This window comes from Microcoleus sp. Pol11C3 (genome assembly GCF_036701485.1).
GTDB lineage: Bacteria > Cyanobacteriota > Cyanobacteriia > Cyanobacteriales > Microcoleaceae > Microcoleus.
In genome coordinates this window covers 1-57,671 of sequence record NZ_JAUBQW010000016.1, presented here as the reverse complement: position 1 = coordinate 57,671, position 57,671 = coordinate 1, and the positions used below count along the sequence as shown (strand labels likewise).

Sequence of the window (57,671 nt, the reverse complement as noted above, 5' to 3'; positions counted from 1 at the left end):
TCGGCGACAAAATGGCCGGCCGCCACGGGAATAAGGGTATTGTGTCCCGGATTCTGCCGATGGAGGATATGCCTTATTTGCCCGACGGGACTCCGGTTGACATAGTGCTCAATCCCTTGGGCGTACCGTCGCGGATGAACGTCGGTCAAATCTTCGAGTGCTTGCTGGGATGGGCGGGCGAAAATCTGTCGATGCGGTTCAAGATGGTGCCTTTTGATGAAATGCACGGCGCTGAAAAGTCGCGGGAAACCGTACACGGCAAGTTACAGGAGGCGCGCGAAAAAACCGGCAAGCCTTGGGTGTTTAATGAAAAGCACCCCGGCAAGACTATTGTCTACGATGGCCGAACTGGTGAACCGTTCGATCGCCCGATCACAGTCGGCATCGCCTATATGCTGAAGCTGGTGCACTTGGTAGACGATAAGATCCACGCCCGCAGCACAGGCCCTTACTCGCTGGTAACGCAGCAGCCTTTGGGCGGCAAAGCGCAGCAGGGGGGTCAGCGGTTTGGAGAAATGGAAGTCTGGGCTCTGGAAGCGTTCGGCGCAGCTTATACTTTGCAAGAGTTGCTGACTGTTAAGTCGGACGATATGCAGGGGCGGAATGAAGCGTTGAATGCCATTGTTAAAGGCAAAGCCATTCCGCGCCCCGGTACGCCGGAATCTTTCAAGGTGCTGATGCGGGAGTTACAGTCTTTGTGCTTGGATATTGCCGTGCACAAGGTGAACACGTCCGACGAGGGCAGCGAACACGTTGAGGTGGATTTGATGGCGGATGCTGGGGGCAAGCGATCGCCCTCCCGACCTACTTACGAATCGCTTTCTCGTGACGAACTTGACGAGGATTAGGCATTAAAGATTAAAAATTAAAGATTAAAGATTTTTTGACAGCATTCTATTCTTTAATCTTTAATCGAGAATCTCAAATTAAAATGCCTCAGCAGTGGTACGAACACTGGTGAGGCGAATCAACGCTCTTAAGAGGAGAGACGCTGACATGACAATTGTAACAGTTGTCCCAGGAATAGAAGGAGAATTTGACCGGGCGACAGGCTGTATTAACTGGCAAGGGGGCAAGTTTGGCAACGGTTACGCGCGCAAGTGGATCGATGGCAAAACAGTATTAGTCCACCGTTTAGTGCTCGAATCAAAAATAGCAGGATTCCTCGGTTCCGGTTATTTTGGTTGCCACACCTGCGACAATCGAAGCTGCATCAACCCGGCACATCTGGTAGTAGGTACTGCTGCTGAGAATACCGGGCAGATGATTGGGCGCGATCGCAAAACTCCCAGACGCAAAAGTATTCCCGGTATTGGCATATTGTCGATCGTACAACTACGGGAAATTCAGACTAAATATTTATCTGGAACCATCAAGAACCACCTAGCAAAAGAGTATGGAGTACAACATGAAACTATTACTAAGATACTTCAGACAAATATTCCCGATAACTTCACTACAGTTTCATCCAATTTTTTAGGAGAAATTCAAGACAGCGGCTGCATCATTTTCCTAGGTGGAAAGGATGGTCAAGGTTATGGCAGATACTGGAAAAATGGGAAATTAAAATCAGTTACCCGTGCTGTTTTAGCCGAGAAATTAGGATATGAACTTCCGACTTCGATGGATGCTTGTCATACCTGCGACAATCCCAGTTGCATCAATCCAGAACACCTTTGGGCTGGTACTCGCACTCAAAATTTGTTAGATGCTTCTAAGAAAGGACGCACTCAAGGCAAAAGTCATCCTCTTTCCAATGCCAAATTAGATTGGGAAAAGGTGCGAGAAATTCGACAAAAGCTAGCAGCAGGAGAGAGGATGAAGGATGTAGCACAGGAATACAGTGTCGGCCGCAAAACCATACACGATATTAAATATCACGTCACTTGGAAGGAAGCAGGTCAACAGGTTCCACTTCCTCGCATGGGTGGACATCTCGATCGCAAATTTACTTTTGCTCAAGCTCTTGAAATCAGAGAACGAATTCAAGCCGGAGAATCCATTGCTAAAATTGCTCAGGAATTTGGAGTATCCAGAAATGTCATTTCTGATATCAAAAGAAATGTCACATATAGAGGAGAATAAAATTGATTTAAGTCGCAAAAAAAGCCAACAAAAAAGATAAATTACCACAAATAATCGACTGTAAATCATCAATTGGAGTCAAAATGGCTAAAATAGAACAACGCTTTGATTACGTCAAGATAGGGTTAGCTTCACCAGAAAGAATTCGACAGTGGGGAGAGAGAACTTTACCCAACGGTCAGATAACCGGCGAGGTGACAAAACCCGAAACAATTAATTACCGGACATTAAAACCTGAAATGGATGGCTTGTTTTGCGAGCGCATTTTTGGGCCTGCAAAAGATTGGGAATGTCATTGTGGGAAGTACAAACGAGTTCGCCATAGAGGCATTGTTTGCGAGAGATGCGGTGTTGAAGTCACTGAATCTCGCGTCCGCCGCCATCGCATGGGCTTTATCAAATTAGCAGCTCCAGTAGCTCACGTTTGGTATCTCAAAGGCATCCCGAGTTACATGGCAATTCTGTTAGATATGCCGCTGCGAGATGTCGAACAAATAGTTTATTTCAATGCCTACGTTGTCCTAAATGCAGGTAATGCAGAAAAGCTGCAATACAAGCAATTGCTCACGGAAGATGCTTGGCTGGAAATAGAGGACGAACTTTACAGCGAAGATTCCACACTCACAGGTGTAGAAGTGGGGATTGGTGCTGAAGCTTTGCAAGTTTTGCTGCAAAACATTCCGCTAGAAACTGAAGCGGAAAAGCTGCGGGAAGATATTGCTAATGCTAAAGGTCAAAAGCGGGCGAAGTTGATTAAACGCTTGCGAGTGATTGACAACTTCATAGCTACGGGTTCTCATCCCGATTGGATGGTGCTCAATGTGATTCCGGTGATTCCCCCCGACTTGCGGCCGATGGTGCAGCTAGACGGCGGGCGTTTTGCAACGAGCGACCTCAACGACCTATATCGGAGAGTCATCAACCGCAATAACCGCTTGGCGAGACTGCAAGAAATTCTGGCGCCGGAGATTATCATCCGCAACGAAAAGCGGATGCTTCAAGAAGCTGTGGATGCGCTGATTGACAACGGTCGCCGGGGCCGGACGGTGGTGGGCGCAAATAACCGCCCGCTGAAGTCGCTGTCGGACATCATTGAAGGGAAACAAGGCCGCTTCCGGCAAAACTTGCTCGGGAAACGGGTTGACTACTCCGGGCGTTCGGTGATTGTGGTGGGGCCGAAACTGAAAATTCATCAGTGCGGTTTGCCGAGGGAAATGGCGATCGAACTTTTCCAGCCTTTCGTCATCCACCGCTTGATCCGCCAAGGATTGGTCAACAACATCAAAGCTGCCAAAAAACTGATCCAGCGCAACGATCCGAGTGTTTGGGACGTGCTTCAGGAGGTGATTGAAGGACACCCCGTAATGCTGAACCGGGCGCCGACGCTGCACCGTTTGGGGATTCAAGCCTTTGAGCCGATTTTGGTGGATGGCAGGGCGATTCAACTTCACCCGCTAGTGTGTCCGGCTTTTAACGCTGACTTTGACGGCGACCAAATGGCAGTGCACGTGCCTTTGTCTCTGGAATCTCAGGCGGAAGCGCGCTTGCTGATGCTGGCTTCTAACAACATTATGTCGCCGGCAACTGGAAGACCGATCGTTACTCCTTCTCAAGATATGGTACTCGGTTGCTATTACTTGACAGCCGAAAATCCTGACGCTCAAAAAGGAGCCGGTCACTATTTCTCCAACCTCACCGACGCGGTTGTAGCTTACGAACAAGGAGTCGTTGACTTGCACTCATACGTGTGGGTGAGATTTCAAGGCGCCATAGAAAACACAGAACCCGAAGGAGAACCGCTGAAGGTGGAACGCTCTACCAACGGTATCGTGACGAAAGAATACAAGTTCCGCCGGGTTCGGGAAGACGGAGACGGCAAGGTGATCAATCAATTTATTCGCACTACTCCGGGCCGGATTATCTATCACCAAACCATCGAATCGGTAATTAACAATTAGAAATGGGTAAGGGGTAAGAGGTAAGGGATAAGAGGTAATGGGTAAGAAGTAATGGGTAATAACTGACAAATCATCGCTAATAAATAATAGTGATTGAAACCGGAAAATTTACCCATTACTACTTACAAATACTTCAGCGAGGCGGTTTCTGATTTAAGCCGAAGGGCAGTAAAAGTTACTAATTACAATGAAGTAGGTAGGTGCAAATAAACTTTATTATGGGAATGGCAGGTGAGTGCATTCATCTCCTAGCTTAGCTCTGTTCCTTATACGCTAAACCAGCCCCTACAAAATGCTTGTTGTTTTTTCCCGCCGCTCTACTTATCAATTACCAATTACCACTTACCAAACCAATACTTCGGCTACGCGGTTCCTGAACCCTTGGGCTTAGCTCAGGGGAGCCGAAGTCGAACGGCAGTAAAAGTTACCAATTACCAATTACCACTACTCAGAAAAATGACAGAAAATAAGGAAATTGTTTTTCGCAATCGAGTTGTTGACAAAGGTCAGCTCAAAAAATTAATCTCTTGGTCTTTCATGCACTACGGAACGGCCCGTACAGCGCAAATGGCCGATAAACTCAAAGACTTGGGTTTCCGCTTTGCGACACGAGCGGGAGTTTCGATTAGCGTAGACGATTTGCAGGTTCCCCCGTCAAAACGATCGCTCCTCGATGCCGCCGAAGAAGAAATCCGCATCACAGAACAAAAATACACCAGAGGCGAAATCACCGAAGTCGAACGCTTCCAAAAAGTAATCGATACCTGGAACAGCACATCAGAAGACCTCAAAGACGAAGTAGTCAAAAATTTCCGAGCCACAGACCCCTTAAACTCGGTCTACATGATGGCGTTCTCCGGTGCGCGGGGGAACATTTCTCAAGTGCGGCAGCTAGTCGGAATGCGCGGATTGATGGCAGATCCGCAAGGAGAAATCATTGACTTGCCAATTAAAACCAACTTCCGGGAAGGACTCACCGTCACCGAATACATCATCTCTTCCTACGGCGCGCGCAAAGGCTTGGTAGATACAGCGTTGCGGACGGCAGACTCTGGCTATTTGACTCGCCGGTTGGTGGATGTGTCCCAAGACGTAATTGTGCGGGAAGTGGACTGCGGCACTCAGCGGGGAATTCGAGTACGGCCGATGACGGACGGAGCAACAGTGCTGATTCCCCTCAAGGACAGGCTGCTAGGGCGGGTGTTCGCCAGAGATGTGGTGCACCCCAAAACCGGGGAACTCGTGTCTTACGGCAGCGAAAAAGCCGTCCGAAATCAACCAATTACCGAGGAGTTGGCGGGGGAAATTGGTAATTCTGGGGTGCCAGAGGTCTATTTACGATCGCCCCTGACTTGTGAATCTACCCGATCGGTTTGTCAGCACTGCTACGGCTGGAGTCTCGCCCACTTGAAAATGGTGGACATGGGAGAAGCGATCGGGATTATTGCAGCTCAGTCGATCGGGGAACCGGGAACCCAGCTCACGATGCGTACCTTCCACACAGGCGGCGTATTCACCGGAGAAGTCGCCAAACAAGAACGCGCCCCCTTCCCCGGCGTAGTGAAATTCAAGAACTTGCGTACTCGCTCCTTCCGCACCAGACACGGCGAAGAAGCACTGGTGGCAGAAAATAACGGCAAACTTGTATTTGAGGGCGACGGATTTGAAGAAGGTAAATCCGGCGCCAAAAATCAAAAACTGAAAATCGAATTGGCGATCGTCCAGGGATCTACTCTGATGGTCAAAGACGGACAGCGTGCCATTCCCGGTCAAGTTTTGGCAGAAGTGCCGATCGTCGGTCGCGCAGCCCGCAAAACCACTGAAAAAGTGACTACAGACGTGGCTTCCGACTTAGCCGGAGAAGCCAAATTTGCTGATTTGGTGCCTGAAGAAAAAACCGACCGCCAAGGGAACACAACCCGCACAGCCAGCAAAGGCGGGCTGATTTGGATTCTCTCAGGAGAAGTCTACAACTTGCCCCCCGGCGCGGAACCAGCGGTGAAAAATGGCGATCGCATTCCGGCCGAAAGCGTGATTGCCGAAACTAAACTCGTCTCCGAACACGGCGGCGTAGTCCGCATCGCTGACCCCAGAGAAATCGAAATTATCACCGCCCAAGTCCTGCTCGACCAAGCCATCGTGCGGGCCGAAAGCGCAGGCGGCCGGGATCACTACACAATCGAAACCGCTTCTAAGCAGCGGTTTTCCCTCAAGACGGCTCCCGGAAGCAAAGTAATCAACGGGGAAGTGGTAGCGGAATTGCTCGACGACAGCTACCGCACAGCTACAGGCGGCATTGTCAAGTACGGCGGGGTGGAAGTCCACAAGCGCGGCAAAGCTAAACTTGGCTACGAAGTGGTTAAAGGCGGCACTCTGCTCTGGATACCGGAAGAGTGCCACGAGGTGAATAAGGATATTTCTCTGCTGCTGGTGGAAGATGGCCAGTACGTTGAGGCGGGTACTGAGGTGGTTAAGGATATTTTCTGCCAAACCAGCGGGGCAGTGGAAATCACTCAGAAAAATGACATCCTTCGGGAAATTGTGATCAAACCGGGGACACTCCATGTAGTTGACCGCCCGCCGCTAACATTTGGGGAAGGTCAAATCGTCAACGCCGGTCAAGAAATTTTCCCAGGCTTAGTTGCCGAAGAGTTGGGCTATGCGGAGTATATCGAAACTCCCGAAGGCCCGGCTTTGCTGCTGCGGCCTGTGGTGGAATTTCCAGTGCCGGATAAGCCGCCGGTGCCTTCTCAGACGGCGCTGAATGAGTCAATCTCTTTGAAAGCGGTGCAGCGACTACCCTATAAGGATGGGGAGCGCGTCAAATCTGTCGAGGGATTGGAACTGCTGCGGACTCAGCTTATTTTGGAAATTGGTTCGGGAGCTCCGCAACTGGCGGCGGATATCGAGCTGCTGCCGGATGAAGAGGATGCTATGGCTTTTGGGGCCGACGGTTCGGGGCCGGCTTGGGGTTCCCCTGAAGACGTTAGTGCCTCGCAAGAGTTGGCGATGAGTGTGGCCGATGGCGGCGATCGAGCTTCCAAGACTTTCCGCTTGCAGCTAGTCATTTTGGAATCGTTGGTGATTCGGCGGGATGTGTCTGCCGATCCCACTCAGGGCAGCACTCACACACGGCTGTTGGTCGAAGATGGGCAGTCGATCGCGCCCGGGGCAGTAGTCGCCCGCACGGAGATTCTCTGCAAAGAAGCGGGTATCGTTCGAGGCATCCGTGAGGGGCATGGCGAACCAGTGCGCCGACTGTTGGTGATGCGAGATGCGGATTCTATTTCGATCTCTGTCGCGGGTACGCCGGATGTGAGTCCGGGTCAACTGTTGGTGGCTGGTACCGAAATAGCTCCGGGGGTTGTTCTCGAAGAGTCCGGCCAAGTTGTGAAGGTTGTACCTGCGTCGGAGACAGAATCGGCGAAACTCTTGCTCAGGGTGGCTCGTCCTTACCGGGTTTCGGCCGGTGCGGTGCTGCACGTAGACGACGGCGACTTGGTGCAGCGGGGTGACAATTTGGTGATTCTGGTGTTTGAGCGGGCAAAGACTGGGGATATCATTCAGGGTTTGCCACGGATTGAGGAACTTCTTGAAGGGCGGAAGCCGAAGGAAGCTTGTATTTTAGCCAAGCGGCCGGGGACGGCTCGCGTGGTTACGGATGACGATGTTGTGGAACTTGCGGTGATTGAGGATGATGGCCGGATTGAGGAGTATCCTTTGTTACCTGGTCAAAACCCGATCGTTTCCGACGGACAGCGCGTAGGCGTCGCCGAAGCTTTGACCGACGGGCCTGCCAATCCTCACGAAATTCTGGAGGTGTTCTTCCACGTACTCAAAGAGCGGCAGTCTACTTTTGAGGCGGCCTTGGAGAGTTTCCAACAGGTGCAGACGTTTTTGGTGAATGAGGTGCAGTCGGTTTATCAGTCTCAGGGCGTGGATATTTCTGATAAGCACATCGAGGTGATTGTCCGCCAGATGACCAACAAAGTCAGGATGGAAGATGGTGGCGATACTACTATGCTTCCCGGCGAGTTGGTGGAATTGCGGCAGGTTGAGCAGGTGAATGAGGCGATGTCAATTACTGGTGGAGCGCCGGCGGACTATACTCCGGTGTTGCTGGGGATTACTAAGGCTTCGCTGAATACCGACAGCTTTATTTCTGCTGCTTCGTTCCAGGAGACTACGCGGGTGTTGACTGAGGCTGCGATCGAAGGTAAGTCTGACTGGCTGCGCGGGCTCAAGGAAAATGTGATTATCGGTCGCCTCATTCCTGCGGGTACTGGGTTCAATGCCTATGAGGATGCTGGGGTTCAGGATGCCGGTTTTGATGGTGCTGTGTTTGATGACGACATCCACGATTTGCAGGAGGATGTGGTACTTGATGACCGTACTGCGCGCCGTGCTTATACTATCGAGAGCGGTTTTGAAATCGGGCGCCCGTCTGATATTGAGCCTGATGAGGATTTTGAGGAAGTTGAGGTTGATGATGACGATTTTGTCGCTGAGACTGAGGATGATGCCTTGGGACCGGATGTTGACGATGAGGATGATGATATCGGTTTTGACTTCGATGAGGACGAAGACTAATAATAGTTTTGAGATTGCATGAATGAGTGAACAGCGTTGCGCTCGCTGAGGATAATTTGGTTCCTCGCCGCAACGCACACTTCGATTTCACTCGTCATAAAAATCTCAAATTTTGCCTCACTAATTCAAAGTCCGAACTCATAGCATTGTGTAATCGGGACATCCAAAGGAAGAAGGAATAAGGAAAATTCAGAGTTTAAGCAAACTTTGTAATTCTAGAGTTTTAATTGTTTTTTGGTTCAAACAAACAATTCTTTCTTCCTGCTTCCTTTTTCCTTCTTCCTTCTTATTCCTTCTGCATATATGGTTCACTCAATCAGGCAGCAAAGCCTTGATTTGATTAACAAACTCTTGATGGTCTACCACAGGTTTAGAGATGTAACCGTCGGCACCGCTTTGATCCAGAAATGTTTCTTTGTCACCAGCCATCGCGTGAGCCGTCACCAAAATAATCGGCAGCGATGCCGTTTGCGGGTCAGCTTTGAGCAGTTGAGTAATCTTAATGCCGTCAACAGATTTCCCCTGGTACACGCTGCGCGAAAGAGACACATCCATTAAAATCAAATCAGCTTCGCCGTTGGCAGCAATCTGCATCACCTCTTCAACATTTTCCGTGTGCTTCACGGCTAAGCCCCCCCGCTTAGTCAGAATTTTGGAAAAAACCCGAGCATTAACCAAATCGTCCTCTACAATCAGAACGGTTTTCATAAATAAATATGGGAAGTATAGAAACTTTGTGACTTTAGTCCAAAGAGGAACACGACACGGGGACTACATTCCCCGTCAAAAATGCAGAGTTTTTAGCGCCATCAGCCGGGAACCCTGCAAAACCCGTATGTATATCCTTGAGCCACTAGCTGTGAGACGGTGTACAGATGCTTAGAAGCATCCAGTACCATCATTTAGACTACTACACACAGACAGTTTAGTTCTTTTTTATAACTAGACCTGACACTGGTGAGAGTCTCAAGATTCTCAGGTAGCAGGTTTATAGTACAATCCTGGACGCCTGGACGACGCCTCGCAACCCGGTTTTTGCTCGTTTCGGCGGGTTCTAACGAACTATTGCTATGAAAAAACCCGGTTTCTGACTACCCATGCGTCCAGGACTATAGTATCCTCTCTTTTGGTCAAGCCTCCGGCTTCTACCATTTTAGATTTTAGATTTTAGATTTTAGATTTTAGATTTTAGATTTTAGATTTTAGATTTTAGATTTTAGATTTTAGATGGGAACTGATTGAGTGGATATCAGTTGGGAGTACGGGCCTACAGTTGCATTATTTTTGGAACTGGTATTATAATCGGGAATGTGTAATAATTATTTTCCTTCTTCCTCATTAGAATCAAGCCATGTTTATTCACATAATCCCGTCGCCACAGCATTCGGAGTAGCGAATCTAGCGGGGATTGTTGGAGATTCCTAATTCTCAGTTTTAATCCCTCAAAACGGCTTAAAATATCGACGCTTCCGTTCCTCAAGGGGATGCCAGACTAGGAGATATCGCCAGGAGAGCTTTTGACTGATGACATTCATCAATATCGGCATTTTTGACACTCTCAGCGAGTCACGGCCACGCTCTATGGTTGAATAAGCCCAAAACTTGGACTTCACTCAGAGTCCAGTCGCCTCTACACGATCAGAACAACTACCAGTACCAGAGGTATTTCAATTCCGCTTACTTTTCTTTTTTAATACTTTCGGAGCCCATCACGCTTGCCAAAATACGGTAAGCTCGATCTTCTACCATTGCTGCTTGATGCACCCTACGGCTGTACTGAGACGAGATCAATCCGGGGTTTCTCCTGAATAAAATATTTTTTCGTGTAGATGGTTATTCCTAATTGCAATTAAATTCTATCATAGATATTACAATTAAATTCTATCATAGATTGACGGGGACTCACGTTCCTCGTAACGCTTCCCTAGGAAGAGCTACAGCCTCACTACGTTATGAGTTTCTGGCATTCCATGTTCTCCTGTGAATCAATCTTCTCACGGCAGAAGGTAAATAGACAGGTAGGCGCAAATGAAGGCAACATAGAGGTTAGGGTAAGAGTGGAGAGTAAGAGGCAAGTGTTGCCCGTCTTCGGGACTCTGATTCTGCTTTCACAAGTTAAGTTTATTTTTATTCTTCAACTGGGCGCTTGGGTCGAACTTTAGGTTCGCCTGCGGCAAAGGCTTTTCAATCGAGACAGGCAACCTCGGCATTATTGACAGAGGCTGTTTTCACTCAGGAATTAACGGACACAAGGACTCATGGCTAAACAACTCAACCTACTTTCCGGGCAAGTAATTTCTACGCCTCTGCACGCCGAGATGCAGCAATCGTACCTCGAATATGCCATGAGTGTGATCGTCGGGCGAGCTTTGCCTGATGTCCGCGACGGTTTAAAACCGGTTCACCGTCGAATTTTATATGCGATGCACGAACTCGGTCTGACGCCAGATCGACCTTACCGTAAGTGCGCTCGGGTAGTTGGAGATGTTTTGGGAAAATATCACCCCCACGGCGACCAATCGGTTTACGACGCTCTGGTACGCATGGTTCAGGAGTTTTCGAGCCGCTATCCTTTACTGGCGGGTCACGGCAATTTCGGTTCGGTGGACAATGATCCGGCGGCTGCTATGCGCTATACGGAAACGAGGCTAGCACCGATCGCCCACGAAGCCATGCTAACCCAAGTCGGCGATGCAACTGTTGATTTTACTGATAACTTTGACAGTTCGCAGCAGGAACCGACGGCGCTGCCTGCTCAGTTGCCGTTTCTGTTACTCAACGGCTGTACTGGCATTGCTGTGGGGATGGCAACTAATATCCCGCCGCACAATTTGGGGGAGGTGGTAGACGGTTTAATTGCTTTGATTGAAAACCCGGAACTATCGGACGAGAAGTTGATAGAACTGATTCCGGGCCCGGATTTTCCAACCGGAGGGGAAATCGTCGCTACAGAGGGCATTGTTGACGCCTACACTAAGGGTCGAGGCAGCATTGCGGTCAGGGGTGTGGCTGGGGTGGAAGAGGTGCCAGGTAATCGCAAGGTGCGTACTAAAACGGCGATCGTGGTGACGGAGTTTCCGTTTCAGGTAAATAAGGCGGCTTGGATTGAAAAGGTGGCGGAGTTGGTCAATGCTGGCCGCCTCGACGGTATTTCTGATTTGCGTGATGAGAGCGATCGCGAAGGCATTCGAGTTGTGATTGAACTCAAGCGGGAATTTACCCCAGAAGCAGTTCTGGCTCGCCTTTACCAACAAACTGACCTGCAAACAAATTTTGGCGCGATTTTGCTGGCAATTGTCAACGGTCAACCGCGACAGTTGACGCTGAGACAATTGTTGCAGGAATTTCTGGATTTCCGGGAAGTGACTCTTACCCGCCGGTACAATTACGAGTTGCAAGCTGCAGAACGCCGCTGTCATATTGTCCAAGGCTTAATGTTGGCTTTGACAAATCTCGATACAGCGATCGACATTCTCAGAAATTCTCCTGACGGCACTACTGCTAAGCAAACTTTACAAGTTCGCCTCAATTTGAGCGAAAGTCAAGCTGATGCGATTTTGGCGATGCCGATGCGTAGACTGACTGGTTTGGAAAGGCAAAATTTGCAGTCTGAGTTTGATGAGTTGATGGCAAATATTCAAGAATTGCAGCGGGTGTTGAGCGACAGGCGCGAACTTTTGAAGGCTTTAAAGAAGGAATTTCGCTCGCTCAAACGCAAGTACGCTGACCCCCGCCGCACTAAATTCGCCAATGGAACTGCACGCGCAGCAAACGCCGAACCACAATTTTCTGGTAAGAAAAATTCTGCGGTGAAGAAGTTGTCGCCGGCAACGATTCAGCCGAACTTATTGCCCGTTGTAGAGGCAGAGGAAACTATTGTTGAATTTTCTCACAAGCAGTACGTGCGACGCTTGCCGGTTGGGGAAAGACCACGCTCGAAAAGTCGCGAAAAATCGGTTTCAGCTTTAGAAAAAAATGAAGATTTTATTGTGACGGCAAATCCGACGAAAACCGATCGCACTTTGGTCGTCTTAACTCCTAACGGCAAAGCTTACCCGCTGAAAGTGGCGGATATTCCTAGTAGTAGCGCCAAAGACCGGGGAACACCGATCGTTAGTTTGTTGTCGCCGAGTGCTACTAAAGAAAGTGCCGGTCGCGCTTTGTCGGAAATCACAGTTGCACACTTTATTTTGCCGGAAAAGTCGGAAGCAGCAGATTTAGTAACTCTGACTCAGCAAGGGAAAATTAAGCGCTTGCCGATGCAGGAATTTGCTGATTTGACTAATCGTGGCGTTACAGTTGTTAAACTCAAGGAGGACGATCGGCTGCGCTGTGCGAGTCTAGGTAAAGTGGGCGAGCAAGTGGTAATCGCAACTTCAGGAGGCCGAGTCCTCCGGTTTGAGATTGATGACGAACAACTGCCGCCAATGGGCCGCAGCGCCCAAGGATCTCAAGTAACCAGGTTGCGGAAGCAGGAAGAGTTGGTGGGTTGCATCACTCTCGACCCGCAAGACAGTCTGGTGCTAATTTCTGAGTTGGGTTGGGCAAAACGAATGCCTGCGGGTTCTGTCAGACTTACTAACCGCGGCGAAATTGGTACTCAAGCTTTTCGCTTCGCAGAGCCTAAAGATGCTTTGGTTGGCTTGCTGCAGGCTGTTCCGGGTACGGATGTTAAACTTTTTACTAATTCCGGCCGCCTGCTGCGCTCGGCTATTGATGCTATAGCTTTTTGGGGGAAAGATGCTGCGGGCGATCGAGTTTTTGACCTCAATCCAGGTGAAAAAATTATCAAAGTTATCAGCAGTCAATAGTCATTAGTCATGGGTCATTCATTGTGTCATTATTCGCTGTGAGTCAATTAAAGTTTGCCTTTGTTGCCTTCGAGCGTATACCTTCAATTCCATTCCCCATTAAGCCTTGTTCCCAGGCTCGGCCTGGGAATAGATACCCGGAGGCTCTGCCTCCAATTCCCCAATCTAGAATCTAAAATCTAAAATCTAAAATTATTTGATGGCGCAAGTTGTATTAGAAAATATCTACAAAAGTTTTCCGCTCCGCCAAGGAGAACAGGAAAAAGAAGCAAACACTGTCGCAGAGAGTGTCTCGCCTATAGCCGATCGCCTTTCATCTAACAGCGTGTTGCGGCGCATTAACCTAACGGTCGAAGACGGGGAATTCATGGTGCTGGTGGGGCCTTCTGGCTGCGGAAAAAGCACTTTGCTGCGATCGATCGCCGGTCTGGAAGTTTTGACGGCCGGCAATATTTGGGTTGGCGATCGGCTGGTTAACGATTTGCCTCCTAAAGACCGAGATATCGCTATGGTATTTCAAAATTATGCTCTCTATCCTCACTTAACAGTTTACGATAATCTCGCCTTTGGATTGCGCCGGTCTGAAAGGGAGAAAGACGAAAAAAGGAAGAAGGAAGAAGGAAGACGAAAGACGGAAGACGGAAGAAGGAAGACGGAAGAAGGAAGACGAAAGACGGAAGAAGAGCTAAGGCAGAAGCCAGAAGGAGGACGAGAAGGTCGAAGCCAGAAGGCAGAAGGAATCAGCAAGAAAGTAGAAGAGGTTATTAATTATTTAGCTTCTAATTCTTTTAAAAATTCTCTAATTTATCCTTTGTTTGAGGATTTTTTAGGAGGAGCGACTCGCAAGTTACCTCCGGGTTTACGCTATTTGTCGGAACGGGAAAAGACTGTAGGAAAACGAGTGCGAGAGGTAGCTGAATTATTGCAAATAGAATCTCTTTTAAATCGCTTGCCGAAACAACTTTCGGGAGGGCAAAAGCAGCGGGTAGCTCTAGGTAGGGCGATGGCTAGGAATCCTGAAGTTTTTTTGATGGACGAACCGTTATCGAATCTGGATGCGAAATTGAGGGCGGAAACTCGATCGCAAATTGTGCAGTTGCAGCGAAAGTTGGGAACTACAACTATTTATGTAACTCACGACCAAACTGAGGCGATGACTATGGGCGATCGGATTGCTATTATGAAGGTCGGCCAGATTCAGCAAGTAGCTCAACCTCTAGAGCTTTACAACAAGCCGGCTAATCTATTTGTTGCTGAGTTTATCGGTTCTCCGCCGATGAATTTCCTGTTGGTGGAATTTAGCGCCCCGTTGTTGATTTCTCACCCGCAATTTCGCTTTACTTTACCCGATATTTGGGCAAAAAGTCTACAACAATATGATGGGCGAGGACTAATTTTGGGCATTCGGCCGGAACATCTGAGCATTAACCCCCCTGCTACCAAAAATCTTTCGGTACAAGTGGAAATTGTAGAGGCTTTGGGACACGAAACTTATTTGGGGGTGTGTTTGACGGATGCTCCGGCACTGCGGATGCAAGTGCGGGTTCCTCCTGAGCGATCGATCCGAGTTGGCGAGGAGCTTTGGCTGGCCATCGCCCATGACAAGATTCACTTGTTCGACCCTGATACCGAGTTGGCTATTTTTCCTCGTTAGGTAAAATCACCAAGGTCGATCGACCGTTGTGACCGATATCACTAATCACAAGCTTGCATTTTTATCAAGAAATGTTATATTTATTTACATAAGCCTTACACAAGTTAACGAAAGGAGTTCGCACTATGCAAGAACAAAAACGCAACGCTTGGAACTGGGGCTTCAGCGAAGGAGCGGAAAATTGGAATGGTCGTTTCGCTATGATTGGTTTTTCTGCCGCTGTCATCATCGAATTGGTTTCCGGTCAAGGCCTGCTTCACTTTTGGGGCGTGATGTAATTTTCTTCTAGTTAAGACTTTTGTGACACTGCAAAGCTTGGGAGTTCCGTAACGGACTCCCTAAATTTTGGCAGCGCGATTGGGGCAGCAAATAGCCACTTGCTCCGGGCAGTTAGCAGCACAAAATTTAACAGCTATAGCTCAAACCGGGGCGGGGGGTCTCCCCCCCAAAAAAAAGAGTGCGAATCACTCTTTTGGGTGATGCTAGCAAATTACTCTAGCGGATATATTCTTTCAAGATGCTGTTCCGGTTGGGATGGCGCAACTTCCGCAGGGCTTTAGCCTCGATTTGGCGAATCCGCTCGCGGGTGACGTTAAAGATTTGACCAATTTCCTCCAAGGTCTTCATCCGTCCGTCATCTAAGCCGTAACGCAGCCTTAGTACATCACGTTCTCGGGGGCTGAGAGTATCCAAAACGCTTTCCAAGTCTTCCCTGAGCAAGTTTTTCGAGACTTGATCTTCTGGCGTTTCCCCGTCAGATTCAATAAAGTCTCCTAGACGTGAGTCTTCCTCTTTGCCGATCGGAGTTTCTAGAGAGATGGGCAACTGTGCGGACTTAGCAATGAACCGCAATTTCTCGATCGTCATCTCCATGCGGGTAGCAATTTCTTCTTCCGTAGGCTTGCGACCCATTTCCTGAGACAGGAGTTTGGTAGTTTTCTTAATCCGCGAAATGGTTTCGTAAAGGTGAACCGGCAGGCGGATAGTGCGCGATTGGTCGGCAATTGCCCGGGTGATGGCTTGACGTATCCACCAAGTTGCGTAGGTAGAAAACTTGTAGCCTTTTTCGTGGTCGAATTTTTCAGCAGCCCGGATCAGACCCAAAGACCCTTCCTGAATCAAATCTTGGAAAGACAAACCGCGATTCATGTATTTTTTGGCGATCGACACCACCAAACGCAGGTTTGATTGCACCATTTTTTCCTTTGCCCGACGGCCGACGTGGAGTCGGTGACGGAATGCAGGAAGTGCCATATCTACAGCATTAGCCCATTCGCTGTCTTTGGGTTCGCGGTTATACTCTTCGAGCAGTTGTTCTCGAACTCGCTCTAATTCCAGCAAATCTGCAATCTTGCGCGCTAGTTCAATCTCTTCGTCAGCTCGCAGCAGTCGAATCCGACCGATTTCTTGCAGGTAAAGACGAATAGAGTCTTCAGTATAATGCTTTTTCTTTGCCTGTGCCCGACGGCGGGCTTTGACGCCTTTGCCAGATTTAGGGTCTTCCTCAGATTGAGAGTCTAAGAATTCTTCTCGATCGTCTTCTTCGTCGATAAATAGTTCTAACTCGCTCTCAGGTAGAACGCTTTCGGCGCTGCGAAGCAACTCGATTGTTTCCATTTCCGGTGTAATTGTGGTTTCGAGTACGGTGTTAGCCTGGATCATGCCGTCTTCCTCATGCTCCTGAATTAAAGAATAAATAACAGTGGAATAGTGTCTGTTTGTAGTTTAGACAAGTTAGCCAGTATTGACATTCCCGCAGGAAAAAATAGTGGGATTTTCGGTCTGCTAGCTGAATTTGTTACCGAAACTGCACCTGTTTTATGAGTCACGGTTCGAGTTCGGGTTTGAAGCAGCCAGCGCATTCAATTGATCGCAGATTTTAACATCGCGACCTTAAATTGAGCTTGAAGCTTTTTCTTTCGGAGCGAATTACCACATCATCTGCGATACCTTGCCCCGATAAGCAAACCATCAAGTGCGATCAATCGCACTTCCAAAAATACTGACTTTTTTACTCGGTACTTCGAGCTTTTACCCGTACAAGTTTTCCCGCACGGAACCCTCTAACTTTTGTATTGGAGGTGTCGAACTTTTGATTCGCCTTGCTTTACTCTGGTTGTCAGACATGACAGTTGCACGGCAAACTTTCGCCACCTTTGATCTCGGTCTGCTGCCTCAAATGCAACAGCAGAGGGTTGAAGCACCAAACGGGGAGAATCGGATCTTGCAAAGACCTTTCCGATTGTAGCCTTTCTCACAAAAAATGGAAGTTGTTTTCCATTGTTTGTCAAGAACTAGGAAAACTCTGTCAGCTTAGCTTGACAATACTAACTTATGTCAGGCTCTGCTAAATCCTGAGAACGGCCCGCAAAAACTTTGGCACGATCAAACGGCGCTGTTTTCTGCGTATATCTGGGTGAACGGCTGCGGCGTAGTTGGCCAGACAGTTAGCAGACAATTTTTGAGTTGCCCAAATTGGAACCAATACCATCCGTGTAGATACACCCATCATTACCCTGTTTCCCTGAATTGAATCATACGCAATCTGCGATTGAATAAAGCTCGTAGCTTTAGTTCTAAGCCGGCCACTCTGGATTAGAGACCGACTCTGACCCCCAATGAAGCGTTGCGGGTTGAGTAGTGCAACAGGGGCTTTCATTGTTAAGTTAGCTCAAATCTCAGAAATTGGGTTTAATTTTGATGTTAAATCACATTAAGTTCTTAACGTCACATTCTTATTTAAGCAGTTCGACACGAGTTTGTCGCGTCAGTGGCAAAAACCACCAGGATAAATTCTACTAAGAGTTAACCCGCCGCGCAACTCTCGGCTGCGGATTTCTCTAAATTTTTTGGCTTTCGGTTCGCACTTGCGCGATCGCACGTTTTTCTCACAAACCACACAATTCGCCATCTCTCGGAAGTATAACTTCACGATTCCTTTAAATATATCGTGACACTGTGAAGATTCCATAAAGCCCCTCAATCAATTTTAGGTAGCATTCCCGAATTGTCTTGATAATTTCAAGCAGACGAAATAAAAGCCACAGCGGGCGTTGCTGCAACTCTCGGCCGATGATAACTCCGCCAGGGAAGAAAAATTTACCCAGTTAGCGATGTGCTTGCTATTGTTAGAGAAGGCATAAGCTGCAGGATGGGCTTCAAGATTTGGACCGGTAAGACGCTGGTGCGATGCTCAAAATTTTGTTATTATTTACAGCGTGTCATCAGAAAGCACAGAGCCTTGCTTTATCCTATACTCGGTTTTAAATTATCTGGCTTGACCTTTAGGGGAGGAAGCTATCAAGAAAAATTTCAGATACGTTTCTATATTGACAACCCAAGGAAGGTTTACTAGAAAGAATTCACCTGATTGAGAGAAAAATTTAGTAATTAATCGCGCCGAGATTACCAGAAAGAATTGGTTTAAAGCCTCTCACTTGTAGAGAGAAATCAAAAGAAGACTATTCATTACTCCAATCCTCTTCCTTCCAGGTAGAGGTCGCTATCAACTGTCAACTGTCAACTGAACATCTCTTTATAGCGCCTGTTTGTAGTCAGGACTTCAGTTTTTTTTATATTTGTGAATAAGCACTAAAGTCCTGACTGCGAACTTAATGTAACCGCAAGACAGATTACTGCTGATTCCGCAGGCGAGGGTTAACAAACTCGTTTAATCCTTCCCCCACCAAAGACAGTCCCACCACCATTAAAGTCATTGCCAAACCGGGAAACAAAGCTGTCCACCAAATGCCAGTAGGTAGCGCATCTAAAGCTAAACGCAAGTCGTGTCCCCATTCGGGAGTTGCTTCTGGAAGTCCTAATCCGAGAAATCCCAAACCTCCTAATGTTAAAATTGCATCGGCAGCGTTGAGGGCGAACAGCACAGGTACGCTCTGAATCACATTCAGAAACAGGTAGCGCGAAAGCACTGTCCAAGTGTCAGCGCCCATTGCTCGCGCGGCTTCGACAAATAATTCGGTTTTGACGCTGACGGTGTGATTCCTGACGACGCGGTAGTATTGAGGGATGTAGGAAATGCTCAGGGCGATCGCAGCATTCAAAACTCCTTTTCCCACTACAAACGCTAGCGTCAAAGAAAGCAGCAGCCCCGGCAAAGTATAAATTGTATCCATTAAAAATAACAACACTCGATCGAGCTTGCCGCCCAAATAACCGCTAACGAGGCCCAGCGGCACACCGATAAACAAACTCAAAGATGTGGCTAAAATCACCACTTGCCAAGCGGCCCGAGAAGCAAACAGCGTGCGCGAAAACACATCGTAGCCGCTGCGGCTAGTACCAAACCAATAATTCGCCGATGGCGGTTCGTGGATGGGGTTAATCAAAGCCTCGGTAGGATTTTGCAGCCATCCCCAAGCTTGCATAGCTGGAGACAAGGTGGCTACTAATACAAACACGGCAGTTATTGTCAAACCTGCCCACATCATTTTCATTGACAGGCTTGACGGTGAGGCAATGTTGTTGAGAAATCGCGGCAGTCGGAGGCGGCTTTGAGCCATGATGATGATCGACCTATATAAGACTTTTCGATTTTAGTAGCACTCAGGCGAAAAAACCCGGAACAGTCAAAAATCCTCTTTCTCATTCGCTAAACACTCGCGACAAACCGGGTTTTTTCGCGCGCTGGGGCTAAAAAAAAATGGGTTTCTCCCCTGCACGGGACTGGCGCGCAGGGGAGAAACCGGGTTCTTTACTGGTGGGACGCAATTTGAGTTTAGGTTAAATCTCTCTTGGCAAACCTCAAATCTAAAATCGCTCGAATTCCTACAAATTACTGGCAATTAACTCGCGGTACTGGCTTTTCGGCTTAACTCCTTTGAGATCAGCTACCAAATCTTTGTCTTTGAAATACTGAATAGTCGGCGTACCAATCACGCCAGCATTTTCAGCAATTTCTGGATCTTCTTCGATGTCGATTTCCACGTAGTGGATTTTGCCCTCGAACTCATCTACTACTTTGCTCAAAATCGGCTTGAGGCTGTGGCAAGGCCCACAACTCGGAGAGGCATATTTGACCACAATCAGTCGATCGCTATCGTGGAACAACTTCCGCAAAGCATAACCTCCTTCGTGGCGCGTGTCTGTGATATCAAAGTTCTCGCTGGTTTTGCGTACTTTTTGAGCTTCCGGCGCTGCTGTGGGTTGCTCGGATTCCTCGGTTTGATGGAATTCCTGCGTTAAACCGTTAACTGACAGCCAACGTTCTGCCAGCATCGCCCCCATGCAACCGCTGCCGGCGGCGGTAATTGCTTGGCGAAACTCGTGGTCTTGCACGTCGCCGACGGCGTAAACTCCCTCAACGCTGGTTTCTACCGAACCGTGTTTGGTGGCGATATAGCCTACTTCGTCGAGTTCTAGCTGGCCTTGGAACAGTTGAGTATTGGGAGTGTGACCGATCGCGTAAAACAATCCTTTCACCAGCAAATCACTCTCGGCGCCGGTCTCGATATTTCTAATTCTCACCCCGTCCATTTTGCCACCCGGTTCGCCCAAGATATCCACTGCTTCGGTGTTCCAGTGCACGGTGATTTTGGGATTGCTCAGCACTCGGTCTTGCATGGCTTTGCTGGCGCGCATTCGATCGCGCCGCACCAGCATATGTACGTGAGAGCCGTATTTTGTCAAATAAATAGATTCTTCTGCTGCGGTGTCGCCCGCGCCGATTACAGCTAAATCTACTCCTTTAAAAATTGGGGTAGCGCCGTCGCAAATCGCACAGGCAGAAATGCCGTGACTCCAAAATACGTGTTCGCTAGGCAGCCCCAGCCTTTTCGCCGTCGCGCCTGTAGCGATTACTATCGTGTGGGTTTTGATTTCTCTGTCTTCCGATCGCACTGTAAACGGACGCTGGCTCAAATCCACCGAAATTACATCTTCTGTGTATAATTCGGCACCCCAGCGCACTGCTTGAGCTTTCATCCGATCCATGAGTTGCGGCCCGGTGATACCTTCAGGGAAACCGGGGAAGTTTTCTACTTCTGTGGTGGTCATCAGTTGACCGCCGGGGACGCCTCCGGCTTGGTAGCCTTCAAAGACTATGGGTTTCAGGTTTGCCCGACCTGCGTAGATTGCTGCTGTGTAGCCTGCAGGGCCTGAGCCGATAATTACTAGGTTTTCTACGGTTTGGTTGGTCATAGCTATTTACTTAAACTCATAACGACTTCGTTTTACTAATTCTAGCAGAGTTCGATCGAGTTTGGTTGGATGCTATTGTGCGATCGAGCATCTGTATCTATTGTTGAGGGTCGATCGGTCTTCGGGGCAATTCCAGCTACTTTAATAAGCAAAAACAATCTAAAAGTTGATTTAGTTTTAAATGTTCGATCTATTTTGATCCCTCAATTCTTAAGAAAATCTAAAGACTACCGAAATTATTGACTTCATTCTCAATTATTTTACCTATTTACTTGCTTTGAGGCTTGTGGTAGGATTTTCATAATCCAGGGGCATTATAACTAATTTGACTTTTTGACGCTGAAACCTACTTAATTCATAAAATTAGCAAACTCTTCAAATGTAATAAGTACAATTATTTATGCAAAGTCCGCATTTGATGGTTTAAGAATTGTAACGGAGATTTGGGCGAGTTTGACAAAATACAGTGTGTGTGGTATGTAAGGTGCGATCGGGGGAAATTTAGAAGGAAATTTTTAACCGTTTCGGAAGCACAGGCGGGACGCCCGTGCCACGATAAACATAGAATTTTATAATTGTGCCTGAATGGATAAAATCAAGATATTGTTTGTGTGCAGTCAGAATAAGTGGAGAAGTTTGACTGCCGAGAAAATATGCCAGAAAGTCAGCGGCTACAGCGTGCGATCGGCTGGAACGGAAAAAGGTGCAAGAATCAGAGTAACTGAGGGTCTTGTCGGTTGGGCAGATTTGATATTTGTGATGGAGAAGAAGCATGGCGATCGACTTCGCAGCAAATTTCCCGAAAGTCTCGAAGGCAAGAAAGTTATTTGCCTGCAAATCCCGGACAACTACGAATATATGGAACCGGAGTTAGTCGAGCTTTTGCAGGCGAAACTGAACCCCTATATGGAAATGCCAGATAACGAGATAAGTTTTATGCAGCGAGTTTTGGAACCGGAAGTGATGGATTCCTTGGAAGAGGCGATCGAATACGATTCGATGGACTTTACTGAGGTTAATACTGCTTTTGCTAAGAGTGCTGCGGCGTTGGGGCCGGTTTTTGGAAACGTTTTGGATGCGGGGACGGGTACGGCGAGAATTCCGATCGCCCTTTGTCAACTCCGGCCAGCATGGAAATTGACTTGCATCGATTTGTCGGCAAATATGCTGAAAGTCGGGGCAGAAAATGTGGAAAAGGCCGGCGTGCGATCGCAAATTAGTCTCGAATTAATCGATGCTAAGGCCATGCCGTATCCAGACAGTTATTTTGGCATGGTGATTTCCAACAGCATTATCCACCATTTGCCCGATCCGCTGCCGTTTTTGCAGGAAGTCAAGCGGGTGTTAAAACCGCAGGGAGCAATTTTTTTGCGGGATTTGCTGCGGCCGGAAGAGGAGGCAATGAGGGATCATTTAGTGGAGAGGTATGCGGCAGATTGCAACTCGCATCAGAAACAACTGTTCAGCGATTCGTTGCAAGCAGCATTTACGCTGGATGAAGTTGAGATGATGGTGAAAACTGCTGGATTGGAAGGATTGAGGATTTATGAATCTTCAGACAGGCACTGGACGGCAGAACGTGTTTGGAGGTAAAGTTTGGATGGGGCGACCGAACTCAATCTTTCCTACTTAATCTTGACTTCGATGGTGTTCAATCAATTACCAGTAATCACAAGTGTTTTTAGTAAGGACTAAAGTCCTCAGATTTGGATAAGGACTTTAGTCATCACTACAAACCCATTTTTCTAAGGCTGTGTGCGTAAGTCCTATTAATCTAACTTTATAGTACCTATAATTACTCGATCGCGCCCTCGGTCTTTAGCTTGATAAAGCGAACGGTCTGCCGCTGCAAGCAGGCTTTGTTGGGAAGTTTCGGGCTGAGGAAACGTGGTCGCTACCCCCAAACTCAGCGTCACGAAACAACACACCGCTGAATTAAGGTGTTCGATTTCTAGTCCTTTTACGCAAACTCGAATTTGCTCTGCAATCCAAACAGCTATTTCAGACGAAGTGCGGGGTAAAATTACCGCAAATTCTTCACCCCCGTAACGAGCTACCAGAGTCTCCCCTGAAGCTGCGCCTGCTGAGTAATGTACAGCCTCAAAAATAGTTTTGGCTACCTGTTGCAAACAAGCATCTCCCGCCTGATGTCCGTAAGTATCGTTGTATGTCTTAAAAAAGTCAACATCGCATAAAATTAAAGATATTTCTGCTGCTGCTTCTCCCAATTCTTGCCATTTTTTGTGTAAGTATTCGTTAAAACAGTGGCGGTTGGCAATCTGAGTTAATCCATCTAAGTTGGCAAGGCGATACAATTCGGAATTAGCAGCTTTTAATTGAGAATTAGCTGCTTCTAGCTCGGATTGCGTGAGCGATAAATTGTAATAAAGTTCGCTCATTGACCAAGTAGCTTGTTGGTGAATTTGGGATAAAGCTACCCAAAGTTGATGCACGTCTAAAAGTCGGTAAACTTGAGGTTCTAACTGCACAACAATCGGCTCGTAAAGCAGTTCCGGCGGTCGCTGCACGGAGCGCTGAGCTGCCATGACAATTAAGGCTACTCCTGGTAAAATCAAAATATCGGTTTGAGCTATTTGATACAAGCCTATAATCGGTCTGCAAGCAAATATATCTACTCCGTAAGGGCGGCTCATGCGTTCCATAAATCGCCGACGCGATATCATCCCTAAAAATTCCCCATTTACGGTCAAGATAACTCCCGGAAGCAGCGGGTGAGATTGAAACAACCGAGCTACTTATTTGGCGAGATAGGAGGAGTCAACCTGAAAATTGAATAGAGCCAGATCCTTAAGAGTAGACTCTAAAGATAAATTTTGGGGTGAGTTTTCTGGCGAGTTAGACGGCTCAATAAATTCAACAGACACAGCGCAAATCCGAATAAATAATAAAGCCGCAACGAAGCTAGTCTCAACTATTAACTTATATTAGTATTTATTTATTTATTTGTGAGCATTAGTTTTATTATTTAGTACACTATTTATAGTAAGGGAATAAGCTACTGCGTGAGTTTTTTCCCTGCCTGCTTTTCATAGATTCATGCTCACTAAATAACAGATTTATTGAATTATTCTCGATTTTTTACGATGGGCTTTTTACGGCGTAAAAAAACTGATTTCGGCGCCCGTCCTCCGCTCCTTGACGGTGCACACAAACTCAAGAAACCTGGTTTTTAAACCTGGGTAGAGGCTGTAACGAGGTTTTGCGTAAAAAAACGTGGTTTCTGCCCCTGTTCTCAACTCAAAATTCAAAACTCAACCTTCCCTCACCACCCCCAAGTTCCTGGCCCTCCCTTAAACGGGCCGACAATATCTTTGGTAATCCAGCCGCCGTAAAAATCCCCTGGTTGAGATTGCACTAATTCCCCGTCCACATAACAGGCGTCCATCTGGCTCGGATAAAAAGCCACATAATCTTTAATAGCTGCAAAAACCTGATTAGGATTGGGATAAAACCAAGCAGCATTTACTACTTCTTTCGACTCTACCTTCACAGTGTAATAACCAGCTTGTCCCTTCCACTCGCACCAAGATGTTCGTAAAGTTTTGTGCAAATATTCCATTTGGATGTCATCGGGGCAGATATAGTAGACAGGAGGGTGGCTTGTCTCCAATACCCGCTGAGGACGGCGCGTGTCGGCGATCGTCACTCCATTAAAAATTATCTGTACGTGTTTGGTCAATTCCTCAAGGCGAGGGGGACGCGGGTAATCCCAAACAGACTCTTCACCAGGGCCAGGCTCTACTCGATCGAAGTTCATTTGCACAATCTCCCCTGAAAACAAACAATTAGCGACTTAGCATTACAATTTAATGTACCCTTAATCGAGTCGCTGCTTCAGAACAAACCAGCTTTTCTCCACTCTTCGTAATATGAGTATTCGCGGTATAGACGTTTCCGACTACCAGCCCAATGTCAATTGGCAAGCAGTTGCCCGGGATGGTATTACCTTCAGTTTTGTCAAATCGACCGAGGGTGCAACGTTAGTTTCCCAAACTTTCGCTCGCAATTGGGCGGCGATGAAAGCGGCGGGGATTCAGCGTGGTGCTTACCACTTTTTTCTACCTGCAAACAGCATTCAAGGACAAATAGATTTGTTCTTGAAAACTGTAAAACTCGAACCGGGGGATTTGCCGCCAGTCTTGGATATGGAAACTACAGGCGGTTTGAGTGGGGATCAATTGTGCGATCGAGCCACAATTTGGCTAGAAGCAGTCGAAAAAGCCACCTTGATGCGGCCGATTATCTACACCTACCCCGGTTTCTGGGACAACCTGGGGACAAAACGGTTTGCCGATTACCCACTGTGGATTGCTCACTATACCAGTGCTGAAGAACCTTGGGTGCCTGGTGGCTGGAAAACTTGGACTTTTTGGCAGTACAGCGACACAGGCACCGTGTCAGGCGTATCGGGCAATGTAGACACCAATATTTTTGAAAGCGTCCGAGAAGGCGCCGTAAGTTATAAAGTTGCAGACATCCAGAGGGAATTAAGAATTAAAGGTTTCTATCAAGGCGCGATGGATGGTAAATTTGGAGCCAATACCACAGCGGCGCTCATCTCGTTTCAGAAATCTCAAGGTCTCAATCCAGACGGCATTGCAAGTCTCAAAACATGGACCGCTTTGATGCGAAAATCTCCCAAAGTAATTGTCCCTCCTCCAGCGCCGACACCCGCCCCGCAGCCGACTCCTGCTCCGACTCCTACTCCCATATCAGACGTGCGGCTGACTCAGGTATTCTCCTCTTATCAAGCTAGCGCTAGCCAAGATACTGCCTTAATTTGGCTGCAAAGTCAAGTTTCTAACTCTGTTTTAGGGGAATTTGCTCAAAAATGGCGGGCAACTACTTTACCTCAAGATAGTAATTTGCGATTGATAGATGTCGGCAAGTTTTATCGCGGTTTAGCACAACAAGACCAAGCTTTAGATTGGCTGCAAAAACAAATTTCTCCGGCTATTATTACCGAGTTTGCACAAAAATGGCGCTCTCAATCTATTGTCACTAATTCTCCGATTCGGTTGATAGATGCGTGCAAATTTTATCGGGCAGCACCCAACCAAAACCAGGCTTTAGATTGGCTGGAAGGGCGAATTTCGCCGGCTATTCTATCGGAGTTTTTTCGCAGGTGGCAGAATGCCAGTCGATTATAGATTATAGATTTGAGATTGACTCTACAGAGGAATCTTGCGATTTGAGATTTTAGATGGGAACTCTACTCTAAAGATGAGTCTGAGGGCGATCGATTTGAGATGTGAGCTTTTTAATTGGAGATTGACTTCACAGATGAATCTGGGGTTGAAAGGCTCTATAATAATGGAAAAGCTGGCAAATCTTGCTATTTGAGATTGGAGATTGACTCCCCATCAAAATTCGTCAAATCCTCTCCCTATATGCCCGCATCCCCATCGGACTCTCGAACATAACAGACAATCTCTCGCTTAGCTACAGCTAGCTGCCATCTTTGACGCCAAGAGAATTATCTGATAAAGTTATAGCGACTATCAAGGTTTTTTAATCTTATTGGGAAAAATCCAGGGCCGTGCCGAGTTTGTAAGCTGCGCCGAAAATAGCGCCTGCACTCCAATTACCCGCGATCGAACATTTAAAACTAAGCGGGCAGCCTGTAACAATTATATCTATGGAAATCCCCTTTAACACCACCCTGTTGATGGTCATGACCGTCATCTGTGGCATCAGCGCTCAAGTTCTCGCCGCTTATCTGAAAGTTCCGGCGATCGTCTTTTTGCTGTTGTTTGGCATTTTAGCTGGCCCAGACTGCTTGGGAGTGCTGCACCCCAATCTGCTGGGCAGCGGTTTGGAAGTTATGGTATCCCTTTGCGTAGCTTTAATTCTGTTTGAAGGCGGCTTGAATTTGGAATTGCGAGATTTGGGCAAACTTTCCGGCAGCATCCGCAATTTAGTTACGGTAGGCACTTTAATTACGCTAATTGGCGGCGGAATGGCCGCACACTGGTTGGGGGAATTTCCCTGGCCGATCGCATTTCTGTATGCTTCTCTAGTAGTCGTCACAGGCCCGACAGTAATCGGCCCTTTGCTCAAACAAGTATCCGTTGACAAACAAGTCGCCGCCTTGCTAGAAGCAGAAGGCGTTTTAATCGATCCTGTTGGAGCAATTCTGGCAGTATTGGTGCTGAATATTATTTTAAACGGCAATGCTGATTTGGTGGTTTTGTTCCGAGATTTAATCGTGCGGCTTTTCGTTGGCGCAGTCATCGGAGTTGCGGGAGGTTGGTTGCTGGGATTCAGTCTCAAGCGATCGCAATTTCTCTCAGAAGATCTCAAAAACTTGGTAGTTTTAGCCGGTTTGTGGGGATTTTTCGGCTTAGCAGAAGAAATCCGCAGCGAATCGGGACTGATGGCAACAGTCCTCTCCGGCATCGTCCTCAGAGCCGCTGCTGTGCCGGAAGAAAGGCTGCTGAGGAGGTTTAAAGGTCAACTCACAGTCCTGGCTATTTCCGTATTGTTCGTGCTGCTGGCGGCGGATTTATCCCTCGCTAGTGTGGTCGCCCTCGGTTGGGGAAGTTTGTTTACAGTTTTAGCTTTAATGTGGGTAGTGCGGCCGATCAACGTTTGGCTTTGCACTTGGAACAGCGGACTGAATTGGCGGCAGAAATTATTTGTTTGTTGGGTAGCGCCGAGGGGAATTGTCTCAGCGTCGATCGCATCTTTATTTGCAATTTTACTTACCCAGCGGGGAATCAACGGCGGCGACTCGATTAAAGCGTTAGTTTTCCTAACAATTATTATGACAGTTTTCGTCCAGGGACTAACTGCCGGACGGATGGCTCAACTTTTGGGCATCACCTCAAAATCCGCAACCGGTGCTGCAATTGTGGGGTCAAATCCTTTAAGCAGATTAATTGCTCGCTTGTTTCAAGAACGCGGAGAATCGGTGGCAATTATCGACACCGACCCGGAAGCTTGTGCACAAGCAGAACGAGAGGGTTTGCGGGTGTTTTTGAGCAGTGCTCTCGACCACAGCGTGTTAGAAGAAGCTGGACTGGAATCAATGGGAACTTTTTTGGCAATGACTAACAACGGCGAGGTAAACTTAGTGTTAGCTCAGCGAGCGGCCGAAGAGTTTGCACCGCCGAGGGTTTTGGCAATATTCCCCAAAGATCCGCAAGCAAATACGCCGGCAAATCAGGCTAAAATCAATCAAGCTTTTGTCTACGATTTGTCGCTGAAGGATTGGAACGAATATTTGACCGATGGCGAAGTAAAATTGGGGGAAACTGAGTTAAAAAGTGAGGGATTGCAGTTTCAGATTGCTCACTTGCAAGCTTTGGTTCAAGCCGGAGAGTTGGCGCCGCTGCTGCTGGAAAGGCAGGGGTACTTGCAAGTAGTGTCGGCGACCCAGATTTGGCAAGCAGGCGATCGAATTATTTATTTGCTGTACGATCCGACACCGAAATTGTTGAAAAGATTGTCGGGTTCGTCCCAGTCTCGCTTGACTTTGGAAAAGCATCAGGTAGTTGAAGAAGTCCCGATTCCTCCTCCGGTTTTAGACCAGGTTTTGGAGGAAACGGAAATAGCAAAGGATGCTAAAGTTTTGCAGCCGCCAGTTTCGCGGTAAGAGCATTGCCCTTGCCTTCCCTACGCTATAATCCAGTTGGCCAAGCAGGAAAAAGGATGATGTTCTGGTAGGAGAAGGTTCGTATAGGTATTACTTATTGGTACGATCGATTTTGAGAGCAATCTCATCTCTCCGTTTTTGTATGCGTCGTTTTTTAATCAAATCGATTAAAGTTATTTGCTCCTCCTCAGACATTTCTTGGACTAGCTCTAGCATCGTATCAAAGCTATAAGTGTTCATATTTCTGAGCTTAGTAACTCTACAGCTACAAGTCTAACAAATCCTGGGAGCCGATCGCGCAAAGGTTGTTTATGACAGCCAATGGTTGTCTGTCACATTTTAGCTTAACCAATCAAGTCCTTAGCGAAGCCCTCGTAGACGATCGCACTTTTTACCAACTCTTCAGCATTTAACCCACTTGCCGAACCCTATTAAGAAACTCCGTCCTTGCCTCAATTATTGAAGGCATTAAAACGCAGCGTACCAACAATTCTAAATCCAATTCCGGCAGCAACTGACTTGTTGAAATTTGCTCATAATTATCCTCGCGCAGCCCATAAACAGAAAGCCCATTATTTTCCCAAAACCAAACTTCAGGAATGCGAAGTCGCAGATATTTAGCTAGTTTATTTGTCCTACCGCTAGTAATCGTTACTTCCACGGCTAAATCGGGATGCTCTTTTCTTGAACCTATATAATAAGACTCGTCTGGTTCAAAGGATACATCTCTTGCCCGGTCTCTGCGAGTGGCACTCCCTACAGGAAAGAATTCAATTCCGAGTTCAAAAAAGTATGCTTCCAGTAAGATAGCGATCGCTTTTTTAAAGCTTTCATGTGCTTCGCCCAGTGTCATAAACTCGATCCACCCATCAAGATAAGTTATCCGCAAACCCGGAGAGTCGGCCATCAAAGATTCGATCGCCTCAAATTGCTCCCAAGTATAATAACCGGGGAGAATCAATCGCTGTTCGGCAAGCGTACCTATTTCTTCTAAAAGTTGTGCAGTCACAGGTATCACCATCCTATTTTAAATATTACTAGCCCCTACCCAGCACAAACCAGGCAGGGGCATTCGCTCACATTCTAACTTAATGAACTAGCTCGATCGCCCTTTTAGTCAACGCCTCAGCAGTCAACCCATTAAACGCCATCAACTGACCCGCACTAGCAGTAGTTTCCCCCCGCTTCCAAGCGAAAGTATCGCGCTTGCAATTGCTGCGGAGCATCACAGGTTCCAACATCCCAGAAGCACCGCCTGTCACGCCAATCAAGGCATCTCCGCCAAACAATTCGGCAAATTTCTCATCGCTCAAAAAGCCGCCGTCAGCTTCCGAACAAGTATCCCAAGCAACATCGCTAGCACGATACAAACGCCGAGGATTCACAACAGACACAATCCGCACTCCAATCCCTTCTGTTTCCAAAAATGCCGCCGCTTCAAACACTGGCATTAAAGTCATGTCGCCGACAACTGCAAACACAACTTTCTTGCTCCCTCCTTGATTGTGAGGAGCTTGCGGGGAATCGACTTCGTGCAGCACTATTGCACCGTCTTGCAAACCTTGGCGAGTCTGTTCAAAAGTAGTGCGAATTGGCAGCGGCGACTTGCTTGCAGTAATCACAACTCCCTTATTTCTAGCAGTCAAAGCCCACTCATAACAAGCTTGAATGCTGTTAGCATCCGGTGGAAACAAAGGAAAGACATTTCCGTTCCGCATCATCGCCGCAAAATAAGCCTCAATTTCCGGTCGCTGGTGCGTCCAACCGTTGCGGCCTTGTTCCAATGCACCCGCTGTAAATAAGGTGACAGTTGCCGGAGTTGGACGGCGCAATTCTGCCATTGCTTGGGTTACAGTTTGCCAAATTGGTAAACCGTTGATGGCAAAAGATTCGTAGGAACACCACAAACTCCGCGCTCCGAATAGCGATAAACCTACGGCTAAACCGGCGCAAGCATCTTCGCTCAAAGGTTCGTAAACTTGACCGTTTGGCGATTGATTGTACAGGTCATCTGTCGTCGGGTGAATAATTTTGAGAGCTTGGTTGATATTGGCAATTGCCGAGGCTTCATTGCCGTCAGCATTAGTGACAAGAAAAGTACGGTCGCGCTCGCCCACTTTCCCTACCAAAACCCCCATTGCTGTTGTCGAAATCTTCGGTTCTCCCCCAACGGCAAATTCTTCTAAAGGCAATTCGCCTAAATCTGCCAGCGGCAATGTAAACTCAGTAACAACTGTTTTTGCCGCCGGCCCGCCGCCCGCGCGTTCAGCATTTGTCCGCACCAATTGCCAAGCTTCCACAGTCAAAGCGCGCTCTTTTAAAGCACTGATAATGTGCGGAGCATCCAGCGTATCTTTCGGATAAAGATTGTGAGATTTTGCTCCGCGTGCGTGGACACCGGCACCTTTCAACTGTTTGATAATAAACACAGTTAATTTGTCGCCGAGAGCCGATTTTGCCGCTTTGTCAACTCCTTGTAAAACAGCTTTGGTAAATGCCATCCGCTGTTCTAGCGAAAAAGCAGTGCTGTCAACATAATCTTCCGGTTGATTTTTATCGTCAAATTCCTTAGCATCAACTAAGATAACTTCTTCAAAACCGTTGCCTTGCCAATAAGCAATCATTTCAGCATTAGTTTTAGTCGAAACCATGCTGTGATGTTCCTGAGAATATCCGTTCCAAACCAACACAGGCAAAAAGTTAGTAACACTCGGATAAGCAGTGTGGAAATGCGCCATACTGCTCATCGGGTAGGGTTCGCCCATGCCGCCGTCGCCCATTGTGAAAGCAAACAGTTTTTCGCGGTGCAAAAGCGCTCCAGCCATTGCGAAATGCTGCCCTTGTCCGAGGGGGCCGGCTGGTGCTAAAAGGCCGGGAATGAAACCGGAAAGATGTCCTAATAAACCGTCTTTTTCTCGGAATTTATCGCGCACTTGCTGCACGTTAACAATTCCCATATCCTCCAAAGATCGATCGAGAAACATGGCACTGTAAAAGCCGGGGGCGTGATGGCCGACTTCGGTGACAATGTTCTTGTGTCCGAGCATCACCAAAGCGGCATAAGCCTCAGCTTGGCTAGCAAAACCCCCTGGATGTCCCGATGCCTTGCTGGCGGTGACTTGCAGTGTCAGGTAGCGCAGGGCGTCTGCTCCCAGCATCGTTTGAAAGACGGCGACGGGATCGGCAGGATCGGCGATCGACTTGCTCCCCTCGGCGATCGCAGGTGCTTTCCCATAAGTCTCAAAACCAGGGACTGTTTCAGAAAAATATTGAATGCCTTCACAAAAAGCGGGCGTTGTTGACGTTGCCTGCGGGGTAGTTGCTGTCATGCTTGATACCTGAAAAATTTGAAGTGGATTAATGTAAGAGTAATTTTATAGCTTCCGTGTTCCAAAAAATCATTAGTTCTATTATGTCAGTGATAAATAAGTAAAATATCTCACTTTTTCAGCTAATAAGTAGTTGTTTGCGAACCCCGACTTTTTTCATAAGTCGGGGTTCTGTGTTTACGCATTACTAATCCATCTCAAATCTAAAATCTAAAATCTAAAATTGTTCCAGCCGTTCCCGGACATCAATATACAGCACAGTACCGCTTTCAGAAAGAGAAGGCACAGCCTTTTGATTCCCCAGCCAAACAAAAAAACTGCTAAGTGCAGGAGTCGGATCTTGATCGCGGCGCAGGGTGTAGATCAAACCTTCGCAAGGCCCATTAACGCGGCTAGTCGTGCAAATCGCTTTCTGGTTATTTACAATACCCACAGTCACATAATTTAGCTGTTTATTACGGTTATAATTCTCAAGGCGCTGAGTCACTTGTTGGCAGCGAGTTAGAGGATCGTAGCCCGAACTAGAAAAGAAATTAGAATTCCAGCGAATCCAAGGCTCCCTGAACCCTTGCGGATTTTGATACACAGTCACCGGCTCGCCCGTCGAGGTATCGCACACAAATCCTCCATAACCCAGATTCGGTTGGTTTTGACCAGAGGCGCTGCTGATAGAAAGATTGCTGAGAATATCAAAGCCGTTAGGCTTATTTTGTGATAGCAACTCCCTAAAAGAATCGATCGGGATTGCCGCGTTCAATCCCGTTTTGATCTCCTCAATCTGACCGTTCCACTGACTCCTAATTGTGCCAACAGTATCCCCCTGGCCGTGAATTCCTACCACCCTGCCATCAGCATCAAATACAGGCCCGCCGCTCATCCCGCGCCTGGTTACAGCTTGGTAGCGCAGACGATACCCTGATGAGGCGCTGCCCAAGCGAGAAGAGATGATACCAGTAGTAAACTCAAGTTTTCGTTCAAATCCCGAAATTGGCAGCGGATAGCCAGAAACGTAAATAGCAGAACCAACAACAGCACGTTCTGACTCGCCCATTGGTGCTACTGGATACTGTTCTCGGCTCTGAAACTGTATCAAAGCCAAGTCTATATCCCTGTCATTTTTCGGCAGGCGCTGTATTCTAATCGCAGCATAATCCTTCTCCAAATGAGTGCGAATGCTGTATTTTTGAGCGAGGCTTGCCACCACATGATTAGCTGTCAGAACAGTGTAAATATTACCCTGTTTGGCAATAATTACTCCCGATCCACTAGCAAAAAAACCCAGCGTATTGTTGACTTCCACAGTTGTCAACGTCGCTAGCTGGGCAATTTCTTCGGCAGTTTTGGCACAGGCAGCAGATTGTTGGCTGACAACCGCTGTCACTGTTAATGCACCTGTCAAAATGATTTTCAGCGCGTCAAACCGCAAACTCCACACATTCATCGATAACTCCCTAGATGAAACGAGGCGAACTGCAAATATATACTAATCGGAATTACCCAACTGGATTTAACCATTTTTTCCCATAATTCCGCTGTTGGTTCACTTCCATTTTCAAAAGCATAGAGGCCAAAATTTGGATCTCGATACTTGCCCCTACCGTTAATCCCAACCAAGAAACCTTTGGCATTAAAAATTGGGTCGCCACTCATACCGATTTTAACCTCATTTGTATAGCCCAAGCTATAACCTTGAGACAAAGATTTGGGTAGCAGCACCGAAACGAAGCCCGCGTCACCGGCAAAGCCCTAACCTCAGCACCTGCTGCCCGACCGCCAAGACTGGCTCAGACAGCGCTCCGGGTTCAATGGTGAATGGTGCTATTTTATACTCGATCGCGCTGCGAAACACAACGATCGCCAGATCGATATCGCTCAGCCGCCTCAGAACTCCTAGCAGTGGGTGGAGGAGGTCGTCGTGGGTGACAATTATTTGAGCGCTCGTGTCGCCACAACCTGCTAGTTAGTCAGCACTGTATAGGTTTGGCCCTGCTACCGGACGATCGTCCCAGAACCCGAAGATATTCCCGTCGGGATGCGTACCGCTGTTTCATGCGCCAAGTTTTCCACCTCAATCCTTGGAATTGGTGATGGGATGGAAAATTTGCCAATCTTTAAGGCTGTCGGAACGGTGGGGAAAAGGGGGCAGTTGCGCCCCATCGGCAATGTTTTCCCCTAACTTTTCGCTGACATCAATGTAAGGAATTTTACTGGTTTCATCAAAAGACGGCATCCCGACATATCCTTGGCGCCAAGCCAACAAATTATACAAAGAGCCGATCGGGTCTTGGCCTGGTCTGAGGGTATAAATCAAATTTTGACACCGCCCATTGACTTGATTCGCCGTGCAGATGACGTTCTGGCCGTTCATTTGGCCTGCAGTAATGTACTTAAGCATTCGTTGGCGGCGATAGGTTTCGAGGCGTTGACTCACTAATTGACACCGGGTTGCCGGATTGTAGCCAGAACCGGAGAAATAATCGGAAGTCCACTCAATCCAAGGCTCTACGGCACCTTGAGGGTTTTTGTACACCGTCACCGGCGCACCGGTCGAGGTGCTGCACCAAAATCCACTTTCCCCCGGTAGTCGCCGACCGTAACTCGGTCCAGAAACAACCGTCAGGCCGCTGAGGGCGATCGCTGTTGCCGCCAAAACTTTTGTCAATAATTGCTGTTTCATGATTTTTTCACTGTGTTTTATGAGATTCGGCACAAAAATCACCGAATGCTGCGATAACACCCTTGACACGCCTGTTCATTACAAGTCCGCTGACTTGGGAATTATGTTCTTCGCGACTTGACCAGAAACCAGTTTTTTTTACGAAAACACTTCGTTGCAGCCCTTATGCCTGGTTAAAAAACCGGGTTTTTTTGCTCTTGATGCGTAAGTGTTGATATTGTTCGCGACTTGCACGTTCCCTCTAACCGCGATTTCGGCGCTGTTAAAAAAGCGCTCCGAAGCCGAGCTTAAAATGCCCGCGTAAGTCGGAATTCTGTCCTCATTACTACTAATCAAACTCACGCTTTTACCAACCGGAAAGAGGCTTTTCACCTTAGACATTGGAAGGGCTGGAGTTGCAACGGTACATCACACCACTGACAAGGTATTTGATATCACTTACGAGCTGGGTCGCGAGCTTGATCTGCTGAGACAGATAAACTGCTGGGTTACGCCATTGAGGGGCAAAACCCCTCTTACCTGATCTAACACTAAAATCCACGTATTAACAAGAACTCTTAACTTGTTTTCATCTCCGTACTGCGGGAAATACTTCTAAGTGAGTGTAATCAGGGTCTAAGTGCTTTCTACCACCAAAATTCACCCTCCATACACTGACCTTTAGTAGAGTATTAAAAACTATGAACCGTATCTGCAAACAGTTAGGATATTTAGGCGTTTGGTTAATTTTGATGGGCGGTAGCAGTTGTTCTAGCTCAGATGCAGCTACCTCAACCGAAAACCAGAGCCAACTCTCAGCAAGCGCCCCTGGGTTCCAACACCTACAGCTAACGGGAAATCAAATTGAGGCTCGATCGAGTCAATTCACGCAGCCTTATAACTCTGTTGCCTCTGTTTTAGCCAGTGCTGCCCTCTCAGAAAATACTGCCACCGTTACGGTTTATAAGGTAGATAATTTGTGTCAAACTCTGAAGCCGGAAACAGTTACAGGCTCAGAGAACCAGTTAATGTCATCGGCGGTTAATGAAGTGTTAAAGCAGCAGATTTTCGATAGTCTTGGTTTGGCTGGTTATCGCCTCAAGATCGATCGCAACCTCGGAATAGCTACCGTTGATCTGCGAGCATCGGGAAATTCGCGACAGAAATTGCAAAATCTGTCCAGTTGTCAAATGTTAGGTTTGTTCGGGGGCGTGCGGCAAACTTTAACCAGTTATGCTCCTTGGCAAATCAAAACTGTGCGTTTTACAGAGCTTGGGGAGGACATTTTGAACACGGTTAAAGAATAAGCTATTAAAATTATTGGAGATGGGACTGACGCACTACTCCCCTTAAAAAAAAAGGGTTGGGAGGGATTGAATAAACCTTCAAACCTTTTGAGATTTGTTGATGCTGCTAAGTCCTGTGACCAAAACCACGGTAATTCCTATGACACTACCTAACGGCCCCAAAGCTCCACCCCTTGTCCAGCTAATTCAATGGATCGGCGATCCCCTGACATTCATGGATAAATGTGCCAAACAATACGGCGACATTTTCACAGCTCAAGTGAACAACGGGAAACCATTGGTGATGATCCACCACCCCCAAGCTGTCCAAGAGATGCTCAACAGCAACGCGTTTCACGCTCCAGGCCGCCTGAACAGCATCCTAAAACCGTTGATGGGAGAACAATCCATGATTATGCTGTCGGGAGAAAGGCACAAACGATCGCGCCAATTATTGATGCCACCCTTTCACGGGGAACGGATGCGGAATTACGGCCAACTAATTTGCGATATCGCTCAAGATGTTGCCAGCAAGTGGTCGGTCGATCGACCTTTTGTGGCCCGCAGCGCCATGCAGGAAGTCACCATGCGGGTAATCTTGCAAGCTGTCTTCGGCCTCGATGACGGGCCGCGGTTGGAAGAGCTCAGGCCCCTACTTGCCTCAGTCGTGGATATGACTGGTTCTCCGTTGCGATCGAGTATGCTGTTTTTCGGCTGGATGCAGCAAGATTGGGGCTCTTGGAGTCCTTGGGGACGCATGAAACAGCGGCAGCGGAAAGTTAACGATCTGATTTATGCCGAAATTGAAGAACGCAGACTGCAACCAGACGCCAACCGCACCGACATTCTCAGCTTAATGATGGCCGCGCGCGACGAAAACGGGCAACCAATGACAAATGAAGAATTGCGCGATGAGTTGATGACGCTGCTGTTTGCAGGCCACGAAACCACAGCAACGGCTCTAGCTTGGGCGTTTTACTGGATTCACCACTTGCCCTCCGTGCGCCAGAAGTTGCTGCAAGAATTGGACAGTTTGGGGGAAAATCCCGACCCGATGGAGATTTTCCGCTTACCTTACCTAAGTGCAGTTTGTCAGGAGACGCTGCGAATTTACCCGGTGGGAATGCTGACATTTGCGCGAGAAGTGCTCACGCCCGCGGAACTGATGGGATATCAACTCGAACCGGGCACGGTTGTCGTCGGCTCAATTTATTTGACTCACCGCCGGGAGGATTTGTATCCAGAACCGCTGCAATTTAAACCGGAACGGTTTTTGGAGAGACAATTCTCGCCCTACGAGTATTTACCCTTTGGAGGCGGCAGCCGCCGCTGTATCGGCTTGGCGCTGGCGCAGTTGGAGATGAAACTGGTGTTGGCAACCATTTTGCGGGATTTCGACCTAGTATTAGCCGAGAAAAAGCCCGTACAGGCCAAACGCCGAGGGGTTACTTTAGGGCCTGCCGGCGGTGTGCGGATGGCCCTGCTGGGGCGGCGGATGCCGCAGCAGAAGCCTGAACCTGTTCTGAGTGAGGTTTAAAGTCGCAGCAGTTGCAACGGGCGATCGAACTTTCAGCTTTGAGTGCAAACAATTTAGCGAGAATGTGCGATCGTCCGCCAAGGCCACCATTTTTTGTAGCACCGGCTACAGATAAATAGCTAGAATCCTTAACCTGTAACCATCGCCCGCTCTCAAGTTTCAAATTTTTAGTCTAAAATGGTAGGAACCTTGCAAACATACCCTGAAAGCAAAAGTGGGTAATTGCAATAGCCCTCTTGATATCTCGAAAGCCTGCCTGCCATACTTTAAAAACATATGCATACCCTGTTATTCAGCAAGGTCGGAAGCGTGTTGGCATTGCCAGCAATCTTCCGGCCTCTTTATTTTTTGGGCTACTTGAGGCATTGGGGACAAGATGTAGAAGGCAAGGCAAAAGTATAAATTCTCCCCTGTCCTCGTCTCCCCCTGTCCCCAATGTAGAGCTTCTGCCTCTAATTCCAATAGAATCCGACAGCAAGTTTAAGGAATCACTAAGGAATAATTAATAACTTGTTAAATTATCTCCTTCTGTCCTTCTCTCAATCTTCTGTTTTCAGAAATTCCGATACCGAGACAGACTTCGGGAGACTTTCCAGATCTTGAATTTCGCTTTCATGGGCAAAAAACTCGACTTCTTTGTCGTCAATCTGGATCTGATAGCTAGCCGTAGCTGTCACAACCCGTCGCTTTTTTTTATCTTCTATTAAAACCCAACACACGACAGGTCTTACCCACCTCTCAACGTGCTGGCTTTGCTTCGTACTTCCAAAGGCATACCAGCCTTTAGCTTCAATAATTTGAAGCACTTTGAAATCGTTGTTGGCCATATATTTTTATCGCGTTAAATTCAGTATTCTTCTTAGATAGAACGGCTAGTTTGCTAAGCAGGGTAAAGGTTGGAGTATTCCAATCCGCACTTGATAACCTAATTTTTTGTCAGGATAAGAGGATTGGTATGGCCTTGTCTGCGTTGTTGCCTGCTAAATGTAGTGCGAGCTTTTTGTACTCTCCCACAATTTCCGTAAAGTATCTATACCGCATCCTCAAAAATTATTCTCGCATTAGCCTCAACAGCAGCCAACTAGACCTTAGCTAGCTGCATATAAGTGGATACCAACTGCTTCTAACGCCTGGTTGGTGAGAGCGATCGGCATACAATCCTGTTAAGAGTTTTTGCTGCAATCAACTATCATCTTTACCCGATGGGGTAAAACTTAACTAGAGGTTGCCGCTTTCAATTCTAAGCCTCGGCGCGCCTAATTCCTAATTAATTGTATGGTGTAGTTGATAATTGCCAAACCGTCGATCGCACTAAACTACCGTGTCTGACTCTTCAATTACCATCACCGTTAAACTCTTCGCCGCCTTCGGTGAAGCTTACGGCGTTTCGGAACTTACATTAAAACTTCCTCCCGAAACCCCAGTGTCTCAATTGCTCGAAAGCTCGATCGCCCAATATCCTCAATTAGAACAATGGCGCGATCGCACCCGCTTCGGCCTCAACATGGAATTCGTCTCCCCCGACACCATCCTCCAAGACGGCGACGAAGTTGTACTCATCCCCCCCGTCAGCGGCGGGTAGGCTAAGTTGGTTAATCAAAAATTCGAGGTTTTGTAGTTGTGTTCGATCGCACGACTGCCCAATTGTTAGCCCAAAAAAGATTTATTAAGTTTTGTAACAATTCTGTCGGCAAATCATCCTTGAGCTAGCTCAGGCTCGCGTGCGGGCCTGAAAATCTGGATTAAGATCCAGATCCTGAAAACAAGTCAAATCGTTGTGGGGTGGGCGTCCCGCCCGCCCAAATCTCAAAGTTAAACACACCACTGTTTAACTCAAAAGTCACTAAAAAATTAATCCCGACTAAAAAAATCGGGTATGGTTGACGGGGGTAAATTGACCGTGCTAATCTTGCACAAGAATTAGAAAACATCGCAAAACTAGAGAGTTGAGCCATGACCCAGGCGACCAGAACCCAATCCACAGCAGCAACCTTCACAGCCCTTAAATGTAAAGAATGCGGTGAAGAGTACGAACTCCAAGCCAAGCACGTCTGCGATTGCTGTTTTGGCCCGCTTGAAGTCAAGTACGACTACGACGCCATCCGCCGCAGCGTCACTCGCCAAACCATCGCAGCCGGCCCCAACTCGATCTGGCGCTACCGCGCATTTTTACCAGTCGCTACAGATAACGTCATCGATGTCGGCACTGGGATGACTCCTCTATTAAAATCCCACCGCTTGGCGCGCCGCCTCGGTCTAAAAAATCTTTATATTAAAAACGATGCCGTCAATATGCCCACTCTCAGCTTTAAAGACAGAGTGGTGTCAGTCGCCCTCAGCAGAGCCAGAGAATTGGGTTTCACAACGGTATCCTGTGCCAGCACCGGCAATTTAGCTAACTCCACCGCTGCGATCGCCGCCCACGCCGGACTCGACTGCGTAGTCTTCATTCCCTCCGACTTAGAAGCAGGAAAAGTCCTCGGCACTCTGATTTACAATCCAACTGTCATGGCAGTTCACGGTAACTACGACCAAGTTAACCGCCTCTGTTGCGAAGTCGCAAATACACATGGCTGGGGATTTGTCAATATCAACTTGCGTCCCTACTATTCCGAAGGCTCAAAAACCCTCGGCTACGAAGTTGCCGAACAGCTAGGCTGGCAATTGCCCGATCACATCGTCGCTCCCCTCGCCTCCGGCTCTTTGTTCACAAAAATTTACAAAGGCTTTCAAGAATTCATCGAAGTCGGTTTAGTTGATGAAAAGAAAGTCCGGTTCAGTGGCGCCCAAGCTGACGGCTGTTCCCCCATCGCCCAAGCATTCCGCGAAGGCCGTGATTTCGTCAAACCGGTGAAACCGAATACAATTGCTAAGTCGATCGCGATCGGCAATCCAGCCGACGGTATGTACGCCTTGGAAATCGCCCGCAAAACTAACGGCAACATTGAATCGGTAAGCGACACCGAAATCATCGAAGGCATGAAACTGCTAGCAGAAACTGAAGGCATATTCACAGAAACTGCAGGTGGCACGACAGTCGCAGTCTTGAAGAAACTCGTAGAAGCAGGTAAAATCAATCCCGATGAAACCACCGTCGTTTACATCACCGGCAACGGTTTGAAAACGCAGGAAGCAGTTCAAGGCTACATCGGCGAACCCATCACCCTAGAACCGAAACTAGAAGCATTCGAGCGCGCCCTAGAACGTGCCCGCACACTCGAACGCTTAGAATGGCAACAAGTTTCGGTTTAATATTTATTAGTCATTAGTCATTGGTCATTGGTCATTAGTTGTTAAGCTGTTGACTGATGACTAATGACTGATAACTAAGGACTGACTACTGACTAAGGACTAAAAAAATGACGGTCAAAGTTTTAATTCCCACTCCCCTGCAAAAATTCACTAACAATCAAGCCACCATCGAATGCGGCGGTGACAACATTTCCGAACTGATTGAATCGCTGGAAACCAATTGTCCCGGCATCAAAAAAAGCCTGTGTGATGAAAAGGGAGAACCCCGCAGATTTCTTAACTTCTACGTCAACAGCGAAGACATCCGCTTTTTGGATGGCTCAAAAACAGCCCTCCAAGATGGCGATGAAGTCAGCATTGTTCCAGCAGTTGCTGGTGGCTGATTTTGCAACCGCAGATGGTGGCAGATAAACACAGATGAACGCAGATAGAATTAATTACTATCTGCGTTCATTTGCGTTTATCTGCGGTTAAACACTATTCCCTCACTTAGTGAGGAAATCTATATTATTTATTATGAAATCAAATCTAGGCTTGTAGTTGCGCTTGGGCGTCCAATCGCAACTACAAACCTAAAACTCATTTCTTTGTTCGCAGTGCGTTCGAGAAATATCGCACTAGGAAGCTGCCCTTGCAGCAGTCCGGGGACGACGCCGACCCGTCACCTGATTGGCAGGAGATGGCAAGGAGGGCGATGGCAAGGATGGCGATGCCGATGAGGGCGAGGATAATAGCTTAGGTGCTTCCAGGGCACCTGGAGATACTGCTGCTGCATATTCCGATCGCACTGCTTCTTCAGGAATTTGCATCAGGAATACCAGCAGCGGATTGCTTTGCAGTTCCCGGCGCATCACTCGCTGAATAGCCTTTTCTATTTGGGTTTGAACTCCTACCCAGTCAATGTCAACTTGCGAGTCAGCAGTGGCGGGTTTGACAAATTCTGACCAGCGATCGCTCAAAACTGTTTCAATGGTTTGAGTGATTAATCCGATCACCTCCGCGCGATCGGCTGATGTCACTACACCTTTTAAGTGGACTTCTGGTTTGGCAACTAATTTGCCTTCCCAATTCAAAGCCGCCGCTACAGTTACAACGCCATCTCCGGCCAACTGCTGACGTTCCTTGAGGACGCTAGCTTTGACAACGCCCGATCGAGAAGCATCTACTAATTCAATTCCTGAAGGCACTTGACCAGCGACTCGCATTGAATTTTCGGTCAACTCTACGACATCGCCGTTATCAATAATCACCATATTGCTAGCGGGAATGCCCATGCTTTGAGCCGTCTTGGAGTGCTGGATCAGCATCCGGTGTTCCCCGTGTACTGGCAAGAAGAACTTGGGACGAGTCATGTTAATCATTAACTTTTGGTCTTCTTGACAGCCGTGGCCGGAAACGTGAATGCCTTTGTCGCGGCCGTAAACCACGTGTGCTCCCAGCATCATCAGTTTATCGATCGTGTTTACCACTGCGATCGTATTTCCCGGAATCGGATTAGCTGAGAAAATGACTGTATCGCCCTTTCTGATTTTCAGTTCGTGATGTTCGCCGTTAGCAATGCGAGTCATGGCCGCCATCGGTTCGCCTTGGGAACCTGTAGTTAAAATCAGTACCTTGTCTTCAGCCAAATTGCGGATTTCTTTCAGCGGTTTGAAAATACTATCTTCGCATTTGATGTAGCCGAGATTGCGACAATGAGCGATGACGTTAAGCATCGACCGGCCAACCACTCCCACATAGCGATTGTTTTTCTTGGCCAAGTCCAAAACAATCTGCAATCGGTGTACCGACGAAGCAAAAGTCGTCAGCATCACTCGTCCCGGTGCTTGAGCGATAATTCTGTCTAAATTCGGCGCCACAGAACGTTCCGAAGCGGTAAAACCGGGAACTTCCGAGTTAGTAGAATCGCTGATCAAGCACAGCACGCCTTTCTCGCCGTACTCTGCCAGCTTTTGCAAATCAAAATGCTCGCCGTCTACAGGAGTGTGGTCAATTTTAAAGTCGCCGGTGTGGATCACAATTCCGACAGGAGTGTGAATTGCTACAGTAAAACTGTCGGCCATCGAGTGAGTGTTGCGGATGTATTCGACTAAGAAATGCTTGCCAATTCTTACCGTATCCCGCGGTCGAACTGTCCTCAATTCTGTGCGGTGAGACACTCCCGCTTCTTCCAATTTTCCGGCTAGCAAAGCCATCGCCAAACGGGGGCCGTAGATGACCGGAATTTCAAATTGTTTGAGGTGATAAGGGATGCCGCCGATGTGGTCTTCGTGACCGTGAGTCACGATCATACCTTTAATTTTGTGGGTGTTTTCCCGCAGGTAAGTCATGTCTGGAAGGACAATATTTACCCCGTGCATTCCATCTGTCGGGAACGCTAAACCGGCATCTAAAAGAATGATTTCGTCGCCGTACTCGAACACACAAGTGTTTTTACCGATTTCGTGCAGCCCGCCGAGGGGAATTACTTTTAGAGCAGATGCAGTTGTATTTTTGATCATGCGTATCCTTTGTTAGTTATTTTTGTTATTTGTCTGTTGACTGTTGACTGTTGACTGTTGTCTGTCGTCTGTCGCCTACTGTCTAGACCTCTCCAATAATCCCTGTGGAACAGGCAGGATGCCTGTTCAAGACAAGCTTTTTGGGAGGTGTCTACTGTCTGTTGTTCGTTGATGAGGGCGATTTTTTCCAAGATATTTGTGGAAAACTCCCCTACGGGGTTTTATTCTCCCGTACAGTCAGTTGTCTCCAATCCTCAATCAACCATTCTTAATTATCCGCTAATAACTCATAGCTCATAACTAATGACTGATGACTGATGACCGATCGCAACCAATATTCAGTTGTCTGAAAACTCGTTCTCGCTCGTCTTGCTAGCTGATACTGCTGCTAGCTGACTCAGTACGTCCTTTAACTTTTGAGTTACCTCAACGGGCGGATCGCACAGGGGCGGACGGGTGGAGCCTACATCCCAGCCTTGAAGTTTGAGAGCGGTTTTGACGAGAATGGGATTTGTGGTGAGAAAAAGAGCTTTAAACAGGTCAAAAAGTTGCAAGTGAATCTGGGTAGCGACTTGAACTTGACCGGCCTCGAAAGCTTTGATCATCTGTTGCAGTTGCTCTCCTACCAGATGGCTGGCTACGCTAACTACACCAGATCCTCCTACCGCCAACATTGGCAAAGTTAGGGAATCATCTCCAGAATAGATGGCAAATTCAGGGGATGTCAAGCACCGAATTTGACTTGCTTGATCCAAGTTGCCACTTGCTTCTTTTACGGCCACAATGTTGGGGATTTGGGCCAATCGAGCCACCGTCTCCGGCAACATATTCTGACCCGTGCGACCGGGGATGTTATATAACATTATAGGCAATTCTGGAGCAGATTGTGCGATCACCCGAAAATGATTATATAAACCTTCTTGCGGGGGTTTGTTGTAATAAGGAACCACCTGCAAACAGCCATCTAACCCGAGTTTAGCGGCTTTTTTCGTAGCTGCGACTGCTTCTGAAGTAGAATTCGATCCGGCTCCTGCGATTACCAACGCCTTACCGACCACCGCCTTTTGTACCACCTGAAATAATTCGTACTCTTCATCCCAGCTCATAGTGGGAGACTCGCCCGTAGTTCCGCACACTACCAAGCTATCTGTACCGCGATCGGCTAAATGAACTGCCAATTGTTCTGCTACCGCATAGTTAACGCTGCCGTCTTCCTTAAACGGCGTAATCATTGCAGTCAGAACCCGTCCAAACTTTACCACACTTTCTCCGATTTTAGACTGTTGATTTTTGATTTTAAATTTTTGATTTCAGATGAAAGGTTTATCTAAAATCCCCAATTTCAATTTCCAAGTTGCCAGGATTCCCCCTAATTAGAAGCCGCCGCCACTTGGGTTCGCAACAAATTTTTTTCTACCAGCAACTCAGCTATCTGCACCGCATTTAGAGCCGCCCCTTTGCGAATTTGATCGCCCGACAGCCACATCTCCAACCCGCAGGGGTGAGAAATATCTTGACGAATCCTGCCAACTAACACCTCATCCTTACCGCTGGCTTCTGCGGGCATCGGGAAATAATTAGCTTGCCAGTCTTCTACCAGCTTAACCCCGCTTGCCTGCTTTAAGATTTCCCTGGCCTCGATCGCGCTAAAAGGCTCTGCAAACTCTAGGTTAATCGCTTCCGAATGAGCGCGGAGTACGGGAACCCGAATGCAAGTTGCCGTAATTTTAATCTGGTCCGTACCAAATATCTTCCGAGTTTCGTTTACCATTTTCATCTCTTCTTCACAATACCCTAAATCATTAATCGGGGTGTTGTGCGGAAACAGATTAAATGCTAATGGGTATGGAAATATATCTGTTTTGGGCGTTTCCCCCGCCAGAATTGCTCTGGCTTGAGCTTTCATTTCCTCCATTGCCCTTGCCCCCGCCCCGCTGGCAGACTGGTAAGTCGCTACAACGATGCGCTGTACAGGCCTAACTTTGTGAAGTGGCCAAACAGCAACTGCCATCAAAATAGTCGTGCAGTTTGGATTAGCAATTATACCTCGGTGAGCTGCTGCAGCTTGGGGATTGACTTCGGGAACCACCAGCGGTACGGTCGCATCCATGCGGAAAGCGCTAGAATTGTCAATTACCACTGCCCCGGCTGCCACCGCTTGCGGAGCCCATAACTTAGAAGTAGAGCCGCCCGCCGAAGCCAGCACCAAATCTACATTATCAAACGAGCGCGCCGAAACTGCTTCGACCGGCAGCATCTCACCGCCAAAAGGCAAAGTTGTGCCTGCTGAACGTTCCGAAGCCAGCAGCTTCAAGTTAGAAATCGGAAAACTCCGGCTGTGCAATAGTTCTAGCAACTCGGCCCCGACTGCGCCGGTGGCTCCTAAAATGGCAACTCGATAGGATTGAGACAAATTAGTTTCCTCCACAAATTAAAGTCTAAACGATCGAAATCAAAAATTTAAATAACTGCAATTCTCAATATCAAACTTAATTAATGTTATGCGACATCAGGAGCATGAGAGGATAGCAATGGTGCAGTTAACCTAAAAGGGCGATCAAACTTCCCGATTATTGCGACGTGCGATCGTACCAAATGCCAGTTTAGCATCTTTTGCCGCTCGCCCACGCCCAATCCGCATCCGGTTAAGTTTTGTGATATCTCTGCATTTTCGCAGGCGCATCCATTGACTTTAACTAGCCGCAGAGGCCGGCAAGATTGACATCACAGGGCGATATGTGCTATGGTGCATCGGCAATTAGTGGACTTAACCTCCACATTCCTAGCAGTAAAAGCTAGTATCCTCAAACCAAAACTATTTGGCAAGAGCCAAAAAAGTAGCCGGCAATGACTTACAGTCTCATCCGGTAAAGGTGTTGTAGTTGTGCCGTTACGAGTCAAAGCGTACAAAATTAAAATGCAGGCAAAGTCAGATTTGTATGTATTTTATTACACTATTGTTAAATATCAAAAAAGCCGATGAAAGTAACCCAGGAAAAACTTCCAGCTAGCCAAATTGGTCTGGAAATCGAAGTACCGTCAGAAAAGTCAAAACAAGCTTACGAGCAAGTAATTAAACAATTTGCTCGCGAGGTTAGTATTCCTGGGTTCCGCAAAGGCAAAGTTCCCCGTCAAGTTTTGCTACAGCGCCTAGGCCAGACTCGTTTGAAGGCGACGGCTTTGGAAAATTTGATTAATGATTCCCTGCAAAAAGCCCTCGAACAAGAAAAAATTGCCGCAATTGGCAGTTTTGAACTTCGCACCGAGTTTGAAGAATTACTAGCTAAGTTCGATCCAGAACAGCCTCTGATTTTTTCGGCGAAGGTTGATGTACAACCCGAAGTGAAAATCGCCCAGTACACAGGTTTGCAGCTTCAAGCAGAAGAAGCTAAGTATGATGAGGCTCAGGTAGATGAGGTACTGGCAAAATATCGATCGGACAAAGCTACTTTAATCCCCGTAGAAGGCCGGCCGGCTCAGTTGGGAGACACGGCTTTGGTTGATTTTGCGGGTAGATTTGCGGAAGCACCCGAAGGCGAAACTCCCGCAGAAATTCCCGGCGGCGACGCAGAAGACTTTCAAGTAGAATTGTCGGAAAATCAGTTTGTACCGGGCTTTATTCAAGGCATGATCGGGATGAATCCAGGAGAAACTAGAGAAGTTTCCGTGCAGTTCCCCGATGAGTATAGCAGTGAAGAATTAGCAGGAAAACCGGCAGTCTTTACGATTACTCTCAAAGAACTTAAGGAAAAAGAATTGCCGGAGTTGGACGACGACTTCGCCCAAGAAGTAAGCGAGTTTGAAACCTTAGCAGAACTGCGCGAATCGCTCGAAACTCGGTTTAAAGCAGACAAAGAAAACCAGACATCAGCTAATAAGGAAAAAGCTATATCAGCAGCCATCGCGCAGCTAATAGAAGTGGAAATTCCCGAAACAATGGTCGATCGCGAAATCGATTATTTGTTGAATCAACAAGCCGTCCAATTGAAAAATTACGGCATAGATATCAACCAACTGTTTACCGAAGAAAATATGGGCCCGATGCGGGAACGCTCGCGCCCGGAAGCAATCGATCGCCTCAAGCAGACTCTAGCTCTGGCAGAAGTAGCCAAGCTGGAATCCTTATCTGTGGAAGACGCAGAAGTAGCAGCAGAAGTAGCAAAAGTCAGAAAGCAGTTTCCCAAAGGAGATTTTGACCCCCAAAGGTTGCAGGAATTTGTAAGGGAAGACTTGCTAAAACAAAAAACCCTGAAATGGTTGGAAGAAAAAGGGACAATCGAACTCGTACCTGAAGGCTCTCTGACTCCTGCTGCTGCAGAATCAGAAGAATCAGACGCTGAAGATTCAGCAGAAGCAGCCACGAGCGTTGAAGTGGAAGTTGTAGGCGAAGAATAGAACTTAATGTGTTCAAATGTCCTAATTGGGGGCATGAAATCAACCGTGATTTTAACGGCGCACCTGATCCTTAACTAAAAGCTCCGGGTGCGCCTGATCCTTACTAAAAGCTCGGGGTGTCCACTAGAAGCAGCGATGATTTACAAGTAGGTCTTTTAACTCATTCACCCCGCGAGCCTTGCGAGTGACTCCAGCGTTGCGCCCAGCGCAGAAAGCAATAAAACTCAAAACTCCCCATTCCCCCGATATCCGTTCAGAAGAGGCATAATAGTTAAAAGCTGGCGGCTTAATTTAAAGCTTTCATCAGCAGCAGCAAATTGTCTAGAATCCTTGACTGGTGTCTTATGGTTGTATCTCAATCTTCCAATTACCTAATTACAAGCTATAACGATTTTGATGTCAGTTCCAGCCCCAGCAATGTAGTGCCGATGGTACTAGAACAGTCGGGGATGGGCGAACGGGCTTTTGACATTTACTCGCGCTTGCTGCGGGAGCGAATTGTGTTTTTAGGAACTCCCGTAACCGACGAAGTTGCTGACTCGATAGTGGCTCAGCTATTGTATCTAGATGCTGAAGACCCAGAAAAAGATGTCCAAATGTACATTAATTCCCCCGGCGGCTCGGTGACGGCCGGCATGGCAATTTATGACACAATGCAGCAAATCCGCCCGGATGTGGTGACGATTTGTTACGGTTTGGCAGCGAGTATGGGTGCATTTCTGCTGACAGCAGGAGCCCACGGTAAGCGGATGTCTCTTCCGAGTTCCCGGATTATGATTCACCAGCCACTCGGAGGCGCTCAAGGTCAAGCAGTTGATATTGAGATTCAAGCCAAGGAAATCCTTTATCATAAGCGTAAGCTGAATGAACTGCTAGCGCACCACACAGGTCAACCACTCGACAAATTAGAGGCTGATACTGAGCGCGACTTTTTTATGTCAGCCGAGGAAGCCAAAAATTACGGTTTGGTCGATCGAGTTATCGAAAAGGAAAACCTTCCGATGGCGGGAGAGAATGTCACTGCACTGAATTAAGAGGCTGTTATGTCTAAGTACGACTCCCATCTAAAATGTTCGTTTTGTGGCAAGTCTCAAGAGCAAGTACGCAAGTTGATCGCAGGGCCCGGGGTGTATATCTGCGACGAATGCGTAGACTTGTGCAATGAAATTTTAGATGAGGAGTTGTTTGATTCGAGTGCAGTGCCGGCAGCGGCGGTGGCTCCGAAGCAGGAAACGACGCAAAAGCGTCGCGCTACCTCGGGCAAAAGTATGTCGCTGAGCCAAATTCCGAAGCCGAGGGAAATTAAAAACTACCTCGACGAAAACGCGATTGGGCAAGATGAGGCGAAAAAGGTGCTCTCGGTGGCAGTTTACAACCACTACAAGCGCCTCAGCTTTATCCATGCCAAAAATAGCGGCAAGCACCCGCCGGAAGAAGTAGAACTGCAAAAATCGAATATTTTGTTAATCGGGCCGACGGGCTGCGGAAAAACTCTGCTCGCTCAGACTTTGGCGGATATGCTAGACGTGCCGTTTGCGGTGGCTGACGCGACGACGCTGACGGAAGCGGGCTATGTCGGGGAAGATGTGGAAAATATTTTGCTGCGGCTGCTGCAAGTGGCAGATATGGACGTGGAAGAGGCGCAGCGCGGAATTATTTATATTGATGAAATTGACAAAATAGCCCGCAAGAGCGAAAATCCTTCGATTACCCGGGATGTTTCTGGGGAAGGCGTGCAGCAGGCGCTGTTGAAAATGCTCGAGGGGACGATCGCCAATGTACCTCCCCAAGGCGGCCGCAAGCATCCCTATCAAGACTGCATCCAAATTGATACCAGCAACATCATGTTTATTTGCGGCGGGGCTTTTGTCGGTCTAGAGAAAGTGATAGAGCAGAGAACGGGTAAAAAGTCAATGGGTTTTATTCAGCCCGGAGAAGCTCAGCCGAAGGAAAAGCGGGCTGCTGATGTACTTAAGCAACTGGAACCGGATGATTTGGTGAAGTTTGGGATGATTCCTGAGTTTATTGGGCGGGTGCCGGTGGCGGCGGTGCTGGAACCGCTGGATGAGGAAACGCTGATGGCGATTTTGACAGAACCGCGCAATGCTTTGGTTAAGCAGTATCAAAAGCTGCTGAAGATGGATAACGTGCAGTTGGACTTTAAGCCGGATGCGATTCGGGCGATCGCCCAGGAGGCATACCGCCGCAAAACTGGAGCGCGGGCGCTGCGGGGAATTGTCGAAGAATTGATGTTAGATGTGATGTACGAGTTGCCGTCGCGCAAGGATGTTGCCCGGTGTACGATTACTAAGGAAATGGTTGAGAAGCGATCGACTGCTGAGTTGTTGGTACTTCCGTCTTCTTTACCTAAGCCAGAGTCAGCTTAAAAGTAGATATTCACAATCACTAGGTGACTCTAATTCAACTTAAAACTTTTAGGGTATTAAGAAACCTGCAAGGGCGGCCACTCTTAGCAGCGCCCCTACTACAAAAACCGGGTTTCTCGGTTTTTTTTAGTTATCTACTTACCAATCTATAAAATCATCCTCACCTAACTCAGAAGATAACTCGGGAAAATCCGGTTCAGATTCCAATCTAAAAGTTTCCGACTCCCAAATCTCCAAGTCATCCGACAAATTGACTACTTCCCCGTCAAACATATCAGCCAATTGCCTAGCCGTATTTGCGACATATTGAGCGTCATCACGCACCGCTATAGCCTGAGCGTTAAAGTCATTTTGAGAGTCTGTAGAACCGTTTGTGGGCCATCGCGATTCTGAAATTGCCGGCACATTAACGGCGGTATTTTCAGGCGCAGGCGGGTGTTTTTGTTCTTCTCGACCATTCCCCAAAAAATCATCTGTAATCTCAGAATCCGCCGACTTCTGCCCCTGTTGGCCCGCATCACTCACAGGATGAGAATTCCTGGGATTTTCGCTAATACGTCCGTTAGAAGTTGGCAAATCCTTGGCGCGGGAACTATTAGTTTCAGCGGGATTTGTCAAGCCCACTTTTACTGTTACTCGACGGTTAAAAATTTGCAAAAAAGCTTCTTCAATATTAGCTACTTTGTCTTTAACCATATTGAGCAACGGCTGCGAACTAATCTTAACATGAGCAGTATTATTGCTAAAAATTACTAGCTGTCCATGTTGGCGAAGCAGCGATTGAGTGCCATGCGGCCGCACGCGGTCAAGTACCTGTTCCCACACTCGATTTAAATCGATTTCATCTGCTGAATTAGTCGGTGAATAATTTGTTTGATTCGTTTCAGCAGTTGGTACAGGTGCGGGAATCGCAGCAGGAGGTCTGCTTTCTATTCGATTAGCCACAGGCGGCGACTGAGGCGGAGGGTTTTGCGAATTGGGAACTGAAGATTGTTCAATATTAGATATCTGACTCCCCCCCGATTGTAGGGGCGGTGCCCCCGTGCCCGCCCTGGGTTGGGAGGGGTGAATTTGTGATGGAGTAATATTTTTAGCTGGTTCGGCTGTTGGTTGCTGCTGAGTTCTAATTGCTGAGGGCAACAATCCTAACAGCGTTACTTCCAGCCACAAACGCGGCTGAGTAGTGTTTTTAATTTGCACTTCGTGGGTTTGCAAGTGTTTCTGGCCTGCCAAAATCAACTCGGCATCCCATGTGCGGGCAAAATCCCCCAATTTTTCCCAAGTTGCAGATGTTAAAGCTACTAAATCTGACCGCTTTGGTGCAGCTTTGGCTATTAGCAAATCTCGGTAAAAGCTCGCGAGGCTTTGCAGCACGATTAGCGGTTCTCGACCGCGATCCATGAGGTGGCGCGTCATGTCTATTAATGCTGTAGCGTTATCTGTATCAATAGCTTGCAGCAAATCCATTAAATCATTTTCGGGGACTGCACCGACTAGATCCCAAACTTTTTCGACTGTTACTTGACCGGGAAATAAGCTCAGTTGGTCTAGCAAACTTTCGGCATCTCGCAGACCACCTTGGGCGATTTGAGCAACCATTTGTACTGCATCGCTAGCAATATTGATGTTTTCTAATTGGGCAATTTTGTGCAAATGAGCAATCATTGCATCGAGGGGGATGCGGCGAAAGTCGAACTTTTGGCAACGAGAAATAATAGTTGGTAATACTCTTTGGGGGTCGGTTGTTGCGAGGACGAATACAACGCGATCGGGCGGCTCTTCTAATGTTTTTAATAAGGCATTAAATGCCTGGGTACTGAGCATATGAACTTCGTCGATTACATATACTTTATAGCGGCACTGTACGGGGGAAAATTGAGCTCGTTCGATCAAATCCCGAATGTTATCTACTCCAGTGTTGCTGGCGGCGTCAATTTCGATGACATCTAGTGTCGAACCTCGGGCAATTTCTTGGCAAACGTTGCATTTGCCGCAGGGTGTGGGGGTGGGGGCAACCGTAGAAATACAGTTGAGGGATTTGGCGAAAATTCTGGCACTAGAGGTTTTACCGGTGCCTCTGGGGCCGGTGAATAGATATGCTGGTGCTATGCGCTCTTGTAGGATGGCGCTGGTGAGGGTTTGGGCGATCGCCTCTTGACCGACTAATTCGGCAAATGTCTGAGGGCGATATTTGTGGTGCAGGGGTTCGTAGGTCACGATCGAATATTGGTGGTATTAGCTGTAATCTTAGCTAAGGAGACGTTATTCGATCGCACCACAGCTCGACTTTCACAGCAAGCCACCCGGTGGGCTTGCACGGCGGGAGTGCGCCTACAGTAGGAATTACACCCTCCTAACGTCCGCCCCTCGATCGTCCGGGCGATCGGCTGTTCTGCTTGATGTTTTCCGCTGCTCGCTCCCAGAGTTACTATTAATTTATGTGTATTTCTTTTTATTTTGCTAGAAACGGAGACCGCCGAACAAACATTTTTTTAGCTGTATTGGTATAATATATTACAGACAATTCACCATTTCTATTGGTCAGTACCAGCACGCGATTTTCCGATATTTCGGAAACCTGCTTGCAGTTAAAGATAAAGTATTAATTAGAGGGTGCGTGCTCCGGTTGCAGAAATCCAGTTGTACCAAGATGATGGTGGAATGATGTCAATGTTGGTTCATCCCATTGCACTACCAGCTCTACTCTGGGGTTCTGTATAAATATAGCGTCAAATTTTACCCTTTAAAAGCCCATGTCAACCCAAATAATCCTTGTAGAACCAAGGTTGGCAGTAGCCTCTCCCAAACCTAAACAGGCTAAACCCGGACATCCGTCCTCAGACCAACTCTTCATGGGAGCCTCGGGATTACTGTTGTTATTGCTTATCGGTTTAGCGGTGTTTACCAAGCTAAAACTCGACGGTTTGAGCAAAAAGCTCACATTTGAAGAGTTTAGAAATCGAGAACTCCAGAAAAAATACAAAATGGCTCTGGAAACCATCTCAAAAATGGAAAAGAATCCCGACCTGATCCACTCCCGAGACTTTAATTTAGACTACCTGAGAATGCGGATGGCGGAAGAAGTTTTTCACTTTGGCATTGTGAACCAGATTAAGCAAAAAGTCAAAGAAAAAATTAGTATTGCCCTGCGTCCGACGCAGAGTGCGGTGGGAGAGAAAAACGGGAATGCCGGCAGCGGCAGGCAAGTGGATTCGATGTTTGATATCGAATACGAAACTGGCGATCCCGCAGTAAAAATAGAAAAACGAGTGCTGTTTCGGATTCAAATTAAGCTGATGAAACTGCCGACTCAGGCAACATCGGCGACAATTAATCAAATTATTGACTGTTTGGAAACTTATCTGAGTCCTTCAGACGATCACGACAGTTGGCAGCCGACAATTCAAGGTCGCATAGTTCATATTGAGTGGGATCAAAAAGCCAAGCCGACGCCGATGTTGGTGCTGGAACAGTCGAATGAAGGGGTGAATGTTACCTTTAGGACTACGAGAACGCCTGCCGGCAGACCTGCAAATGAGACTGAGGGCCAGTTGGCAGTAGCGAAAAGCTCAAAAAGTGGCAAAAGTAGTTCTAAAAGTCCAGCCAAAGGTGGGACAAAAACTCCTGCTAAGGTAGGAGGAAAGCGTCCCGGTTCTCGGAAATAAGTTTAGGTGGATTAATTATTTTATTTTCCCGAAAGAACGCCTGTTGTAGCGGCTGTTGATGTATCTTGTGCGAGGTAGCCGTCTTCCATGTGAATAATGCGATCGGCTATATCTAAAATGCGGTTGTCGTGGGTGACAAGCAAAATAGTGCAGTGTTGTTCTTTGGCCAAACCTCGCATAATTTCTACCACATCTCGACCCGATTTACTGTCTAGGGCTGCTGTGGGTTCGTCTGCTAATACTAATTTCGGCTGGCTGACTAACGCGCGGGCGATCGCAACTCTTTGTTTCTGTCCCCCAGAAAGACTGTCCGGGTAATAATCTATTCTTTCTCCCAAGCCTACAGCTTGCAGCATTCCCTCTATTTTATCATTAGTTTCTTGGGGAGAAAGATGACTGTGCAGTTCTAAAGACATTTGCACATTTTGCCTAGCTGTCAAGCATTTGAGCAAATTGTGACCTTGGAAAATATAGCCGATGTCGCGGCGGACTTTAACTAATTTATTTTTCGGCGTTCCCCGCAATTCTTGGTCGAGAATTTTCAGACTACCTTCTTGGATCGAGCGCAAAGCTCCAATCAAGGTTAATAATGTTGTTTTACCAGACCCTGAAGGCCCAGTCATCAGCACGATTTCGCCCGGATAAATTTCGAGGTTGATGTTAAATAATGTCTGTTTGCGAAGTTGTCCTTCGCCAAAGGAATGATTGAGATTTTTAATTGAGACAACTGGTAAAGTATTCATTGGTAATTTGTAGCTGTTAATTCGTAATTTATTATTGGTATTTCCTTCTTCCTTTCTTCTTTCTTCTTCCTTCTTCCTTCCTTAAAAAATATCCGCCGGGTCAGCCGCCTGCAACTTCCTAACTGCGATCGCCCCCGACACAGAACACATAACAACTGTCATTGCAAAAACAGTTCCAGCTTTCATCAAAGTCATGTACATCGGCAAACTCGTAGCACTTCTCCCTAAATGGTACAGCAGCAGAGAAACCCCAAACCCCGGCAAATAACCAAGAATTGCCAAAATCAAAGCTTCTTGAAACACCACACCCAAAAAGTAAATGTCCCTATATCCCATCGCCTTTAGCGTAGCGTATTCGGGTAAATGATCGGTAACATCCGTATAAAGAATTTGATAAACAATCACTATCCCAACGATAAATCCCATTGCCGCGCCGAGAGTGAAAACAAATCCGATTGAGGTACTTTCCTGCCAATATTTTTTTTCAAAATCTACAAACTCTTCTTTAGAAGAAATTCTCACATCTTTCGGCAAAGTTGCCCTCATTTTATCAACAACAGCCTTAACATCTGTTCCCGGCTGCAAGTGAACAATACCTATATCAATTAAACCTCTTGTCCTGCGCGTCGAAAAAATCCGCATAAAGTTCAAATCGCTGGTGACAAGATTTCCGTCGGCACCGAAAGAGGCCCCTATAGTAAATAAACCATCTACCCTAACGCGGCGATTGTCAACTTCAGTTTCAACAACTTTTCCCTGTTTGAAATATTCCACTACCGGCCCAAACTCCGGGCGGGAAGCTTGGTCAAATAAAACCACATCCGAAATTTTGATTTTGTCCAAATTATTTTGGATTTCAGGCATATCAAAGATGGGATGAGCGGGGTCAAAACCGATTACCATCAATTGCCGAGTATTGCGCTGGTTGGGGTCGGGGTTTTTCCACAATCCAAAGCCTAAATATACGGGACTAATGGATGTAACGCCGTTAAAGCTCAAGGCTTGATACAAGCGACGCTGAGGAAAACTTTTCATGGCTATTAAAGCCGTAGATTGAGTGCTGGTGATAAAAATATCCCCTTTTAACTTCGCGTGAAAGGTGATGGAGCTTTCAAAGAGCGCGTCTCTAAATCCGAACTGCATAAACATCAGCAAGTCGGCAAATCCAATGCCGGCTAGCGCGATTACTAAGCGCATTTTTTCGCGGGTTAATTGTGCCCAAGCTAGTCGTATTTTTGCCATATTCAGTCTATTTTAGATTTGAGATTTTGGGTTTGGGATTGAATAATTTTAGGAGTTAAGCACGGGTGTTGAGAAACCTGGTTTTTTACCCTTATATTTGATTAAAACCCTTAATCTCGGTAAAAAACCCGGTTTCTTGAGTCCCCATGCGTAAGTCCTGTCAACGTAAAAGTTAGATATCTATTTTGACTTCAACCTGCAAGTTTGTTAGGGCTGCAACTTGCTTGCTAGATTCTGGATTGAGGCGAATTCTTACTTCGATAACTCTAGCATCGGTATCGGCGGCGGGGTCTGTATTGAGGACATCTTTTTTGCCTATTTGTTTACCGATGCGAGCGACTGTTCCTTCCAAAGTGCCTGCAAATACTGGGCTGCTGACTGTTGCGCGCTGGCCGTTTCGCACTTTTGCGATGTCGGTTTCGTAAACTTCTGCTACGGCGTACATTTGATCGGTACCGCCTAGTTCTACGATGCCATCTTGAGTGTTGACACGTTCTCCTTGTCGGCTGTGAACTTTGAGGATGTAGCCGGATACGGGTGCTTTGACGTAACTTAAGTTTAAGTCTACTTGAGCTTTTTGTTTGGTGGCGATCGCACTTTCGACGGCTGCTTGGGCGGCTTGCACGTCTTCGGGACGGACTTCGGCAATTTGGTCTAGATTTGCTTTGGCTTGATTGATTTGTTCTTGGCCAGTTTCTGCTTTTTGTTTTAGTATTGCTTCGGCTTGATTGATTTGTTCTCGTCCTGTTTCTATCTTTTGATTTAAGGTTGCTCTGGCTTGGTTAATTTCCTGCCTACCTGTTTCTAACTTGCGTCTGAGATTGGCTCGGGATAGATTGATTTCCTGCTTGCCTGTTTCTACTGTTTGTTTGACTGTGGCTTTAGTTTCGACTATTTGCTCTTGCAGTGTTTGCACTGTTTTTTCTAATATGGCTTCAGATTCTCTGACTTTTTCACGAGCCGTATCTACACTTAAGCGCTTTGTGTCATAAACTGAAGCAGAAATTGCACCTGTTTCGGCTAGTTCTTTATTGCGTTGTTGCTCGGCTTCGGCGTTTTTCAATTCGGCTTTTAGCCGATCGACTGTAGCGTTCTGAGAGGCTATTTCGCCGCGCAATTGAGCTTCTAGCCGAGCTAATTTGGACTGCTGCACCTCTGTTTCTCTTTCTAGTTGTGCCTCAAATTTGGCAAGATTAGCTTGTTCGGCTTCGGTTTCTCTTTGCAATTGTGCCTCGAATTTGGCGACGTTAGCTTGTTCGGCTTCCGTTTCTCTTCGCAGTTGAGCTTCTAAGCGGGCGACATTGGCAGCTTCGCCTTCGGTTTCTCTTTGACGTTGAACTTGAAACTTGGCAACTTCTGCTTTCCCGGCGCCGACAACGCCTGTTTTTGCACCTGCTTGAATTTTTGCTAATTCTGCTTGTTTGACTTTGACTTCTTTGTCGGCTTGTTGGAGGATTGCTTGGAGTCGATCGCGCGTATCGAGAACTGCTATGATTTGTCCTTGACTGACTCGATCGCCCTCTTCCACCTGCAACAGTTCAATTCTTGCTCCCTCAGACGCCGAAGGGGCAGACAATTTGATAACTTCCCCCTGCGGAGTCAACCTACCCAAAGCTGTAACGCTGCTGCGGGTGGCGGCGGGAGTTGCAGCCGCCGCAGCAGCCGCCGCCTTTAATTCTTCGGCTTTTCTAATTTGAGATACTTGCCAAAAACCGACTCCTGTGGTAATTAGGGCTTGCTGAATAATCGATCGCAAACTATGAATAGGAGCGACCGATATATTCAAACTCAACTAAAGATAAGGCT

Annotated in this window: 41 protein-coding genes (1 of these 41 running past the window's edge); 19 read left to right on the top strand and 22 right to left on the bottom strand. The window is 47.4% G+C overall.

Going from position 1 to position 57,671, the window contains the following annotated elements; genetic code table 11:
* The 4 genes from rpoB to QUA40_RS06640 all read left to right on the top strand — a co-directional run.
* Positions 1-848 carry the 3' end of a DNA-directed RNA polymerase subunit beta gene (gene rpoB / locus QUA40_RS06655; RefSeq protein ID WP_333123070.1) on the top strand. It extends 2,539 nt beyond the left edge of the window, so only the last 848 of its 3,387 coding nucleotides appear in the window; the start codon falls outside the window, past its left edge; it ends in the stop codon at positions 846-848.
* A 148-nt stretch (positions 849-996) separates the two neighbouring features.
* Positions 997-2,085: an HNH endonuclease gene (locus QUA40_RS06650; RefSeq protein WP_333123067.1), complete on the top strand. Its 1,089-nt coding sequence runs from the start codon at positions 997-999 to the stop codon at positions 2,083-2,085.
* An 83-nt stretch (positions 2,086-2,168) separates the two neighbouring features.
* Positions 2,169-4,043, top strand: coding sequence for a DNA-directed RNA polymerase subunit gamma (locus tag QUA40_RS06645; protein WP_333123065.1), 1,875 nt, complete (start codon positions 2,169-2,171; stop codon positions 4,041-4,043).
* 456 nt (positions 4,044-4,499) lie between these two features.
* Entirely contained in the window at positions 4,500-8,633 is a 4,134-nt protein-coding gene (locus tag QUA40_RS06640; protein WP_333123063.1) for a DNA-directed RNA polymerase subunit beta'', read from the top strand.
* 312 nt (positions 8,634-8,945) lie between these two features.
* On the opposite strand, the gene QUA40_RS06635 is transcribed toward QUA40_RS06640, so the two are convergent.
* Positions 8,946-9,341 carry a response regulator gene (locus QUA40_RS06635; RefSeq protein ID WP_006632892.1) on the bottom strand — a complete coding sequence of 132 codons (396 nt, stop codon included), beginning with the start codon at positions 9,339-9,341 and terminating at the stop codon, positions 8,946-8,948.
* Positions 9,342-10,891: 1,550 nt separating this feature from the next.
* Here QUA40_RS06635 and QUA40_RS06630 point away from each other — a divergent pair.
* The 3 genes from QUA40_RS06630 (at position 10,892) to QUA40_RS06620 (ending at position 15,376) form a co-directional block, all read left to right on the top strand.
* On the top strand, positions 10,892-13,444 hold the full coding sequence (locus QUA40_RS06630) for a DNA topoisomerase (ATP-hydrolyzing) (protein WP_333123061.1): 2,553 nt from the start codon (positions 10,892-10,894) through the stop codon (positions 13,442-13,444).
* Positions 13,445-13,643: 199 nt separating this feature from the next.
* A complete protein-coding gene (locus QUA40_RS06625; protein ID WP_333123058.1) occupies positions 13,644-15,098 on the top strand; it encodes an ABC transporter ATP-binding protein in 1,455 nt (484 codons plus the stop codon).
* A 125-nt stretch (positions 15,099-15,223) separates the two neighbouring features.
* Entirely contained in the window at positions 15,224-15,376 is a 153-nt protein-coding gene (locus QUA40_RS06620; RefSeq protein ID WP_190735352.1) for a chlorophyll A-B binding protein, read from the top strand.
* Positions 15,377-15,593: 217 nt separating this feature from the next.
* Here QUA40_RS06620 and rpoD read toward each other — a convergent pair whose 3' ends face one another.
* The 5 genes from rpoD to trxB all read right to left on the bottom strand — a co-directional run bounded on the left by rpoD (position 15,594) and on the right by trxB (position 21,254).
* Positions 15,594-16,760 (bottom strand): RNA polymerase sigma factor RpoD, encoded by a 1,167-nt coding sequence (rpoD, locus tag QUA40_RS06615; protein ID WP_333123056.1) that lies wholly within the window; start codon positions 16,758-16,760, stop codon positions 15,594-15,596.
* 685 nt (positions 16,761-17,445) lie between these two features.
* Positions 17,446-17,610: a hypothetical protein gene (locus QUA40_RS06610; RefSeq protein ID WP_333123054.1), complete on the bottom strand. Its 165-nt coding sequence runs from the start codon at positions 17,608-17,610 to the stop codon at positions 17,446-17,448.
* A gap of 255 nt (positions 17,611-17,865) precedes the next feature.
* Positions 17,866-18,069, bottom strand: coding sequence for a hypothetical protein (locus QUA40_RS06605; protein WP_333123052.1), 204 nt, complete (start codon positions 18,067-18,069; stop codon positions 17,866-17,868).
* 661 nt (positions 18,070-18,730) lie between these two features.
* Positions 18,731-19,618, bottom strand: coding sequence for an ABC transporter permease (locus tag QUA40_RS06600; protein WP_333123050.1), 888 nt, complete (start codon positions 19,616-19,618; stop codon positions 18,731-18,733).
* Positions 19,619-19,883: 265 nt separating this feature from the next.
* On the bottom strand, positions 19,884-21,254 hold the full coding sequence (gene trxB, locus QUA40_RS06595) for a thioredoxin-disulfide reductase (RefSeq protein ID WP_333123047.1): 1,371 nt from the start codon (positions 21,252-21,254) through the stop codon (positions 19,884-19,886).
* A gap of 585 nt (positions 21,255-21,839) precedes the next feature.
* On the opposite strand from trxB, the gene QUA40_RS06590 reads away from it, so the two are divergent.
* A complete protein-coding gene (locus QUA40_RS06590; RefSeq protein ID WP_333123044.1) occupies positions 21,840-22,847 on the top strand; it encodes a methyltransferase domain-containing protein in 1,008 nt (335 codons plus the stop codon).
* 176 nt (positions 22,848-23,023) lie between these two features.
* Here QUA40_RS06590 and QUA40_RS06585 read toward each other — a convergent pair whose 3' ends face one another.
* Together QUA40_RS06585 and QUA40_RS06580 are read right to left on the bottom strand one after the other, a co-directional pair.
* Positions 23,024-24,001, bottom strand: a complete 978-nt coding sequence (locus QUA40_RS06585; protein ID WP_333123041.1) for a diguanylate cyclase domain-containing protein — start codon at positions 23,999-24,001, stop codon at positions 23,024-23,026.
* Positions 24,002-24,537: 536 nt separating this feature from the next.
* Entirely contained in the window at positions 24,538-25,032 is a 495-nt protein-coding gene (locus QUA40_RS06580; RefSeq protein WP_333123038.1) for a DUF427 domain-containing protein, read from the bottom strand.
* Between the two features lie 112 nt (positions 25,033-25,144).
* Between QUA40_RS06580 and QUA40_RS06575 the strand changes: the two genes are divergently transcribed.
* Both QUA40_RS06575 and QUA40_RS06570 read left to right on the top strand, forming a co-directional pair.
* Positions 25,145-26,425, top strand: coding sequence for a GH25 family lysozyme (locus QUA40_RS06575; protein WP_333123035.1), 1,281 nt, complete (start codon positions 25,145-25,147; stop codon positions 26,423-26,425).
* Positions 26,426-26,913: 488 nt separating this feature from the next.
* A complete protein-coding gene (locus QUA40_RS06570) occupies positions 26,914-28,872 on the top strand; it encodes a cation:proton antiporter domain-containing protein (protein WP_333123032.1) in 1,959 nt (652 codons plus the stop codon).
* A gap of 90 nt (positions 28,873-28,962) precedes the next feature.
* Here the strand turns inward: QUA40_RS06570 and QUA40_RS06565 are convergent, their stop codons facing one another.
* From QUA40_RS06565 to QUA40_RS06540, 6 genes are all read right to left on the bottom strand, one after another.
* Entirely contained in the window at positions 28,963-29,112 is a 150-nt protein-coding gene (locus QUA40_RS06565) for a hypothetical protein (RefSeq protein WP_333123029.1), read from the bottom strand.
* 169 nt (positions 29,113-29,281) lie between these two features.
* On the bottom strand, positions 29,282-29,881 hold the full coding sequence (locus tag QUA40_RS06560) for a Uma2 family endonuclease (protein ID WP_333123027.1): 600 nt from the start codon (positions 29,879-29,881) through the stop codon (positions 29,282-29,284).
* A gap of 79 nt (positions 29,882-29,960) precedes the next feature.
* The gene (locus tag QUA40_RS06555; RefSeq protein ID WP_333123025.1) at positions 29,961-32,201 is read right to left on the bottom strand and encodes a phosphoketolase; all 2,241 of its coding nucleotides are present in this window, start codon (positions 32,199-32,201) and stop codon (positions 29,961-29,963) included.
* Positions 32,202-32,418: 217 nt separating this feature from the next.
* The gene (locus tag QUA40_RS06550; protein WP_333123022.1) at positions 32,419-33,642 is read right to left on the bottom strand and encodes a COP23 domain-containing protein; all 1,224 of its coding nucleotides are present in this window, start codon (positions 33,640-33,642) and stop codon (positions 32,419-32,421) included.
* Positions 33,639-33,851 (bottom strand): hypothetical protein, encoded by a 213-nt coding sequence (locus tag QUA40_RS06545; protein WP_333123019.1) that lies wholly within the window; start codon positions 33,849-33,851, stop codon positions 33,639-33,641. Before QUA40_RS06545 ends, QUA40_RS06550 begins: the two co-directional genes overlap by 4 nt.
* Positions 33,852-34,269: 418 nt before the next feature.
* On the bottom strand, positions 34,270-34,878 hold the full coding sequence (locus QUA40_RS06540; protein WP_333123016.1) for a COP23 domain-containing protein: 609 nt from the start codon (positions 34,876-34,878) through the stop codon (positions 34,270-34,272).
* A 680-nt stretch (positions 34,879-35,558) separates the two neighbouring features.
* Between QUA40_RS06540 and QUA40_RS06535 the strand changes: the two genes are divergently transcribed.
* Both QUA40_RS06535 and QUA40_RS06530 read left to right on the top strand, forming a co-directional pair.
* Positions 35,559-36,164 carry a hypothetical protein gene (locus QUA40_RS06535; RefSeq protein ID WP_333123014.1) on the top strand — a complete coding sequence of 202 codons (606 nt, stop codon included), beginning with the start codon at positions 35,559-35,561 and terminating at the stop codon, positions 36,162-36,164.
* A 139-nt stretch (positions 36,165-36,303) separates the two neighbouring features.
* Positions 36,304-37,680, top strand: a complete 1,377-nt coding sequence (locus tag QUA40_RS06530) for a cytochrome P450 (RefSeq protein ID WP_333123012.1) — start codon at positions 36,304-36,306, stop codon at positions 37,678-37,680.
* A 539-nt stretch (positions 37,681-38,219) separates the two neighbouring features.
* Here QUA40_RS06530 and QUA40_RS06525 read toward each other — a convergent pair.
* On the bottom strand, positions 38,220-38,507 hold the full coding sequence (locus tag QUA40_RS06525; protein ID WP_006632921.1) for a hypothetical protein: 288 nt from the start codon (positions 38,505-38,507) through the stop codon (positions 38,220-38,222).
* 494 nt (positions 38,508-39,001) lie between these two features.
* On the opposite strand from QUA40_RS06525, the gene QUA40_RS06520 reads away from it, so the two are divergent.
* The 3 genes from QUA40_RS06520 to QUA40_RS06510 all read left to right on the top strand — a co-directional run bounded on the left by QUA40_RS06520 (position 39,002) and on the right by QUA40_RS06510 (position 41,315).
* Positions 39,002-39,262 carry a MoaD/ThiS family protein gene (locus QUA40_RS06520; RefSeq protein WP_333123009.1) on the top strand — a complete coding sequence of 87 codons (261 nt, stop codon included), beginning with the start codon at positions 39,002-39,004 and terminating at the stop codon, positions 39,260-39,262.
* 371 nt (positions 39,263-39,633) lie between these two features.
* Positions 39,634-40,932, top strand: coding sequence for a threonine synthase (gene thrC, locus QUA40_RS06515; RefSeq protein ID WP_333123006.1), 1,299 nt, complete (start codon positions 39,634-39,636; stop codon positions 40,930-40,932).
* A 107-nt stretch (positions 40,933-41,039) separates the two neighbouring features.
* A complete protein-coding gene (locus tag QUA40_RS06510) occupies positions 41,040-41,315 on the top strand; it encodes a MoaD/ThiS family protein (protein ID WP_172188035.1) in 276 nt (91 codons plus the stop codon).
* 234 nt (positions 41,316-41,549) lie between these two features.
* Here QUA40_RS06510 and QUA40_RS06505 read toward each other — a convergent pair whose 3' ends face one another.
* The 3 genes from QUA40_RS06505 to QUA40_RS06495 all read right to left on the bottom strand — a co-directional run bounded on the left by QUA40_RS06505 (position 41,550) and on the right by QUA40_RS06495 (position 45,846).
* On the bottom strand, positions 41,550-43,433 hold the full coding sequence (locus QUA40_RS06505; RefSeq protein WP_333123003.1) for a ribonuclease J: 1,884 nt from the start codon (positions 43,431-43,433) through the stop codon (positions 41,550-41,552).
* A 338-nt stretch (positions 43,434-43,771) separates the two neighbouring features.
* Positions 43,772-44,695 (bottom strand): 4-hydroxy-tetrahydrodipicolinate synthase, encoded by a 924-nt coding sequence (gene dapA, locus QUA40_RS06500; RefSeq protein ID WP_333123000.1) that lies wholly within the window; start codon positions 44,693-44,695, stop codon positions 43,772-43,774.
* Positions 44,696-44,802: 107 nt separating this feature from the next.
* On the bottom strand, positions 44,803-45,846 hold the full coding sequence (locus QUA40_RS06495; protein WP_333122997.1) for an aspartate-semialdehyde dehydrogenase: 1,044 nt from the start codon (positions 45,844-45,846) through the stop codon (positions 44,803-44,805).
* A gap of 566 nt (positions 45,847-46,412) precedes the next feature.
* Between QUA40_RS06495 and tig the strand changes: the two genes are divergently transcribed.
* From tig to clpX, 3 genes are all read left to right on the top strand, one after another.
* Positions 46,413-47,828 carry a trigger factor gene (tig, locus tag QUA40_RS06490; protein WP_333122995.1) on the top strand — a complete coding sequence of 472 codons (1,416 nt, stop codon included), beginning with the start codon at positions 46,413-46,415 and terminating at the stop codon, positions 47,826-47,828.
* A gap of 344 nt (positions 47,829-48,172) precedes the next feature.
* Positions 48,173-48,862 carry an ATP-dependent Clp endopeptidase proteolytic subunit ClpP gene (clpP, locus tag QUA40_RS06485; RefSeq protein ID WP_333122992.1) on the top strand — a complete coding sequence of 230 codons (690 nt, stop codon included), beginning with the start codon at positions 48,173-48,175 and terminating at the stop codon, positions 48,860-48,862.
* A gap of 9 nt (positions 48,863-48,871) precedes the next feature.
* On the top strand, positions 48,872-50,215 hold the full coding sequence (gene clpX, locus QUA40_RS06480; protein ID WP_172188019.1) for an ATP-dependent protease ATP-binding subunit ClpX: 1,344 nt from the start codon (positions 48,872-48,874) through the stop codon (positions 50,213-50,215).
* A 138-nt stretch (positions 50,216-50,353) separates the two neighbouring features.
* Here the strand turns inward: clpX and QUA40_RS06475 are convergent, their stop codons facing one another.
* A complete protein-coding gene (locus QUA40_RS06475) occupies positions 50,354-52,432 on the bottom strand; it encodes a DNA polymerase III subunit gamma/tau (protein WP_333122987.1) in 2,079 nt (692 codons plus the stop codon).
* A gap of 536 nt (positions 52,433-52,968) precedes the next feature.
* On the opposite strand from QUA40_RS06475, the gene QUA40_RS06470 reads away from it, so the two are divergent.
* Positions 52,969-53,880 carry a hypothetical protein gene (locus tag QUA40_RS06470; protein ID WP_333122984.1) on the top strand — a complete coding sequence of 304 codons (912 nt, stop codon included), beginning with the start codon at positions 52,969-52,971 and terminating at the stop codon, positions 53,878-53,880.
* 20 nt (positions 53,881-53,900) lie between these two features.
* Here QUA40_RS06470 and QUA40_RS06465 read toward each other — a convergent pair whose 3' ends face one another.
* From QUA40_RS06465 to QUA40_RS06455, 3 genes are all read right to left on the bottom strand, one after another.
* Entirely contained in the window at positions 53,901-54,623 is a 723-nt protein-coding gene (locus tag QUA40_RS06465; protein ID WP_333122982.1) for a DevA family ABC transporter ATP-binding protein, read from the bottom strand.
* An 81-nt stretch (positions 54,624-54,704) separates the two neighbouring features.
* A complete protein-coding gene (gene devC, locus QUA40_RS06460) occupies positions 54,705-55,865 on the bottom strand; it encodes an ABC transporter permease DevC (protein WP_333122980.1) in 1,161 nt (386 codons plus the stop codon).
* Positions 55,866-56,037: 172 nt separating this feature from the next.
* The gene (locus tag QUA40_RS06455; protein WP_333122978.1) at positions 56,038-57,651 is read right to left on the bottom strand and encodes an HlyD family efflux transporter periplasmic adaptor subunit; all 1,614 of its coding nucleotides are present in this window, start codon (positions 57,649-57,651) and stop codon (positions 56,038-56,040) included.
* Positions 57,652-57,671: the final 20 nt, after the last annotated feature.

Bases quoted from the DNA above. Each gene is read 5' to 3' on its own strand.
- QUA40_RS06650 (WP_333123067.1), top strand. From the start codon at position 997: ATGACAATTGTAACAGTTGTCCCAGGAATAGAAGGAGAATTTGACCGG.
- QUA40_RS06645 (WP_333123065.1), top strand. From the start codon at position 2,169: ATGGCTAAAATAGAACAACGCTTTGATTACGTCAAGATAGGGTTAGCT.
- QUA40_RS06640 (WP_333123063.1), top strand. From the start codon at position 4,500: ATGACAGAAAATAAGGAAATTGTTTTTCGCAATCGAGTTGTTGACAAA.
- QUA40_RS06635 (WP_006632892.1), bottom strand. From the start codon at position 9,341: ATGAAAACCGTTCTGATTGTAGAGGACGATTTGGTTAATGCTCGGGTT.
- QUA40_RS06630 (WP_333123061.1), top strand. From the start codon at position 10,892: ATGGCTAAACAACTCAACCTACTTTCCGGGCAAGTAATTTCTACGCCT.
- QUA40_RS06625 (WP_333123058.1), top strand. From the start codon at position 13,644: ATGGCGCAAGTTGTATTAGAAAATATCTACAAAAGTTTTCCGCTCCGC.
- QUA40_RS06620 (WP_190735352.1), top strand. From the start codon at position 15,224: ATGCAAGAACAAAAACGCAACGCTTGGAACTGGGGCTTCAGCGAAGGA.
- rpoD (WP_333123056.1), bottom strand. From the start codon at position 16,760: ATGATCCAGGCTAACACCGTACTCGAAACCACAATTACACCGGAAATG.
- QUA40_RS06610 (WP_333123054.1), bottom strand. From the start codon at position 17,610: ATGATGGGTGTATCTACACGGATGGTATTGGTTCCAATTTGGGCAACT.
- QUA40_RS06605 (WP_333123052.1), bottom strand. From the start codon at position 18,069: ATGGAATCTTCACAGTGTCACGATATATTTAAAGGAATCGTGAAGTTA.
- QUA40_RS06600 (WP_333123050.1), bottom strand. From the start codon at position 19,618: ATGGCTCAAAGCCGCCTCCGACTGCCGCGATTTCTCAACAACATTGCC.
- trxB (WP_333123047.1), bottom strand. From the start codon at position 21,254: ATGACCAACCAAACCGTAGAAAACCTAGTAATTATCGGCTCAGGCCCT.
- QUA40_RS06590 (WP_333123044.1), top strand. From the start codon at position 21,840: ATGGATAAAATCAAGATATTGTTTGTGTGCAGTCAGAATAAGTGGAGA.
- QUA40_RS06580 (WP_333123038.1), bottom strand. From the start codon at position 25,032: ATGAACTTCGATCGAGTAGAGCCTGGCCCTGGTGAAGAGTCTGTTTGG.
- QUA40_RS06575 (WP_333123035.1), top strand. From the start codon at position 25,145: ATGAGTATTCGCGGTATAGACGTTTCCGACTACCAGCCCAATGTCAAT.
- QUA40_RS06570 (WP_333123032.1), top strand. From the start codon at position 26,914: ATGGAAATCCCCTTTAACACCACCCTGTTGATGGTCATGACCGTCATC.
- QUA40_RS06565 (WP_333123029.1), bottom strand. From the start codon at position 29,112: ATGAACACTTATAGCTTTGATACGATGCTAGAGCTAGTCCAAGAAATG.
- QUA40_RS06555 (WP_333123025.1), bottom strand. From the start codon at position 32,201: ATGACAGCAACTACCCCGCAGGCAACGTCAACAACGCCCGCTTTTTGT.
- QUA40_RS06550 (WP_333123022.1), bottom strand. From the start codon at position 33,642: ATGAATGTGTGGAGTTTGCGGTTTGACGCGCTGAAAATCATTTTGACA.
- QUA40_RS06545 (WP_333123019.1), bottom strand. From the start codon at position 33,851: ATGAGTGGCGACCCAATTTTTAATGCCAAAGGTTTCTTGGTTGGGATT.
- QUA40_RS06540 (WP_333123016.1), bottom strand. From the start codon at position 34,878: ATGAAACAGCAATTATTGACAAAAGTTTTGGCGGCAACAGCGATCGCC.
- QUA40_RS06535 (WP_333123014.1), top strand. From the start codon at position 35,559: ATGAACCGTATCTGCAAACAGTTAGGATATTTAGGCGTTTGGTTAATT.
- QUA40_RS06530 (WP_333123012.1), top strand. From the start codon at position 36,304: ATGACACTACCTAACGGCCCCAAAGCTCCACCCCTTGTCCAGCTAATT.
- QUA40_RS06525 (WP_006632921.1), bottom strand. From the start codon at position 38,507: ATGGCCAACAACGATTTCAAAGTGCTTCAAATTATTGAAGCTAAAGGC.
- thrC (WP_333123006.1), top strand. From the start codon at position 39,634: ATGACCCAGGCGACCAGAACCCAATCCACAGCAGCAACCTTCACAGCC.
- QUA40_RS06510 (WP_172188035.1), top strand. From the start codon at position 41,040: ATGACGGTCAAAGTTTTAATTCCCACTCCCCTGCAAAAATTCACTAAC.
- QUA40_RS06505 (WP_333123003.1), bottom strand. From the start codon at position 43,433: ATGATCAAAAATACAACTGCATCTGCTCTAAAAGTAATTCCCCTCGGC.
- tig (WP_333122995.1), top strand. From the start codon at position 46,413: ATGAAAGTAACCCAGGAAAAACTTCCAGCTAGCCAAATTGGTCTGGAA.
- clpP (WP_333122992.1), top strand. From the start codon at position 48,173: ATGGTTGTATCTCAATCTTCCAATTACCTAATTACAAGCTATAACGAT.
- clpX (WP_172188019.1), top strand. From the start codon at position 48,872: ATGTCTAAGTACGACTCCCATCTAAAATGTTCGTTTTGTGGCAAGTCT.
- QUA40_RS06470 (WP_333122984.1), top strand. From the start codon at position 52,969: ATGTCAACCCAAATAATCCTTGTAGAACCAAGGTTGGCAGTAGCCTCT.
- QUA40_RS06465 (WP_333122982.1), bottom strand. From the start codon at position 54,623: ATGAATACTTTACCAGTTGTCTCAATTAAAAATCTCAATCATTCCTTT.
- devC (WP_333122980.1), bottom strand. From the start codon at position 55,865: ATGGCAAAAATACGACTAGCTTGGGCACAATTAACCCGCGAAAAAATG.